The organism is Luteibacter sp. SVR4-7G (assembly GCF_056755555.1).
Map to the genome: position 1 here is coordinate 1 of NZ_JBPGXO010000010.1, position 54,432 is coordinate 54,432.

The following is a 54,432-nucleotide window of genomic DNA, read 5'->3' on the forward strand; positions in this document are numbered from 1 at the left end:
CCGGTGGCTGCCGTTTTTGGAGCGATTCCGCAGGGAGGCGTAGGCCGGACGAGGACTTAGCGAGAAAAACGGCAGCCGCCGGCGACCCGCCGCTACGCCGAAGCAAAACCCGATGGCGACAGCCGAGCCGGCAACCGCTCCATGCGGCGAAGCTGCTCAGAGCATGGGCACGCGCAAGCGGGCCAACCGACGCGAAGACTGTCGCACGCGTGCGAAACCCCCTTCCCCTCCGCACCGGCACGCGCGATGATCGGCCGGGGTTAAAGAGGGGGCGTACCGCATGTCGCACGCGCAGGATCAGCAACTCGAACGGCTGACGTTCTTTTCGGATGCCGTCTTCGCCATCGCCATCACCTTGCTGGTGATCGAAATCCATGTGCCACATCCCGCGGATCGCAGTGACGGCGCCTGGGTACAGGCGCTTGTCGAACTCACTCCGCACTTCGTGGGCTTCATCCTCAGCTTCATCGTCGTGGGCGCGCTATGGGCGGCCCACCACCGCGTATTCGGCATGCTTCGCCATTACGACCCGTCGATCGTGTGGCCAAACCTGTTCCTCCTGATGGCCATCGCATTCATGCCGTTCTCGTCGGCATTGATGAGCGCACATCCCACCGAGCGCGTTCCGGAGTGGTTCTACGCAGGCACCTTGTTGGTGGCGGGACTGCTTCAGTTCCGGCTGATCAAGCGGGTCCTCCGGGTGCCCTTCCTCCGGGAAGACGTCACGGAAGACGTTATCGCCATGTTGCGGCGCCGGGCCCTGGCGCTGCCGTCGATGGCGATCCTTGCAGGCGTCCTGGCCATCTGGTGGCCGGGTCCGAGCAATCTGCCCCTGATGCTCATGCCGCTGGTTGTGCGGGTGTTTGCGGCCATGGCGAAGAAGAGGACTGTCGAGCCCGCGCTTGACACGGAGTGACGCGGCTCAAGCCAGCGTGGTCAGTTCGACCGGCACGATGGCGTCGCCGCTGATGATCTGGGCCTGGCCGTCCTGCACCATGAACTGGATCTGCATCGTGCGCTGCGTGAGCGCGGCAAGCGCATCGACCGTGGCGGGAGCGATATCGATGACGGAGACGTTTTTGGTCCGGGCCACGGCGGCCGAGGTCTTCTTCCACCAGACTTCGGCGCTGCGTCCGCTGTAGCTGTAGACGATCACCCGCCTGGCGCGTCCGGCGGCGCGGCGGATGCGCTGCTCGTCTGGCTGGCCGATTTCGATCCACAGGTCCACGTCGCCGGTCAGCTCCTTGCGCCACAGGTCCGGCTCATCATCCGAACTGAGGCCTTTGCCGAAGACCAGGTCCTCGTCGGCATTCAGCGCGAACGCGAGCACCCGCACCATCATCCGGTCGTCGGTTTCCGACGGGTGCTGGGCGATGGTCAAAGCGTGGGACTGGTAGTAGTGCCGGTCCATGTCGCTGACCTGCAGTTCGGCCTTGAAGACCGTGGATTTAAGTGCCATGAGGTGCCGCTCGCTTTCGATGCCGGACGCAGAGCGTACATGAGGAAACGGCTACTTGTAGGCCGAGTTGGCAAGCGTTCCGCATTTTCGGCCCCGGTTCAAGTTTCGCCGCTGGCGAAGCGTAGTTTCCAGGAAGCCGCAGGGTGCGGCGCGTGGAGGACATCATGAAACGATTATTTGGTTTTTGCGCACTACTACTCTTTGGGGGCCACGCGATGGCTGCGTGCAACACAGCGGCCCTTTCTGGCTCCTTTATAGGCAAGACGTCAGGCAGTATTGGGTTGAACCTTGCGCCCTTCAGTTCGATTGCGAGCGCCCGGATGTTCGGTAATGGGCAGGGAGAAGCGGAAATTTGGGCCAATTTCGCGGGTCTCACTGGCCCAGTAGTACACCTGACTCATCAGCCCATTACCTACACGGTTACGAACGCAGCGGACGGCAGTTCGAACTGTGTGTGGAAGATCATAGTCGTGTACGGCAACTTCCTACAGCTCTCATACATCGGGGTCATGGGACCGGACGCGGACGAGATCTTCGTCTATACCGAAACGCCGGCCACATCCGTCACCGGAATCGTAAAGAAAACGGCTGAACAGCCTTAGCTCGGCGCATGCAGCCGATAAAGCAGTTCAGCCTCGGTAAGCGAGATGCCGCAGGTTTCCGCGATGTTCTGCGGCGACGCGCCCTGTCGTGCAAGGCGTTGGGCGAGGGCCAGCGCACGGTCGCTTGTGGCGCTCGGTTCGCTCGCGACGGTGACGGCCGGTTGGCGGCGTACCTGGTCCTCGATGTCGCCCAGGCGGTGATCGAGGCGGCGGAGCATGTTGGCCAGGGTTTCGGCGGGGATCGCCGGCTCGGCTGGAGCCTGCGCGGGAGCCGCGGCGGCTGGGGCCGCTGGCTCCTTGTGCGTTGACGGCCGAGCCGCGTCGTCCAGCCTGCGGAACAGGAATAGCAGGCCGACGAGGTTGAGGACCGCGAGGGCGATCAGCACGTATCCGATGGCGGCGTTCATGCAGGTGGGACTCCGTTGGGTCGCCGGACACGGTAGCGCAATGTGGCATCGCGAAAAAGCGGTGGATCAGGCGCGGCAGAGCTTCTGGACGTCGACCAAGGCGATGAAGCCGTCGTCGCGGGTGATCACGCCGCTGACCGGGTCGTCGCGGCGCTCGGCGCGGCCCGGGGGTGGCGGGGCCACGTCGTCGGCCTCGAAGGTGAGCATGTCGCCGATCACGTCGATGCGCATGCCGACCACGCTGCCGCCGTCATCGAACACGATGACGCGGCGGGACTCTTCCGTGCCCTCCTCGATACCGCCATCCAGGCCGAAGCGGCGGCGGCCGTCGAGCACCGGCACGATCTGCCCGCGCAGGTTGACGATGCCGAGCACGTCGTCCGGAGCGCCGGGAACCGGCGTGATGTCGCCCGGGCGGATCACTTCGCGCACGCTGGCGAGGGATACCGCGTAGCGCTGCCCTTTCAGGGAGAAACCGAGCCAGGCACCATGCCCGTCGTGTTGGGGTTGGGTCATGGGCCCAGCTCCTTTTCCAGCCATTCGATGAGTGCGGCCACGTCGACCACGCCGCATTTGGGTTCCGGCGACATTCCCGCCAGCCACGGGCGCGTGGCTGCGCCGCGGCGCCACTGGATCGTGTCCGGCGGCAGTTCCACCGGCTCCTCGTCCACCACGCAGGCCAGGGCCCAGGTGCGGTCGCGCAGGATCACCAGCGTCATGACGGGCGCGCCGCGGAGGTCGGGCGAAAGCACGGCCGCGAGGTCGGCCACGCGCGCTTCGCCACTGGGGTGCCGCCAACGGCCGAGGCAGACCGGATTGCTGGAGTTCGGCGGCGTCAGCGGCGGCATCGGTATCACGTGGGTGACATCCGCCATGGGCACGGCCAGCTTCACTCCCGCGGCCACGCACAGCAGGTAGCGGCAGGCCGCATCGCGCGCCGGCGCGGAGATCGGCGTGTTCCGCCAGGGTTCGAACGCCACGACCTTCACCTCGGTCGGGGGCACCGGCAGGCTTGCGGCGACCGGCGTCAGCAGGTCGGCGAGGTAGTCGGCGACGATCTGTTCGGCATCTTGCATGGCGCGCATCACGCGGCGGCGTCCGTCACGGACGGCACGGGCATGGCCAGCAATTCGTCGAGCAGCTGGCGATACGCCAGACCGCCCCGGCGCGCCGCCGGCCACGCGGCCAGGGGCACGCCTGCGGCGCTCGCTTCGCGAATCTGGGTATCGGTGGGAATCACCGACTGGCTCACGTCGTCGCCGTATTGCTCGCGCAATTGCACGAGGCAGGCACGCGAGGCATGCGTGCGCGCGTCGTACAACGTGGGCACGATCGTGCGCGGTATCGGTTTGCCCCGCGAGCGCTCGATCATCGACAGGCTGCGCAGCATCCGCTCGAGGCCGGCCAGGGCCAGCGCTTCCGTCTGCGTCGGCACGAGCAGGCGATCGCTGGCCGCGAGTGCGTTGACCATCAGCACGCCGAGCGTCGGCGGGCAATCGAGCAGCACGTTGTCGAAGTCGGAGGACAGCTCCGCCAGTGCCTGGCTCAGCACGAGCCCCATGCCGGGCCGGGCGCCGAGCTGCCGGTCCAGCGTGATCATGGCGGCGGAGGCCGGCAGCACGCTGAGCCGGTCCCACTGCGTCGCGTGAACCAGGGTGCGTACCGGCAACGGGTTGGCGCCCACGCTGAAGAGGTCGTACACGCTGCCGTGCGCGCCGCCTTCCACGCCGACATAGCCGGACAGCGACGCGTGCGGATCCATGTCGACCAGCAGCGTGCGTTTGCCCGAGTCGGCGAGCAGGCTGCCGAGCGCCACGGTGGTCGTGGTCTTGCCGACGCCGCCCTTCTGGTTCGACACCGCCCAGACGCGCATCACCCGGCCCTCGTCGCGACGTGCGCGACATCGCTGTAGAAACGCGCCGGCGCAGCCTTGTCGCTCATCACCACGATCAGCACGCGGCGATTGCGATTGCGGCCGTCTTCCGTGGCGTTGTCTGCAGTGGGACGGAACTCGCCCCAGCCGACGATGCCGACGCGATGCGGGTCGACGCCGGTAATGGTGAGCAACCGCGCCACGGTCGCCGCACGGGCGGCCGACAATTCCCAGTTCGAGGGAAAGGTGGCCGTCGCGATGGGCGTGTTGTCGGTATAGCCCTCGATGCGCATGGCGTTCGGGAAGGGCGCGAGAATGCCTGCCAGCTTGCGCAGCACGTCCTCCGCCGGTGCCTGCAGCTTCGCCACGCCGACCGGGAACAGGATATCGGTGCGCACTTCGATTTCGAGCCAGTCCGGCGTCTTCCGCACGCTGACCATGCTCTTGTCGATCAGCGGCTTCATCGCCCGCTGCACTTCGTCGGAAATCTGGCTTAGGCTCGCGTCCTCGGTCTTGCCGATCGCCGTGTTGGCCGCGGACGCGGTATTGACGCTGGCCGCTTCCTGGCGTTCGGGTGCCGCGCCTTCGTGGCCCGGCAACGGCAGGTTGCGCGGCGGAATCGGCACGTCGATCTTCGCGATCGGCGCTGCCGAGGGCGCGCGCGACTGGTTCGGCAAGGGCACCTGGGCGGCCGGCGTCGCCTCGCGGATCGGCTCGATGACCTTGCCGGTGCCGTTGAAGGCTTCGTTGATGGACTGCGCCATCACGCGGAACTTCGTTTCGTTCACCGCCGACACGGCGTACATCACCACGAACAAGGCGAGCAGCAGGGTGATCAGGTCCCCATAGGGGATCGCCCAGCGCTCGTGGTTGATGTGTTCCTCGTGGTGGCGGCGCTTCACGACAGGAATCCCTGCAGCTTGCTCTCGATGTGGCGGGGGTTGTCGCCCTGCGCGATGGAAACCAGCCCTTCGACCAGGATCTCGCGCATCTGCGAACGGCGCCGGGCGAGTCCCTTCAGGCGCGAAGCCATCGGCAGCGCCAGGAGGTTGGCGAGACCGATGCCGTAGATGGTGGCGACGAAGGCCGCCGCGATGCCGTGGCCGAGCTTGCTCGGATCGGCGAGGTTCTGCATCACCGACATAAGACCCATGACGGCGCCGATGATGCCCATGGTGGGCGAGTAGGCGCCGGCGTTCTCGAACACCTTGGCGCCCTCGATGTCGGTGTGCTCGCGCGCGAACACCTCCACTTCGAGGACGGAACGCATGGCGTCGGGCTCGGTGCCATCCACCAGCAACTGGAGGCCCTTGCGGATGAAGGGATCGCCTTCGCGCTCGATCGCAGGCTCCAGGCCGAGGAGGCCGGTGCGCCGCGAGATTTCGCTCCACCCGACGATGCGGCTGACCAAGTCTGCGGATTCGATATCGGGCGGGCGGTATACCCAGGGCAGCATGCCCCAGGCGCGCTTGAGTACGGCACCCGGCGTCTGCACGAGCAGGGCCGCGAAGGTGCCGACGAAGACGATGATGAACGCGGCCGGATTCCACAGGGCGTCGAGGCTCGAGCCCTTGAGGATGGTGCCCAGGATGATGACCACGAAGGCCAGGATCGTTCCGACGACGCTCACGATATCCATATCAGACAGCCATCCTCAGGGTAGGCAGGACCTGGCCGCCGTCTTCGGCGAGGCCTGCGAGATCGAGCACGAGCGAAATCCTGCCGTCGCCGGTGATCGTGGCGCCCGCCACGCCGGGCACATCCTTGAGGAACGGCCCCAGCGGCTTGGCCATGACGTCTTCACGTCCAAGCACCTCGTCGACCAGGCAACCGAGGGTCTGGTGGCCGATCTGCACGACCACCACGTGGCCGCCCTTCCCCGCGGCACCGGCCCAGCGGCCGAGATCGGCCAGGGGCAGCGCGCGCTGGCGATGGGACGCGACGATACGGCCGTCGAGTTCCTGGATCTGGCCGGGCACGAGTTCGAACACTTCGGCCACGTTGGACAGCGGCAGCGACAGCAACCGGTTGCCCACGCGCACCATCAGCACGCGCAGGATCGCGAGGGTGAGCGGCACGGAGAGGCGCACCGTGCTGCCGTGCCCGACGCGGGAGTCGATCGACAGCGTGCCGCCGAGTTCCACGATCTTCGTCTTGACCACGTCCATACCGACGCCGCGGCCGGAGATGTCGGAGACCTGGCTGGCCGTGGAGAAACCCGGGCGGAACACGATCTCGTAGCATTCTCGCTCGTCGAGGCGCGCGGCCTGCTCCTCGTCCATCAAGCCCTTTTCGACGGCCTTGCGGCGCAGGACCTCGGGGTCCATGCCCTTGCCGTCGTCGGTGACGGTGATGACGATGCGGTCGCCGAACTGTCCTGCGGCGAGACGGACCGTGCCCGAGCGCGGCTTGCCCTCGCGCTCGCGCACCTCGGGCATCTCGATGCCGTGGTCGACCGAATTGCGCAGCAGGTGAACCAGCGGGTCGGCCAGCGCTTCCACCACGGTGCGGTCGATGTCGGTCTCTTCGCCTTCGGTAACCAGTTCGATCTCCTTGCCCAGCTGGCGGGCGAGATCGCGGACGATGCGCGGGAATCGTGAGAACAGCTTGCCCACCGGCTGCATGCGCATGCGCAGCACGGCGTTCTGCAGGTCTTCGGCCACGCGCTCGAGTTCGCCGATGGCGCGTTCCATCGGGTCGTTGGTGCCGCGCGGCGCGAGGTTGGTGAGGCGGTTGCGAACCAGCACCAGTTCGCCGGCGGCATCCACGAGGCTGTCGAGACGGCTGGTGTCGACGCGGACGGTGGTGTCGGCGGTGGAGGCCGTGCGTTTTTCGGCGGGTTGGGATTTCGGTGAGGCTGTTGCGGGTGCTGCCGCAGGCGTGGGGACCGGGGCGAAAGGCGTCGCGGACAGGTCCGCTCCTACAGGAGCCGTTGCCGGGACGGCGGCGGTGCCGGGGGCGGCGGTGCCGTGGAGGCTGTCGAGCAGGGCTTCGAACTCGTCGTCGCTGATGGTGTTGCCGGCGGGCGGCGCGACGGGAGCGGCAGCCACCGGAGCGGATTCGGGCGCGGAGGCATCCGGTTCGGCGCCGGGCGCGCCGGTGCCATAGAGCGAATCCAGCAGGGCTTCGAACTCGTCATCGGAGATCGTACCGGACGATGCCGGTGCCGGGTCGCGCTCGTTGCGCGCGGCGTCGAGCATCGCCTCGAATTCGTCTTCGATGGGATCGTAGGGGCGCGACGGGACGGCGGCCGCCGCGGGAGCGGCGACCGGTGCGGACAGCGCCACCGGAGGCGCGGAAACGGCGCGGCCCGGGATCAGCAGGCGATCGAGCAGCGAACGCGGGGCGGCGTCGAGCGGCAGGCCGCCATCGGCGGCCCGCATCATGTCGTTGAGGAGGTCGAGCGACTCCAGCAGCGCATCCATGAAGCCTGCGTTGAGCACGACGGCGCCGTTGCGCGCTTCGTTGAGCAGGTCCTCGGCGCGATGGCAGAGCTCCACCATCGGATTCAGGCCGAGGAATCCCGCACCGCCCTTCACGGTGTGGAACGCGCGGAATACCGCGTTAAGCAGGTCGGTGTCGCCCGGCGACGACTCGAGGTCCACGAGCTGTTCGCCCAGGCTCTCGAGCAGTTCGCGTGCCTCGATCAGGAAGACATTGAGCAGCTCGTTGTCCAGCTCCACGCTCATAGGGCGCTCAGAAGCCGAATTCGCTGAGGAGGCGATCCACTTCGTCCTGGCTGACCTTGTCGGCGGGCGGTGCCGCACCGCCCGCGAGGGAGCCGGTCAGGCGCACCAGTTCCACCAGCGAGGACTCGACCTTGGCCATGAAGGCCTCGACCTGGGCCACGCGCTGGCCGGAGAGGTCCTGCCACGACTGTGCTTCCACCATTTCGCCGAAGCCGATATCGCAGCTCTGCGCGAAATCGCCCACGCGCACGGCCAGGGCCGTGGCGTTGGCGCCGAACGCGGGATCGGCGGGATCGAGCACCAGCACTTCGTCGGCCTGGCGCGCCAGCGCCTGGGCCTGCGGGCGCAGCTTCTCGCTGAAATCGAGCGTGCGATGGGCGGCCTGCGAACTCATCTCGAGCACGTCGCGCAGGTGCTTGCGCGCGTCGCCCATGTTGCCCGGCACGCCGTCGTTGGAGATGTCGGCGGCGAGGCGGCGCGCGGACTCGTGCAGGTCGCGCGCGAGGTGGCCCAGGGCCAGGAACAGGTGCTGTTCGCGCGTGCGCAGGAGGCGGTCGAGCGCCTGCTCGAAGGCGGCCGGATCGTCGGCGTCGAGCAGTTCGCGCAGTTCGGGTGCCACGTCATGGCCGGTGGTAAGCATCGTGTTCATCGTCGTTCCTTAGCCTGCGGCCGCAGCGAGACGTTCGAAGATCTTGTCGAGTTTTTCCTTCAGCGTCACCGCGGTGAAGGGCTTGACGACATAGCCGTTCACGCCGCTCTGCGCGGCGGCGATGATCTGGTCGCGGTTGTTCTCCGCGGTGACCATCAGCACCGGCAGCGATTTCAGCTGTGCATCGGCGCGGATCGCCCGCAGCAGGTCGATGCCGGTCATGTTCGGCATGTTCCAGTCGGTGACCACGAGGTCGATCGGCTGCGCGCGCAGCAGCGCCAGCGCCGCGTTACCGTCCTCGGCCTCCTGGATCAGGGTGTTGGTGAACCCCAGCTCCACCAGGAGGTTCCTGACGATACGTCGCATGGTGGAGAAATCGTCCACCACGAGGATCTTCATGTTCTTGTCCAAAACTTCTCTCCGCCTTGCTACCGCGCGTTCGTCAATGCTTGTCTTTCCAACCCGACATGCGTGCACGGAGGCGAATCAGGGCCTGGCCGTGGATCTGGCACACCCGCGATTCGCTCACACCCAGCACCGCACCGATTTCCTTCAGGTTGAGCTCTTCATCGTAGTACAGCGACATGACCAGCTTTTCGCGCTCGGGCAGCCCATCGATGGACTGCGCCAGCGCGTCGCGCAGGCCTTCCTGCTCGAACAATCCGTCCGGACCCGCGGCATCCGGGTCGGCCACGTCGATCGCCGCGCCCTCGTCGCCTTCCGGCGCCGTGAGGCTCAGCAACCGCGCGCTCGCCGCGTCGGCCAGGATCTGGTTGTATTCCATGGCGTCGATGCCCAGCCGCTTCATCACTTCGGCGTCTTCGGCGTCGCCACCCGTCTCGTTTTCGATCTGCCTCGTCACCTCCGCGACCTCGCGCAACTTCCGGTGGACGGAGCGCGGGGTCCAGTCCGTCTTGCGCAGTTCGTCCAGCATGGCGCCACGTATGCGGATGCCCGCATAGGTTTCGAAGCTGGCCGCGCGAGTCGGCGAGTAATTCCTTGCGGCCTCGAGCAATCCGATCATTCCGGCCTGCATGAGGTCGTTCGCATCCACGCTCGGCGGCAGCCTGCCCATCAGGTGATAGGCGATACGGCGCACCAGCGGCGCGTGGGTTTTTACCAGTTGATCCGCCGGGATACGCGTGATCTCGAGATATTCGGTCGCGACGCTCACAGTGGCAGCCCTCCTCCCAAGTGGGACCGCTCGGCGAAAAAGCCGATGCGGCCCTGTGCCCGGGGCTCGGGTTCACCCCATGTATCGACCGACCGGGCCAGATTCTTGAATCCGATCGCGGACCGGCTGCTCGGCCAGGCGTCGACGACGGCCGACTGGCGCCGGATGGCCTGGCGCAGGTATTCGTCGTGCGGGACCATGCCCATGAAATCCAGGGATACGTCGAGGAACCGGTTGGTCACCCGCGACAGCTTCTCGAACAGCTGGCGGCCCTCCTGGGCATGGCGGACCATGTTGGCCACGATGCGGAAGCGGTTGACCGCGAACTCCCGGCTCATCACCTTGATCAGGGCGTAGGCGTCGGTCAGCGAGGCCGGCTCGTCGCAGACCACCACCACCACCTCGTCCGAGGCCGCCGCGAACATGGACACGCTGTCGGAAATGCCGGCGGCGGTGTCGACGATGAGGTATTCGGGCGCCAGCGGGTACTCATCGAAGGCGCGGATGACCGCGGCATGCTCGATGTTCGGCAGCTGGGCCATGCGCCGCGTGCCCGAGGTGGCCGGGATCACCTTCAGGCCGTGCGCGGCTTCGAGGATCAGGTCCTCGATGCGGCACTCCCCTTCCAGCATGTGACCCAGGTGGCGGGTAGGCTGCAGGCCGAGCAGGACGTCGATGTTCGCCATGGCGAGGTCGGCATCGAGCAGGAGGACGTCCCGGCCGCCCATCGCCAGCGCCATGCCGAGGTTGACCGCCACCGTGGTCTTGCCGACGCCGCCCTTGCCGCCCGCGATCGCGATGCTGCGGGTGGGGCGACGGTCGGCGAGCCAGTTCAGTCCGGCGGCCTGGGTGGAATCGGCGTGTGTGCTCATGAAGGAAGTCACTGCCCCTGTCTTTCTGTCTGTGTCCGTGAGGCCGCTCAGGCCAGGGCCGGCGTCGCCGTGCCGAAGCGTTCGGCCAGCAGGGCGTCGTCGGGTTCTTCGTTGCGTTGCTTCAGCCGCTGGGCGGCGAGGCAGACGAGCTTGCGCGCATCGGCCGTGGCGATGTCCTCGGGCACGCGCTGCCCATCCGTCGTGTAGTCCAGCGGAAGATCGTGGCGAATGAGGGCCGAGAGCGCGCCACCGATCAGCGGTGCCTCGTCGAGCTTGGTGAGGATGGCGCTTTGCGGCGCCAGCGGCGCATAAGCGCGGATGGCGCTGTCGATGGCCTGGGCCTGCGCGTTGGCGGCGAGCACGAGGCATACGCGCACGTCCGAAGTTGCGCGCAGCGTGTCGAACTGCTGCTGCAGCTTGGGATCGTTGCCGGCCAGGCCGGCCGTGTCCACGAGGACGGTGTGCTTGCCGCGCAGTTGCAGAAGCACATTGCGCAGGCTGGTGGCGTCGTGTGCATTGAAAACGCGCACGCCGAGCAGGCGGCCATAATGTTCGAGCTGCGCCCCGGCACCGATGCGGTACTGGTCGGCACTGATCAGCGCGACGTTCGACGCGCCATGGCGCAGCACCGCGCGGGCGGCGAGCTTGGCGATCGTCGTGGTCTTGCCCACGCCGGTCGTACCCACCAGTGCCGTGATGCCGCCGCCCACGGTGTCGAAGTTGCGTCCGCTGGCGCGGATGTTGCGCGAGAGGAGGCCCAGCGGCAGGTAGCGGGCCTGGTCCGGGGTCATGCCCGGCGGCAGCTCGGCGCACAGCGCGCGGGCCACGTCGCCGTCGATGCCAAGGCGGGTCATCTCGCGCAGCACGCGGGCACGCAGCGGCTGCTCGCGATCCATCTGGTTCCACGCGAGGGTCGAGAGCTGTACTTCGAGCATCTCGCGCAGGTTGGTGATCTCGGCACGCACGCCGTTCACGGCGGCGTCGTTGTTCGGCGCCACGGTGGCTGCGCGGACCACGTCGGCCACGCTGGCGGCGAGCGCCGCGCTGGACTGGCGCTGCGGCGCGTTGGCGTTGTCCTGCGCGCCGGAGCGCGAGGCACGTTCCACGGCGGCGGCCGTCGCGGCGCGGGCCTGGTCGATCCGCGCGGCGCGATCGGCTTCGTCGCGGATGGCGCGCATCGGCGCTTTCTCTTGCTTCGCCGGCGGCTCCAGGCCGAAGCCGGCTTCGCGCACCAGGGCTTCGTCGTAATCGAGGGCAGCGATGATCTCGATGCCGTCGTCCAGCCGGCGGGTGGACAGGATCACGGCATCCGGGCCCTGTTCGTCCCTGACCTGGCGCATGGCCTGGCGCATGTCGGGAGCAACGAATCGTTTGATTTTCATGCGTGCGATCCTGTCTTCGTCCTATCGTCCGAGGGCCGTCACCAGCTTGACGCGTCGGTTGTCCGGAACCTCGTTGTACGCAAGCACATGCAGGTTTTGGGCCACATGCCGGGTGAAGCGTGAAAGCCACGGACGAAGTGCCGGCGAGACGAGCAGGACCGCCGGTTCGCCGGCCGCTTCCTGGCGCCGCGCCGCGTCGGCAACGCTCTGCTGCAGGCGATCGGCCAGTCCCGGCTCGACGGCCGCGCCGGCGGGACCGCCGCCTTGTAGGGATTGCAGCAGGATCTGCTCCAGCTCCGGCGCCAAAGTAATGACGGGGACTTCCGTACCGAGGCCGGCGATTTCCTGGACGATCTGTCGGCCGAGGGTGACACGCACCGCCGCGGCGAGGACGCCTGGATCCTGGCTCTGCCCCGCGTGCTCGGCCAGCGATTCCACGATGCCGCGGAAGTTGCGGATCGGCACGCGTTCGGCGAGCAGGTTCTGCAGCACCTTGACCACTACGCCGAGCGACAGGCGCTTCGGCACCAGGTCTTCCACCAACTTCGGCGTCTGCTGGGCCAGACGGTCCAGCAACTGCTGCACGTCCTGGTGGCCGATGAGTTCGTGGGCGTGGTTCTGCAGGATGTGCGAGAGGTGCGTGGCGATCACCGTGGCCGGATCGACCACCGTGTAACCGAGCGTCTGCGCGTGCTCGCGCAGGCCCGGCTCGATCCACACGGCGTCCAGGCCGAAGGCCGGGTCGCGCGTGGCGATGCCGTTGATCGTGCCGTGCACGCGGCCCGGATCGATCGCCAGCATGCGCTCGGTATGGATCTCGGCCTCGCCCATCGGCACGCCCATCAGCGAAATGCGGTAGCCGTGCGGTGCGAGGTCGAGGTTGTCGCGGATATGCACCGAGGGCACCAGGAAACCCAGTTCCTGCGACAGCTTGCGGCGCACCGACTTGATCCGTGCCATCAGCTCCCCGCCCTGCGCCTTGTCGACCATCGGGATGAGGCGATAGCCGACTTCCAGGCCGATGGTGTCCACCTGGGCCACGTCTTCCCACGAGAGTTCCAGCCGCTCGGCCGGGGGCACCGACTCCAGCGCCAGTTCCGTGCCCGGTGCGCCCGTACCGGAGGCGACGCCGGCAGCGGCTTCCATCTGGTGCTGGTGCAGTTTCCACGCGCCGAAGCCCGCGATCGCCGCGAGGATCAGGAACGGAAGGTTGGGCATGCCCGGAATGAGGCCCATGATGCCGAGCACGGCGGCGGCGACGGCCAGCGCCTTCGGCTGGCCGAACAGCTGTCCCATGACGTGCTTGCCCATTTCCTGGGACTTCGACACGCGGGTGACGATCACCGCCGTGGCGATGGACAGCATGAGGCCAGGCACCTGGGCGACGAGGCCGTCGCCGATGGTCAGAAGCGTGTACGTGCGTGCGGCTTCCGCGGCCGAGAGCCCGTGCTGCAGCATGCCGATGAAGAAGCCGCCGATGATGTTGATGGCGAGGATCAGCATGCCGGCGGTGGCGTCGCCGCGGACGAACTTGGACGCACCGTCCATCGAGCCGTAGAAGTCCGCTTCCTCGCGCACTTCCTGACGCCGCTCGCGCGCCTGCTCCTGGGTCAGCAGGCCGGCATTGAGATCGGCGTCGATGGCCATCTGCTTGCCAGGCATCGCGTCCAGGGTGAAGCGCGCGGTCACTTCCGACACGCGGGTCGCGCCCTTGGTCACCACCACGAAGTTGATGATGGTGAGGATGGCGAACACCACGAAGCCGACGGCGAAGTTGCCGCCGATGACGAACTCGCCGAAGGCCTCGATCACCTTGCCCGCGGCGCCGGGACCGTTGTGGCCGTGGAGCAGCACCACGCGGGTCGACGCGATGTTCAGCGCCAGGCGCAGCAAGGTGGCGAACAGCACCACCGTGGGAAACGAGGCCAGTTCCAGCGGACGCATCACGTACATCGTGGCCAGCAGGATCACCAGCGACAGCGCGATGTTGAAGGTGAACAGCAGGTCCAGCACGAACGGCGGCAAGGGCAGCATCATCATGCCGAGCATGATCAGCATCGCCAGCGGTGCGGCGATGCCGCGGCGCCCGATCTGGCGGAACGTGCCCATGAAGGTGGTGCTGGCTGCCATCGTCAGTTGTCCATGCGGTAGGGACCCATGAGATCAGGGTCGATGTCCTGCTTCGGGAGGTCGGGCGGGAGATCGCCCATCGCGATCGCCTGCTTCAACCGGAACACGTAGGCCAGGATCTGGGCAACGGCGATGTAGAGCGCCGAGGGGATCTCGCGTCCGATTTCCGTCGTGTGATACAAGGCGCGTGCCAACGGCGGGGCCTCGACCACCGGAACCTTCGCACCGCCCGCCACGTCGCGGATCTGCTGGGCGATCACGTCCACGCCCTTGGCCACCACGCGCGGCGCGCCCATGCGGTCTTCGTCGTACTTGAGCGCCACGGCGAAGTGGGTCGGATTGGTCACGATCACGTCCGCCGTCGGAACGTCTTCCATCATCCGCCGCCGCGCCATCTGGTGTTGCATCTGACGGATTTTCGACTTCAGCTCCGGGCTGCCCTCGTTTTCCTTGTGCTCGTCCTTCACTTCCTGCTTGGTCATCTTCATCTTCTTGGTGAAGCTGAATTTCTGCCATGGCGCATCGACGAGGGCGATGGCACCGAGGGCGCAGGCGAAGACGAGGGAGGCGTGGCCGAGGATGCCGAGAGACAGGGAGATGCCGTTAGCCACGGGTCCGGTGCCGGCGGTGTACATCTCCTGCGTGGAGCGGCGCAGGAACCAGACCAGCGCGCCGCCGATCAGGATCAGCTTGAGCAGCGACTTGCCGAGCTCGACCAGGCCGTTCATCGAGACGAGCCGCGAGAAACCCTTGACCGGATCCAGCCGGTCGAATTTCGGAACGAGCGCCTGGCCGGAGAAATTCAGTCCACCCATCAGGGCGGGCGCCGCGATGGCGGCGACCATGGTCACGGCGAACACCGGGCCAAGCAGGCGCAGGCCTTCGCCCGCGGCCGTCATCAGTGCGTGGCTGAGGCCATTGGCGGCGAACAGGTCGTCCCGCGAGTAGCGCAGTCCCACGTGCATGATGTTGGCGGCGTGCACGGCCATCTGTTCGCGCGAGGCGATGATCGTGGTCACGCCCGAGAGCACCACCACGGCCGTGGAAAGGTCGCGCGAACGCGGAAGATCGCCCTTCTCGCGGGCTTCGCGCAGGCGTTTGTCACTAGGGGTTTCGGTGCGGTCTTCCTTATCGGTCTCGCTCACGCGACTACCTCCCGATAAGCCCGCGCATGGTTTCCCACGCGTCGGTCTGCAAGGAATCGAACGCACCCGGGAGGGCGCGCAGCGCGAGCCATACGGCCAGCAGGCCGAGGCAGATGGTGATGGGGAAACCCACCGCGAAGAGGTTCATCGACGGTGCCGAGCGGCTGATCGCGCCGAAACCGAGATTCACCACCAGCGAGGCGGTGAGCGCCGGCAATGCCACGCGCACCGCGCCGGTGAAGAGGTGGCTGGCGAAACCGAGCACGCCCCACACGCCGTCGGCGCCGACGCCCTGCTGGCCCACCGGCAGCGTGCGGAAGCTGTCGGCAAGCAGCGAGATGAGCTGCAGGTGGCCGTTCATCACCAGGAACAGCAGGGTCACCAGCATCGTGTAGAACTGGCTGAGCACGGGGGTGGTGCCGCCGACGCCCGGATTGACCGTTTCCGCAAAGCCCAGGCTCATCGCCTGGGACACGATCTGCCCGCCGAACGACACGGCTTCGAACACCAGCTTGAGGATGAAGCCGAGCGACGCGCCCACCAGCACCTGCTGGGCCAGCGTCGCGATGCCCTGGGCCGACAGCGGTCGGATGTCCAGCGGCGCCAGCGGGGCGAGCGCCATGGTCAGCAGCAGGGCCAGGCCGATGCGGATGCGCGCCGGGATCATCGTGGCACCCAGCACCGGCGCCACGAGCAGCAGGCCGGAAATGCGCGCCAGCGCCCAGCACGCGCTTCCGACCCAGGCTTCGAGCTGGCCGAGGTCGAACGGCATCAACGCACCGCCTGGGGCAGGTTCTCGATGAGCGTACGGGTGAATTCCACCAGCGTACGCAGCATCCAGGGGCCGGCGATGATCATCACGAGGGCCATGGAGATCAGCTTCGGGATGAAGCTCAGGGTCTGTTCGTTGATCTGCGTGGCCGCCTGCACCATACCGATGATGAGACCCACCGCGAGCGCCGTGAGCAGCAGTGGCGCGCCGATCAGCATCGCGATGTGCAGGGCCTGCTGGCCGAAACCGATGACCGATTCGGGCGTCACTGGAAGAAGCTCCCGGCGAGCGTGCCAAGCAGCAGGGTCCAACCGTCGACCAGCACGAACAGCATGATCTTGAACGGCAGCGAGATGATCATGGGCGAGACCATCATCATGCCCATCGACATCAGCACCGACGCCACGACGAGGTCGATGATGAGGAATGGGATGAACAGCAGAAAGCCCATCTGGAAGGCCGTCTTCAGTTCGCTGGTGACGAAGGCCGGCAGCGCGACGCGATACGGCACGGCGTCCTTGTCGGCGTAAGGCTGCTCACCCGCCAGCTTGGTGAAGAGCTGGAGGTCCGGCTCGCGGGTCTGCTCGAGCATGAAGTGACGGAACGGCGCGGCGGCCAGCGGCAGGGCGTCCTGCACGCTCATCGTGCCGTCCATGTACGGCTTGATGCCCGCGTCGTACGCCTTGTTCAGCACCGGCGTCATCACGAACAGCGTGAGGAACAGCGACAGGCCGAGGATCACCTGGTTCGGCGGCGTGCTGTTCGTGCCCAGCGCCTGGCGCAGGAAGCCCAGCACGATGACGATGCGGGTGAACGAGGTCATCATCAGCAGGATCGCCGGCAGCGCGGTCAGCGCCGTCATCAGCGCCAGCATCTGGATCGACAGCGACCAGGTCTGGCCGCCGTTCGTGCCCGGCTGCACGTTCAGTACCGGGATACCGGGCTGAACCTGATCGGCGGCGAAAACAGCGATGGGAAACAGGAAAAGCACCAACATCACCACCCACCGGTCGCCCCTGCGCAGGCAGGGGCCCAGCGACTTGCGCGCTATGGATGAAGTCACTGGGTTCCCGCCTTCGCGGGAACGACGATGAAAACCGTACTTCATGGACGCTTCCACTGGCTGAGCACGTCGCGGAAGCCGCGTACGGAGGGCGCCTGTGCGCGCGCTGCCGGATCGTCCTGCACCGGCGTTTCCAGGACGTGCAGGGTACGCAGGCCGCCGGTCGGCGAGGCGCCGACCAGGAGCTGGGTGCCACCCACTTCGAGCAGCACGATCTTTTCCTTGATGCCCAGCGGCATCGATTCGATGACGCGGATCTTCCGCCCACCCGGCCGGACATGCGCCTGGGCGCGGCGGCTCAGCCAGCCGACGAAGAAGATGAGCGCCACGACGCCGAGCAGGCTGACCAGGACACGCAGCAGTTCCGCGCCCGAGTCGACTGCCGGCGTCGTGGCCGGCGCCGCCATCAGGGCGCAAGGAAGCAGGCCGCCCGACAGGGCGGCGAGGGTACGGCGCATCGGGATCACCGCAGCTTGCGGACGCGCTCAGCCGGGCTGATCACATCGGTCAGCCGGATACCGAACTTCTCGTTGATGACGACCACTTCGCCGTGGGCGACGAGGGTGCCGTTGACGAACACGTCGAGGGGTTCGCCGGCGGCGCGGTCGAGCTCGACCACCGAGCCCTGGTTGAGCTGGAGCAGGTTGCGGATGCTGATCTTCGTGCGACCGACCTCCATGGCCATGGTGACCGGCACGTCGAGGATGACGTCCAGGTTCACCTCGTTGCCGAGACCGATGGAGGACGCAAAGGCTGCGTCGCTGCCGGCTTCCAGTTCGTCGAGGGTGGTTTCGTTCATGTCGGCTCCGAGAGGCCAGTGCTGGGTGCAAAGCCTTCAAAGCAAGCGGCGTGCCATGGGGGCGGAACAACGTGGCGATGTGATTTTGAAGCCACATCAGCCACTTGCGAGCGGCTCGGCGGGACGTGCAAAAAGGTGACGCGGCACGGCAGACGGAAACCTGACGCTCGACGGCAGTTAGTCACCGCGACGGGTCATTGACGGGACACCCCCAACTCCGCCGTAGGAGCGCGCCTGCGCGCGACATGTTTTGAGGCCGAACCCTGGAGCTGGCGCGCAAGCTTCGGAACTGAGGCGAAAAGATGTCGCGCGCGGTGCGCGCTCCTACAATACCGTTGCCGTCAGGCCGGCTCGGTCATCGGCTGGACGGGCACCGGGGTGGACCGCGGCGCGCTACGGCGCAGCAGGGATTCGAACTGGACGGCCTTGTTGCCATTCGAATTGGCCATGCGGCCGCGGAAGATCGGCACGTCCTCGGCGAAGACAGTTGCCGTTTCCGGCAGGCTGATGGGAATGACATCGCCCTTGCGCAGGTGCAGGAAGTCGCCGATGGTGAGCCTCGCCTCGGCCAGCATCGAGGTGATCTCCACCTCGGCATCGAGGATCTCCTCGTGCAGGTTCTGGATCCAGCGCTCGTCGCGCTCGGCGCGGTCACTCTGCACGCCGGCGTCGAGCAGCTCGCGGATCGGTTCCACCATGGAATACGGCAGCGTCAGGTGCACTTCGCCGCCACCGCCGTCCAGCTCGATGTGGAACCGCGACACGACCACGGTCTCGGTGGGGCTCACGATGTTCGCGAACTGCGGGTTGATCTCCGAGTTGAGGAACTCGAAGTTCATCTTCAGCACGGGCGCCCAGGCTTCCGCCATGGCGCCGAAGGCTTCCTGCAGCACGATCTGGATCACGCGGTTCTCGGTGGGCGTGAAATCGCGACCCTCGATACGCGCGTGGTAGCGGCCGTCGCCGCCGAAGAAGTTGTCGATGACGGTGAAGACCAGGCGCGGCTCGAACACCATCAGCGCGGTGCCGCGCAGCGGCTTGATGCGGATGAGGTTGAGGTTGCTGGGCACGGCCAGCGAGTGCACGTACTCGTTGAACTTGGTCATCTTCACGCCGAGGACCGACACCTCGCACGCCTTGCGCAGCACGTTGAACAGGTTCGCGCGGAAGTAGCGTGCGAAACGGTCGTTGACCATTTCCAGCGTGGGCAGGCGCCCGCGGACGATGCGGTCCTGCTGGGTGAAATCGTAGTCCTGGATGCCGCCGGGCGGCGGAAGTTCGACCTCGGTCTCGACCGCGCCGCCTTCCACGCCGGCCAGCAGGGCATCGATTTCTTCCTGGGTGAGGATGTCGCTCATGGCCGCGCGCCCGTCACTGCATGATGAAGCTGGTGAAATAGACGGCGTCGACGCCCGGGCGGCCGATCTTTTCCTTCAGCACGCGCTGGATCTCGGCCAGGGCGGCCGCTTGCAGCTTCTGCTTGCCCTTCACGTCGGAGAGGGTCTTGACGTCCTGCGCGGAGAACAGCATCAGCAGCGCGTTGCGGATTTCGGGATCGGCTTCCTTCGCCGCGGCGATCGCTTCCGGGTCATAGGACATGACGTTCACGCCGACCTGGAGGAAGCGCAGCGCCGCCGCATCCTGGAAGTTGACGACGAAGGCGGGATCGAGCTGGAGATAGATCGCCGGCTTCGACTTCACCGCCGCGCCTTCCGCCGTGGACTTGCCACCCTTCATCAGCATCCAGCCGCCCAAGCCGCCGGCAACGAGCACGATCAGCGCGCCGATGAGCAGCAGGCTGCCCTTCTTTTTCTTCTTCGGAGTGCCTTCGGTGGCTTCTTTGGGTGCTGCGGCCATGCGGGATAAACCTCTTGCGAATGCGTTGATGCGTGGAGCTTACAGGTGACGTGCAATCGTCGTGCCAGCCCGAAACGTCGAAACTTTGACTGTAGGAGCGCGCCTGCGCGCGACATCTTTTCGCGATATCCCTGGAGCTGGCGCGCAAGATTGGGAAACGGGGCGAAAGATGTCGCGCGCAGGCGCGCTCCTACACTACGCGACCTCGTCGACGAGGCCTCGGGAGACACGCGAGGTGGCGAGGGTTTCGACACCGGTCGAGCCGGCATCGCCGGACTCTCCCGACGCACTGCCGTTGCCACCGTCGGCGCCCTGCCCTGCCTGGCGCTGGCCTACGTCGGTCTGTCCGAGCGAGAGACCATGGTGGGCGAGCATGCTGTCGAGCTGCGAGAGCGTCTGCTGCACGGCGTGCACCGCGGCGGGATGCTGGGCCATGACGGCGACGTTTACCTTGCCGCCGTCGAGGTTGACCCGGACATCCATGCTGCCGAGCTCTTCCGGATGCAGCTTGATCCGCACTTCCTTCACCTGGCCCGAGCCCATCCACGCGATCTGCTCGCCCAGTTCCTGGGCGAACTGCGGGGACGTGGCGGGCTGGGTCGCCTGCAGTTGCAGGACGGAGTTCGCACCCTGCCCGATGCCTTGCGCATGCGCGAACGGCATGGGACTCCCGTTCGCTGCATCGATGGACGAGCTGTCGTCCTTCACCGCTTTCGCCTCGCCCTGGGTCGCCAGCAAGGTGGCGAAGGACGCTGGCGTGCCCGCGGGCCCCGCCACGGCACCCGCGGCCAATGCGCCCAGGGTCAGGCCCGGGGATGCGGCAGCCGCGTCCTTGAGGCCCGCCGCAGCATCGGCATCGATCGCCACGGCACCCGGAAGGATGCCGGCGAGCGACGCCGCTGTACCGGCCGCGGCAGCGGTGCCGACCGCCCCGGTGGCGCCAGCGTCCTTCACGGAGCCCAGTGCCCTGGCGGCCGCGTTCGTCACACCCGGGGGCACCCCGATCAGCGAGAGCATCGTGGTAGCGATCGACGTGCCATCGTTGGACTCGTCGTCCTTCTTCGCCGGCTTGTCGTCCTGTTTGCCGGTCGGCTTGGCCTCCTCGGCCTTTGCCGGCGGCGGCGCGTCCTTGTCCTTCGCGGCGTTTTCGGGCTGGCCGTGCGGCGCCCGCGCATCGGCGTGCGCGGCGTCCAGCGCGGCGTCGAACCGCTTCGAAGGCTGTGCGTCGTCCTGTGCAGGAGCCGGAACCGGCGGTGCGGGCGGACGGACAACATTGAGGGCTATGGTGGCGTTGTTCATGCGATGGTCTCTCCGTCTTCGTTCCGCGGCGAACGGCGATATTGCGAGCGCTCGTCGGCCTGCTCCTGCTCGCGGCGATCCTGCGTCCTGCGTTCCTGCTCCCGGTATTTCGAGGTCACGGTATCCAGCGCCTTCGCGCGGCCGCGCGCGTCCGTCCATTCGCCCCGCGCGCGCTCGAGCGCGCGCTCGCGGCGCTGCACCTCGGTCAGCTGCTGGACGATGGCCAGGTCGATCTTCTGCAGGAACTGCTGACGGTTGAGCAACGCGCTGACACCGATCCCGTCAGGCATCTCTGCATATTCGTTGCGGTAACGGCGCAGTTCGACGAGCTGGCGCTCCGCGTCGGCCAGTGCGCGCTGCTGCGTGGCGAGCGCACGCGTGGCGTCCTCGGCCTTCTCGGCGGCGAGGTCCACGACAGGTTGCAGGCGGTCAGCACGCGAGGGCATCAGGTCACCTGGGTGGCTTCAGCGAGGCCGGCTTCAGCCTCTTCAAGACTCACCGGCACGTCGGTTTCCTGCTGGAGGAAGGCCGACAGCCGCGGATAAAGCGCGATCGCCTCGTCGGTGCGCGGGTCGCTGCCCTTCTGGTAGGCGCCTACGGCGATGAGGTCGCGCTGTTGGCGGTACGCCGAGTAAACCTGGCGGAAGCGCTGCGCCGAACGCATGTGGTCCTTCGACACCACGGCAGGCATGACGCGGCTGATCGAGGCCTCGATATCGATGGCCGGATAATGGCCCGCTTCGGCGAGGTCGCGCGACAGCACGATGTGGCCGTCGAGGATCGCGCGCGCCGAATCGGCAATGGGATCGTGCCGGTAGTCGTCGCCTTCGGTGAGCACGGTATAGAAAGCCGTGATGGACCCGCGCCCTTCGGCGTCGTTGCCGGCGCGCTCGACCAGGGCGGGCAACATCGCGAATACCGACGGCGGGTAACCCTTTGTCGCCGGGGGTTCCCCGATGGCGAGGGCTATCTCGCGCTGCGCCTGCGCATAGCGGGTAAGCGAATCCATCAGCAGCAGCACGCGCTTGCCCTGGTCGCGGAAATGCTCCGCCACGGCGGTGGCGACCTGCGCACCGCGCAGGCGCGACAGGGGCGGCGCGTCGGCCGGGGCGGCAATGACGACGGCGCGGCGGCGGCCTTCCTCGCCCAGCGTGTGGTCGACGAATTCCTTCACTTCGCGGCCGCGCTCGCCGATCAGGCCCACGACGACGACGTCCGCATTGGTGAAGCGGGTCATCATGCCCATGAGCGTGGACTTGCCGACGCCGGAACCTGCGAACAGCCCGATGCGCTGGCCGCGGCCCACGGTGAGAAGCGAATTGATGGCGCGCACGCCGGTGTCGAGCGGCGTGTCGATCGGCTGGCGCAACATGGGATTGATCGGGTCGCGACGCAATGGAGCACGCTCACGCGCCAGCAACGGCCCCTGGCCGTCGAGCGGCACGCCGTCGGAGCCGATCACCCGACCCAGGAGCGAGTCGCCGACCGGGATACCCGAGACCGCGGCTATGGGCGTGACCCTGGCGTTCGGCAGCACGCCGTGCATCTCGCCCGTGGGCATGAGCAGCAGGCGGCCGTCCGAGAAGCCAACCACTTCGGTTTCCAGTTGCTTGCCGTCGGCACCGGCGACCATGCAGCGCGCGCCCACCGGGGCCTCGCAGCCCACGGCTTCCAGGGTCAGTCCGACGACGCGGCGCAGTTTGCCCTCTGCCTGCAGCGGCCTGACGTGTTCGGCGTTCGCGCGCCGCGCGGCCAGCGTTTCGCGCCAGTGCGCGTTGCGCGCGGCCACATGGCTTTCGGCGCTCACGGCGCCTCCGCCTCGCTGACTTCAACGTCGTCGCGACCCTGCAACACGCCGTCGATCACCGCGGCGAGACGCGTGCGCACGCGAGCGTCGAGGCGGGAATGTTCGCTTTCAAGACGCACGTCGCCGCGCTCGAGTGACGGGTCGTCGACCACCGTGCCTTCATGGTCGAGCGAGGACCGGTGCTCGCGCACGATCACGGCGTCCGCGGGATTCAGGTGGATCTTCAGGTGCCGCGTGGCCGCCGGCAGCGCGTCGACCGCCTGGCGCACCACGTCGACGATCTTCTCCGGCCGCGTCGCCAGTTCGTAACCGAGCACGCGCTCGGCGATCGTCGTCGCCAGCAGGGCGAGGTCGCCGGCCACCTCGTCGTCCAGGTCGGCGAACGGCCGCTCCACGGCGGCGAACAAGGCTTCGAGCCGGGCCACCTGGGCGGCCAGCTCGCGCTTCGCCATCGCCCTGCCCTCGCTGAGGCCGGCATTGAAGCCTTCCTCGCGAGCCTGGCGTTCGATCGCCTCGATCTCCGCAACCGTGGGCCGCTGCGGGCCTTCATCCGGTTCTTCGGCGGCGTGCGCTTCCACGGCACCGACGACCGGCAGCTCCCAGCGTTCGAACTGTGCGATGCGCTCACGGGCGAGGATCGAGGTGAGGCTCATCAGACGAATTCTTCCCCGCCGCCGGCGAGATTGATCTGGCCCGCGTCAGCCAGGCGTCGGGCCGTGGCAAGCACTTCCTTCTGTGCCGCATCCACCTCGGAGAGGCGGACCGGTCCCTTGACCTCGAGGTCGTCGCGCAGCATGTCGGCGGCGCGCTTGGACATGTTCGCGAAGATCTTCTCGCGGATGGCACCCTCCGCGCCCTTGAGCGCGGTGATCAGGCGGGCCGACGGCACTTCGCGCAACAGCGTCTGCATGCTGCGGTCGTCGAGGTCGGCGAGGTCGTCGAAGACGAACATCAGCTCCTCGATGCGTTCGCCCAGGCCGGAATCGATGCCGCGGATGGAAGCCATCAGTTCGGCCTCGCGCGCTGTCTCCATCGCGTTGAGGATATCCGCAGCGGCCTTGAGGCCTCCGACCGTGGCCGATTTCAGCTTGGTGGAGTTGCCCGAGAACTGGCGCTCCATGATCTCGTCGAGTTCGTTCAGCGCGTGCGGCTGCACGCCGTCGAGCGTGGCGATGCGCATCACGACGTCGCTGCGCGTGCGCGCCGGCAGGTATCCGATCACTTCGGCCGCCTGGTCCGCCTCGAGATGCGCAAGCACCAGCGCGATGATCTGCGGGTGTTCCTGGCCGATCATCTCCGCGATGGCGCGACTTTCCATCCACTTCAGCGATTCCAGGCCCTTGCTGCTGCGGCCGAGGAGGATGCGGTCGATGAGGCCGCCGGCCTTGTTCTCACCCAGTGCGTTGACCAGGATGCGACGGATGTATTCCTCGGTACCGACGCCGATGGAGGTGTGCTGGCCCACGTCTTCCTGGAGCTTGGTGAGCACCTGGTCGACCTGTTCCTTGCTGACGTTCTTGAGCGCGGCCATCGCCGTGCCGACGGCCTGCACGTCACGTGCGCCGAGGTGTTTCAGTATGGATGCCGCGTCCTCCTCGCCCAGGGTGAGGAGCAGGATCGCCGCTTTCTGTGCGCCCGTGAGGGCTTCTTTCTGCTCAGCCGCCATCTTCGGATACCCAGCTCTTGACGACCTGCGCCACCTGCTTCGGATTTTCGGCGGCCATGCGCTTGGCAAGGCCTACCTTCTGTTCGTAGGCCAGCAGCGCGGGCGAACCGAGCTGGGCCTGCGAAGTGGACACGCGGTCCGGGGTCATGTCGTCGTCGTCCACCATCACCGACACGGTCGGCATGGGGCCGGCGAGCGCCACGTTGTTCATGACCATCGGCGTGGGCTTCAGCAGGCCGGCGAGGATCGGACGCAGCACGAAGAAGCCGACGATCAGTGCGATCATCACGCCGAGGCCCTGCTTGATCAGGTCGAGCATGCCCGGGCGTTCCCAGAACGGCGTGCCCTGCGGCGCGTCCTCGGCGACGTTGCCGCGGAACGGTTCGTTGATGACGCTGACGCTGTCGCCGCGCGCGGCGCTGAAGCCCACGGCGTTCTTGGTGAGCTCGGTGAGGCGCGACAGTTCGTCCGGCGTGAACGGCACGCTCTTGAACTTGCCGTCCTTGTCGGGGACCTGCTTGTTGTCGACCACCACCGCCACCGACAGGCGCGCTACCTTGCCGGCCGGGTCGGTCACGTGGCTTACCGTACGGTCGAGTTCGTAGTTGCGCGTGGCGCTTTCGGTCTTCTGCGTCGGGGTCTGCTGGGCCGTCTGCGTGGACGCCTGTGCGCCGGGCTTGCCGCCCGCGGCGGGATTCGCCGCCGTGGCGTTCGCGCCGGTGTTCGGCGGCTGGTTGCTGAGCGCGCCCGGCACGCCGCCGTTGTTCGCCGGCTCCGTGCGTGTATCGCTGCTGGTCTGCTCGCTGCGCAGGGCCGGGTTGTCGTGGTTGAAGGTTTCGCTGGCCTTCTCGGTCTGCGAGAAATCGAGATCCGCGAAGACCTGCGCGCGGACCTTGCCGGCACCGACGAGCGGCGTGAGCAGGTCTTCCACGCGCTGGGTGTAAGTGGCTTCGATGCGGTTGGACAGGCGCAGGCGGCTGTCGCCGATGGCCTGCGCGCTATCCGGGTCGCTGACGGTGAGCAGGTTGCCGCCCTGGTCGATCACCGATACCTGGCGGGTGTCGAGGCCGGGCACGCTGGCCGCGACGAGATGGACGATGGCGGCGACCTGGCCCTGGTCGAGCTGGCGGCCCGGGTAGAGCGTGACGACCACCGATGCGCTGGCCGGCTTGTTGTCGCGGATGAATGCGGAAGGTTTCGGCAAGGCGAGGTGCACGCGTGCGGCGCGCACCGATTGCAGGCCCGCGATGGTGCTCGAGAGGTCGTTTTCCAGCATCGACTGGTAATGGGTGCGCTCGGCCATGTCGCTCATGCCGAACGGGGAATCCGCCTGGGGCACCGCGCTGGCGGCGCTTCCCTGCGGCAGGCCCTGGCCGGCGAGCTTGAGGCGGATGCCAGCCACGTCGGCGGCCGGAACGAAGATCGAACTGCCGTCGGCGCTCAAGGTGTATTGCGTGTTGCTGGCCTGCAGTGCCTGGGTGACGGCGGCGGCGTCCTTCTGTTCCAGGCCGCCGTAGAGCAGCCCGTAGTTCGGCGTGCGCGACCACATCACCACCGCGATACCGATGGCGACGGCGGCGGCGATACCCGCCAGCATGAAGAGCTGCCTCGCCGCCGGCGTCTGCGCAAGCGATTTCAGCGAGTGCATGCGCGATGCCGCGTTGCTGTCCGTGGTGGCGACGCCGTTATCTGCCATGGTTCGACTCGAATCCTGTCATTGCGCTCATGCCGCTCAGATCGACATGTTCATGATTTCTTTGTAGGCATCGACCATCTTGTTGCGCACTTCGGTCATGGCGCGGAACGAGAGGTCGGCCTTCTGCCCCTGGATCATGACCTGGGCGAGGTCGATGCCCGGATCGCCGCGCTCGAATGCCGCTGCCATCTTCGCCGCCTTGTCCTGGTTCGACGCCACGCCCTCGATCGACTGCTTCAGAAGATCGCCGAACGCGCCCTTTGCCGCCGGTGCCGCTTCGCCGACGCCACGCAGCGCGGGCATCTCGGTCTGCGCGCTGATGCGGCGCATCTGGAGCAGGAGGCTGTTGACGTCGATCGTGGTCATGACGGTTTTCCAACGCGTTATCGGGTTTGCGACACCCCGATGCACGTCCTGTGCCAATCGCCCGCGATCAACCTGCCTGCACGGTCTCGGACAAGCCGTACTTGCGCAGCTTCTCCACCAGCGTGGTGCGCTGGACCCGCAGCAGCTTGGCCGCATGGGCGACGACGCCGTTGGCCGAGTTGAGCGCCTGGCGGATCAGGCCGATTTCGATGCCCGCGAGGTGGTCCTTCAGGTCCAGGCCGCCCTGCGGCAGGATGGAGGGGTCGCCCTCCCCGGCATAGCCGAACGTCTCGGTGACTTCCGGCTCGGCTTCCATCATGGCGATGAGCGCGGCGCCCGACACTTCTTCCACCGGCAGCGCGCCCCGGTACTTCTCGGGCAGGTCGGCGGCGCGGACCTCACCGTGCGGCATGAGGATGGCCATGCGCTCGACCAGGTTCGACAGTTCGCGCACGTTGCCCGGCCAGCCATAGCGGCACAGGGCACCCATGGCGCTGGGCGTGAAGCGCACGGAGGACAGGCCGCGCTGGACGAGACGCTGGTTGAACTCGGCGATCAGCGCCGGCAGGTCTTCCAGGCGCTGGCGCAGGGGCGGCATTTCCAGGGGGAACACGCTGAGGCGGTAGAACAGGTCCTCGCGGAAGCTGCCGCGCTCGATCGCGCCTTCGAGGTCGCGATGGGTGGCGGCGATGATGCGCACGTCGCAGCGTTGCGGCCGGTTGCCGCCGACCCGCTCGAAGACGCGCTCCTGCAGCACGCGGAGCAGCTTCACCTGCATGGGCAGGCTCATGTCGCCGATCTCGTCGAGGAACAAGGTGCCGCCCTCGGCCATCTCGAAACGGCCCTTGCGGGTGCTGATGGCGCCGGTGAAGGCGCCCTTCTCGTGGCCGAACAGCTCGCTCTCGAGCAGCTCGGCGGGAATCGCCCCGCAGTTGATGGCCACGAAGGGCTTGTCGCGGCGGGGGGAGCAATCGTGGATGGTGCGGGCGACCAGTTCCTTGCCGCTGCCGGACTCGCCGAGCACGAGCACGCTGGAATCGAACGGCGCCACCTGGCGGATCAGCGCGTTCACCCGTTGCATCGGACCGGATTGGCCGACGAAGCGGCGGCTGGCATGGATCGGCTCCATGCGCGACTGCAGGGCCCGCAGGGCTTCGGAAAGACGCTCGTAGCGCAGCGGCATGTCGATCAGTTCGACGCTGTTGCTGCGGGTGTCGTCGGCAATCAGGGACGTGGCCAGCGGCGAGTCCGCGGCGACGAGCATCGGCACATTCTTTCCGCCGCGGCCGATGGTGGCGAGGTGGCCTTCCAGTTCGTTCTCGTCCTCCACCGTGCCGACGTACACGCCGCGCCAGCTCTCGGCGATCTCCACCGGCTGCAGGCGGCTGGCGAGTATCGGGCGGTAGCCAAGGAAAGCGAGCGCGGAAACGATGCTTTCGGCACGGGAGGCGTCGGACTCGACAACGAGAAACTGGGAAGACTTCACCGGGAATACCTCGCATGTTGCGTTGGGTCGAAGGCCATGGAAGGGGTCCGCAGCGGAATCCCGTCGGCTTCGTTGCAAGGTATCAATCAAGGAGCGTGCCAACGCCGGAATTCCGACGCGCGCAAGAGGAAATTGACGTGGTGGCGCGGCGTTTTAACGCGTGAGGCGAACCGCTTCGTCGATCGGGCGAGCCCTCGCTGGGCCTCGGGTCCGTCAGGCGTGACGGACGGCGTCACGAATGTGACGCGGGACGCCACGCGACGTTCCTACGTCACGTGACGTAAAAGGTCACATGGATTCGGAACCGCCCTCGGCGGGACGCGCCTGCGCCCTGGCCTCGGCAACCTGGCGCCGGTGCTGGCGGAACACCAGCCGCTCGATGCCATCGCGCACCGCCTCGGAGAGCCCGTCGAAACCGACGAACCCCTTGCCGTCGGTGGGCCCGGCCAGCCGCACGCCCGGAAGTTCCAGCGGCAACGCCCGGCAGGTATCGAAATGGATCTTCAGCATCACGGACTGGCCGACCGTCGGCAGACCGGCCCAGGGCAGCACGGCCCCGGCAGCGTTGAAGCGCAGGGGAAGGCGCGGCGGCAGCCCCGACTGCGGGAGGAGCAGGCGGTTCACGATTTCCATCAGGACGTTGAGCTTCGCGTCCAGCCGGGCGACTTCATGGGAAAGCGGACTGTCGTCTTCCGCGCTGTCGGTGCGGCGCTCCATGAGCGCCGACACGGCGACCAGGACGCTGGCGTTACGGTCGTTTATCAGCGCCAGGCCAGCGGCATCCGGCCGGGGCGCAGCTTCGCAGGTGGCGTGGAACGCCGCGTCCCAGGCGACCCGATCGGAAAATGCCTTCCAGCCTTCGTCGCCCATGCGCCCAGCCCCCGCAGCAGAAGGTTATCGCTCAGAACGAACTATACGCGGCCACGGCGCGGCGCACGCGACGGGATGCGTCCCAGGCCACCGCCGCCTCGTCGCGGGCGACGGAGACGAGGTCCTTGATGAGCCCATCGAGCAGCATGATGGACTTCAGCGATTCCAGCGTTTCCGGCGCCGGCCGCATCGTGCCGCTGCGCAATATCGGGTCGCGCTCGGCCTCCAGCGCCGTGAGGTCGTCCCAGCGACCCTCGATGGCCGCGGCGTGCATCGATTCGGTGAGGTGCAGTACGCGGTCGAGGTCGCACCAGGCCTCGGTCATGCCCCCGCTCCGGCCTGCTGGCGGGCTTCAACCGGAATGGCCACCCAGCTATCGCGGAGCTGGCCCAGCAGGCGGCTCACCTCGTCGATGGCTTCGACGTCGCTGTGCAGGTTGGCATGGAGCAGGCGGCGGGACATGTAGTCGTACAGGCCTTCGAGCTGGCCGACCAGTGGCGTGCGCACCTCGTGATTCAACGAGGACTGCAAACCGCCGACGATCTCGATGGCTTTCGAGATGGCCTCGCCTTTTGCCGCCACGTTGCCCGTCGCGATGCAGGCGCGAGCGAGGCGCATGCGTTCGAGGGCGCCGTCCATGAGCATGGTGATGAGCCCGTGCGGATCGGCCGTCTCGACGCCGCCCTGCGTGCGGACCTGCTGGTAGGCGCCTGCGCCCTGGGAATATCCGAGTGCCATGTCTGTGTCCTGGTCCGCCGCTTACTTGCTGGCCGTCAGCGCGTCGAACTGCTGCTGGAGGTAGCTGCTGGTGCCGGCGAGCTTGGTCATCATCGCGTCGAGCGCCGAGTACTGCTGGGTCAGGCGCGTGGTGTAGTCGTCCATCTGCTTGTCGAGCGCGTCCTGCTGATCCTGCAGATCCTTCGTCTTCGCGTTGAGGTTGTTCTGGCGCTGCGTCAGGATGCCGGAAGAGGAGGTCCAGCTGGTGATCAGCTTGTCGAGCCTCGGGGCGATGCCGTTGTCGCCGCTGACCAGGTTCTGCGTTTCCTTGGGGTTGTCCGCCAGCGCCTTGTTGAGCTTGGTCGTATCGAGCTTCAGCGTGCCATCGACCTGGAACGATATGCCGATGTTGCTCAGCGACGTGGGACCGCTGGTATTGCCCGTGAACTGGGAGCCCAGCAGGCTCGAGATCTGGCTCTTGATGGATGCGACCGTGGCATCGCCGATGAGCGCGCCGACCTGCTGGTTGGTCTGGTCGTACTTGGTCAGCTGCTGGTACGTCGAAATGAACGAGTTGTAGGAGGTCACCAGCGAACTGAGCGCGCTGCTGACGGCGCTGGTGTCGTTCGCGATGGTAACAGTGCTTGATCCGGACTTGGTAAGCGTGAGCGTCACGCCGTCGATGGACTTCGAAGCGACATTCGACTGACTGCTCGCAGGCAGGCCGTCGATGGTGAACTCCGCGTTCTGCGCCGGCGTCGAAGGCGTGCCCGTCGCAGGATCGAAATTCAACTGGGCCAGGTTGCCGTCGCCGCCGCTGGCGACCACCTTGAAGGCATTGTCCGTACCGGTGTTCACCGAGGTAAGGACGAGATGCGCTCCGTCGTTGCCGGTGACGATGCTGGCGGTGACGCCGGGGTTGTCCTTGGCCTTGTTGATGGCGTCGCGGATGTTCTCGAGCGAGTTCGCCCCGGACGCGACGTCCAGACTCATCGCCTTGTCGCCGATGGAAATCGTGAGGTTGCCCGTGCCAAGAGCCGACTTGCTGTCGGTGAACGCACTGGAGGTCGTCTTCTGCGAGGTTGCGAGCTTCGTGACGACGATATTGTAGGAATTCGGCTGAGCGGTGCTGTCGGCCGTCGCCGAAAGGATAGTCGAATCGCCGACCGTGGTCTTCTGCGTGGTGAACGCGCTGCCGTCGGTCAGGGCCTTGATCGCGCTCTGCAGGCTCGTGAGCGACGAGGTGAAATTGCCAATGGCGGAAATCTGGGTGGCATTGGCCTGCTGGTCGGCCGCGATCTTCGCGTCCGGGTCCTTGCGCTTGGCGGCAACGAGACCGGAGACGATCTGATTGACGTTGATGGTACTGGTGCCGATGTTGACTGGACTGGTGGCCATGAAGCTCTCCTTGAAGACGCCTCACTGCCCCGGGCGCCAATTTGTCGACGGCTGGCGCCCTTGCGAACGCCAGCCGTGACAACTAAGCAAGTACCCTGCCAAGACCCGGAAGGCCCGGGTCCGGCGGTCAACTCTCTGTTACTGGAGCAGCTTCTGCACGATCTGCTGGCTCTGGTTCGCCTGGGCGAGGACCGAGACGCCGGCCTGCTGCAGGATCTGGGCCGAGGACATGTTGGCCGTTTCCTGGGCGAAATCCGCATCCGTGATGGCCGAACGCGAGGCCGTCAGGTTCTGCGAGATGTTCTGCAGGTTGGAGATCGTGGACTCGAAGCGGTTCTGCACGGCGCCGAGGTCCGAACGGAGGTCCGAGATCGACTGCAGGGCGGCGTCGACGCGGTTGATCGTCTCGTTGGCGCCGTCGACCGTCTTGATGCTGGAGTCGGCGAGCGTGGCGGTGCTGTCGACTGCCGTGGTGCCGGCCGTGAAGCCCAGCTTGGTGACAGCAGGACTGGTCGTACCGGCCGTGACCGTGATGGCCGAGGTGGACGACATCTTCAGCGAGCCGTCGGAAGCGACGTAGGCGCTGATGCCCTCGCTCGTGTGGGCATTGATGGCGTCGGCAACGTCCTGGGTGCTCTTGAAGCTACCCGTGATGTCGAAGGCCGTGCCGTCGCCCACCTGGATCGACAGGTCGCCGGCAGCCAGGGTCACCGGCTTATAAGCGTCTGCGACGCCCGTCGACTTGACCGCGGCGGCGCCGTCGGTCAGCGTGCCCGGGATACCCAGGGCCGTGGCGTTGCCGGCCGACGTGACCGTGATATCGGCGCCGGAGTTATTGGCCAGGGACAGTTCGCCCGAAGCGCTGTCGACGCTCGCGATGGTGGAGCCCGCCGCCGTATTGATGGCCTTGGCGAGGTCCGCGGCAGAGGCGTAGGTCCCCGCGGCGACGTCAGTGGTACCGATCTTCAGGTCGCCGGCAGCCAGGGTCACGCCACCGAAACCGGTCGGCGTGGCGCTGACGGAGGCCAGCTGGCCCACCTGGTTCGCCTTCACGCCCTTGTCGAGACCGACGGTGATGACTTCACCGACGTTGGCACCGACCTGGAAGCTCAGCTGCTTGGCCGAGCCGTCGAGGACCTTCATGCCGTTGAAGTTGGTCTGCGTGGCGATACGGGTCACTTCCGACAGACGCTGCTGCACTTCGGCGTCGAGGGCGGCGCGGTCGCTGGCGGAGTTCGACGCGTTGGTCGACTGCACGGCCAGTTCGCGGATGCGCTGCAGGTTGTTGGTGACTTCGTCCAGCGCCGACTCGGTGGTCTGCGAGAGCGAGATACCGTCGTTCGCGTTGCGGACAGCCTGGGTCAGGCCGTTGATCTGCGTCGTGAAGCGGGTCGAGATGGCGAGGCCGGCGGCGTCGTCCTTCGCGCTGTTGATGCGGTTGCCCGACGACAGGCGCTCGATCGCCGACGACAGCTTCGTCTGCGAGGTGCTCAGGTTGCGCTGAGCATTCAGCGACATGATGTTGGTGTTGATGGTCAGAGCCATGGGTGTGATCCTTTGTAAGCGGAACCGAATGCCGGAGGTTGTGCGGCGTAGTCCGGCGGGGTTCCGTTAGGGAAGCCTTCCGCCTCAGGGAGGTTTACGGCACGCCGGGGAGAAACTTGAGGACTTTTTCTACCTGTCAACAACTTTCTTGATCAGGGCCGCCGGGATGTGCTGTCCGGAGCTCTGACGGGGAAGTTATCGGCCGCTCCCGCGCGGGGTTTAGTGCCGATTTCGGCGGGGCTGGGGCGGAGGCGTCGGACGGGCGATAACTCGACAAAAAAGGCGGCCTGGGGCCGCCTTCGGGAACGCGCTTTGTTGCGTTCTTATTTGAGGTAATTGAACAGGGTCAGGTTCTGCATCTTCACGTATGCCTGCTGCGCAGCGGTGAGTGCCGTCTGCTGCTGCACGAACTGGCTCGTGGCGCTCGCGTAGTCGAGGTCCTGCAGGTTGGACAGCGTGGTCTTGTACTGCAGTTTCACGTCGTCGCCGATCTGTGACTGCTGGTCGAGCGTGTTCATGCGCGCACCGATCTTCGTGCGCGTGTTGAGCAAGCTGGTCGAGGCCTGGTCCAGGTTCTGCAGCTGTGCGTTGATCTGGTTGTTCATCGGCGCGCCGCCGCCCGGCGCTTCGAACGCGTTGATGATGCCGGCGACCGTGGAGAACACGTCCTGGGACGACGACGGACCGACGGCGAAGGTGTCGCCGGCGGCAGGCGTGCCGGTGATGTTGAGCTGCGCGCCCTTGAAATTGATCGTGCCGGTCTCGCCGGTGTAGGTGCCCGTCGCGAGCGGCGGGTCGGTAGGAAGCGCAGCGTTGTCGCGGATCTCGTAATCCGTGGCCGAGGTGAAGGTGATGGTGTAATTGCCACCGTCCCACGCCGAGGCGTCGGTGACCGAGGTGGCGCCCACCACGGCCGTACCGGTGTTGGCTGCACCCGCGCTGGTGACGAAGGTGCCGTTACCCCCGCGGATGGCCATGAAGACGTCCGATCCGCTGTCGCCGGTGGCAACCTGGAGCCCGGCGGCCGCCGCGACCATGCGCTGGTTCTGGTCGCCGCCGTAGCTCACCGTGAGGCCGTCGATGGTGAACGGCTGGGTGGTCGTGCGGCTGCCGGCGAAGATGTACTCCCCCTGCCCGTCGCGCGTATTTCCCAGGGCCACGAGCTGCTTCAGGGTCTGCCGCAGTTCCGTGGCGATGGACTGGCGCGATTCGTCGGTCTGCGTACCGTTCATGCCCTCCAGCGTGAGCGAGCGGATGCGGTCGAGGATGTCGCCGGCCGAATTGAGGGCCTGTTCCTCTACGGAAAGCCGCGTGGTGGCCGACTGGATGTTGCGCGTGTACTGATCGTTTTGCGCAGCGGCCGAATTGGTATCGACGGCACGGGCCGCCGCCGAAGGGTTGTCGGCCGGGGTCTGGATCGCCTTGCCGTTGCCCAGCGCGAGCTGCGTCTGCGACAGCGAATACTCGCGGTCGAGCATCGTATTGACGGCCTGCTGCTGGCCCCAGGAGGTGGAAATACGCATGATCAGCCCCGCACCGCGCTCAGGAGGGAATCGAAGATGGTGTTCGCCGCATTGATGACCTGCGCCGCCGCTGCGTAAGACTGCTGGAAGCGCAGGAGGTTGGCCGCTTCTTCGTCCATGTTCACTCCGGATAGGCTCTGCTGCGCTGCCGTGGCCTGGTCGAGGATGCTCTGCTGTGCGTCGAGCGCCGTGTTCGCCTGCGCGCCCGCCGTGCCCACCTGGGCGATCAGCTGGCTATAGGACTTGCCCACCGTGGTGACGCCGTTGTCGAGCACGCCCTTGTTGGCGACGTCCGCCAGGGCGAGCGCGTTCCCGTTGTCACCGCTGGCCGATCCGGCCGGCTTCACGCTGAAGGTATCGTTAGCGGCAGGCACGCCGGAAAGCTTGAGCGTCCAGCCGTTGCCCGTGATAGTGTCGCCATCCGCGTAGGTCTGCGGCGGACCGCCGTTGACCTGGTAGGTCGTGGGCGAGGTGAAAACGATGTTGACCGGCGTATTGAAGGCCGGGTCGGCTGGGTCGGTGACGGTCAGGTTGCCGAGGGTGCCCTTGCCGGTGTTCGAAGCGCCCTTGCTGGCCGCCAGCGGGCCGGAGGCCGCGATCTTGTTGGTGTCGCTGATCGCCACGCTGAGGCTCGACGCCGCGTTGCGCGTGGGCTGGATCTGGAAGCTGTCGCCGGCCTGGGGGGTGCCCGAGGGCACCGTGATGGCAAGGCCGTCGATGACGATGGGATCCGCCGCCGTGCCGGTACCGCTCGAGGGAACCACGACACCGCCGGTGGTCGTGACCGACCAGTTCGTGCCGTCGAAACGCATGATGTAGTCGGACGACCCGAGCTTGCCTACGTCGGTGACTTTCGCCACGACCTGCGCATTGCCCTGGTTGGCCGTGTTGTTGAAGACCGCAGGGTCCCCGATGCTGAAGAAGTTGCCGCCCGCATCGCCATTGAGGTCGATGCCCTGCGCGTGCTGCTTGTTGAATGCGTCGGACAGCGCGATGGCGGCACGGCCCAGCTGGTTGCGCGCGGGATCGAGCACGTTGCTGCGGAAGTCGAACGTGGCGCCAAGGGAGCCGGAGCCCAGTTGGTTGCTGATGACCGAACCGGTGGGCCCGACGATCTCGAGGCGGGAACTGTCGTAGGGATTGTTTGCCGTAGCGATCTTGGTGGAATCGGTGCCGTTCACCAACGGCAGACCGTTGCCGACCGATACGGTGACCATGTTGTCGCTGCCCTGCGACACGTTCACGCCCACGATCTGCGACAGCTGCGAGATGGCCTGGTCGCGCGCGTCGAGCAGGTCGTTGGGTGCGGCTCCGCCGATGGATGCCCGTGCGATCTGGCCGTTCAGGTCGGCGATGCTCTTCGCCAGGCTGTTGATGCTGTCGACCGAGTTGCTGATTTCCTGGTTGGTCTGCTGGTCGATCTGCTGGAACTGCGACGACAGCGAGCGGAAGGTGGAGACCAGCGAGTTGGCCTTGCCGAGCAGCGCCTGCCGGCTGGCCGTGTCGACCGGCGCGTTCGCCACGTCGCTCACCGCGCCGAAGAAGCCGTCGAGTGCCGTCTGCAGGTTGGCCGAACCGCTGACCGCGTTGTTCGCCGCGGCAGTGAGGCCTGCGTACTGCAAGGCCCGGCTCTGGCCGGAATTGGCCGACCATACCGATTGCGTGAGGAACTGGCTGTAGGCCCGCTGGACACTGGTCGCATCGGCGCCCTGGCCGACGTAATAGCCGCCGCTGAACTGTGGCGTGCGCGCGTTGAAGTTCGTGATCTGCCGCGTATAGCCCGCGGTGTTAACGTTGCTGATGTTGTGGCCCACGGTCGCCAGGCCTACCTGCGAGGCAAGCAGTCCGGAGATTCCGGTGGAAAGCAGATCGGCCATCGTCGTATTCCCTTCTAATCCCTGGTCGGCTCGCGGGTCACAGTTCCGCGGCGATGTGCTTCAGCGCAGCGAGCGCCTGCTTCATCACCGGGCCGTTGGCGATATCGGTGAGCTTGCGCGCGTAGCCCGGGTCGGTGGCGTAGCCACCCTTGACCAGCTCGTGCGCGAAGCCAGCCACATCGTCGCCGCGGCCCACGGCACCCGCGTAGCGGGGGGCTGCTGGAAACCATGTCGGCATAGTCTTTGAACGAGTCGGACGGCGAGTCATAGGCGCGGAAGCTGTCCTTGCGCCGCACAGCCACGCCGTCTTCGTATTCGATGGTCGGCACGTTGACGCGCTTGCCGTCCCAGCTGCTGCCGGCCTTGATGCCAAACATGTTGAAACTGGTGGTATGGCCCTGCGCAGGCATGTGTTTGCCCCAGCCCGTTTCGAGGGCCGCCTGCGCCAGCAGCGCACGCACGGAAACGCCCAGCTTCTTCGCCGCCTCGATGGCGTGCGGCGCAAGCTTCTGGACGAATTCCTCGGGGCTGGATACCGACAACTTGCCGACCGCACCCGCGACGGCATCCGCGCCCTCGCCCACGGCCCGACCGGCGCTGCCGAGCATGCGCTCAAGGGAATCCATGAGGCCGCTCTGCTGGTCCGACGGCGAGGACACCGCGGCGACGGTACTCGCATCGCCCGTGACGTCGGCGAAAGGGTCGTTCGAGGCCGGGTCCTTTGCCGGACTGCCGCCGAGCTGCCGGATGAGCATGTCGGCGATACCGATGCCCCTGCCCTGCGACAGGGTCAGCGAAAGCTGGTGGTCGAACATGTCGCGATACGCATTGCCCGCCTGCGAACCCATGATGTCGTCGCCCAGCGCCGAACTGGCATCACGCATGGACTTCAGCATCATCTGGGTGAAGATCGATTCGAACTGCGTGGCGACGGTCGGCAGAGCTGCCTTCGAGTCCTTCTGCGCAGCCGCACGCAGGCCGGCGAACGCGGACATGTCCGTGTAGGTGCCGAGCCTCTGGGTGTCGACCGGCGCGGCCATGTCAGATCACCACCAGCTCGGCGTGCAGCGCACCGGATTCTTTCAGCGCCTGCAGGATCGAGATGAGGTCGCTCGGCGAAGCGCCGACCTGGTTCACGGCGCGCACGATGGCGTCCAGGCTGGTGCCCGGGCCGAACTTGAACATGTGGCCGCCTTCCTCGCTCACCGCCACCTGGCTGTTGGGCACGATAGCGGTCTGCCCACGACTGAACGGACCCGGCTGGCTTACCTGGGGCTGCTCGCTGATGGTGACCTGGATGGCGCCGTGCGCCACCGCGGCAGCGCCGACCTTCACGTCGGAACCGATCACCACCGTGCCGGTGCGCGAGTTCACGATGATCCGCGCCGGCGCATCGCCCGGAGTGACTTCAAGCGCCTGGATCGTGGAAAGCCACGACACGCGCTGCGACGGGTCCAGCGGCGCGCGAACGGCCACCGAGGCGGAATCGACCGCATTTGCCGTACCGGCGCCGAATGACTGGTTCACCGCCTGCGCGATGCGTGCGGCGGTGGTGAAGTCGGCCGTGTTGAGGTTGAGCATGATGTCACCGCCCTTGTCGAAGGACGACGCCACGCTGCGCTCGATGCTGGCGCCGCCGGGAATCCGGCCGCTGGCGGAGATGTTCACCTGTACGCTGGAACCGCTCCTACCCTGCGCGCTCACGCCGCCCACGACCACGCTACCCTGCGCGATGGCATAGACCTGGCCGTCGGCGCCCTTCAGCGGCGACATCAGCAGCTCGCCGCCGCGGATGCTCTTGGCGTTGCCGATCGAGGCGACGGTCACGTCGATGCGCTGCCCGGGCTTCGCGAACGGCGGCAATTCGGCCGTGATCGTCACCGCCGCGGCATTCTTCAGCTGCGGACGCACGTTGGGCGGCACGTTCACGCCGAACTGCTGGAGCATGTTCTCCAGGCTCTGCGTGGTGAACGGCGACTGGCTGGTCTGGTCGCCGCTGCCGTCCAGACCGACCACCAGTCCGTAGCCGATCAGCTGGTTGCTGCGCACGCCGCCGACCTGCACGAGGTCGCGGATGCGGTCGGCATGCGCGGGCAGGATGGCGCCGAGCGCCAGCACGGCGACGGAGACCTTCAGGATGCGACGGAGCGAACGGAGGAGGTTCATCAGAACGGCATCCACTTCGAGTCGAAGAAGCGCGACAGCCAGCCACGGGTGTTGGAATCCGCCAGCGTGCCTTTCCCCACGTACTCGATGCGCGCGTCGGCCACACGGCTGGACGGCACGATGTTGTCGTTGCCGATGTCCTGCGGGCGGACGATGCCGGAGATGCGCACCAGTTCCTCGCCCTGGTTGATGGTGAGCCACTTCTCGCCGCGCACCACCAGCGCGCCATTGGACAGGCGCTGTGCCACCGTGACCGTGATCTCGCCGGTGAGCTGGTTACTCTGGCTGGACGAACCGTCGCCGTCGAAGGCGTTGTTGCTGGCCAGCGAGCTGTCGGCCGCCTTGCCGCCGATGCGCAGGCCCTGGCCGAGGAGGGTCGGCGACGAAATCGTGTTGCCGTTCTTCTTGCTGGTGCTCGTCGCCGCCTTCTTGCTGGCTTGCGTGGCCTCGACAAGGGTGATCGTCAGGATGTCGCCGATGCGGTGCGCGCGCGGATCGGCGAACAGTTCCATCGATTGCTGGTCGGCATAGATGGAACCGGTCGCCTGCGGCTGCGCGGGCGGCTCGACCGGCAGCGTGGCCGTATACATCGGTTTCGGTGTGGGCGGCACCATGGCGCAGCCGCCGAGGACGAGGAGCGGCAGCGCGGCGACGATGAGGCGGACAGAGAGACGGTTCATGGGTGCTCTCAGGTCTTGTTGGAGATGAACTGCAGCATCTGGTCGGCTGCCGAGATGGCCTTCGAATTCATTTCGTAGGCGCGCTGCGTCTCGATCATGTTCACCATTTCCTCGACGACGTTGACGTTCGAGGTTTCGAGGGAGTTCTGCTCGACGGTGCCGAGGCCGTTGAGGCCGGCCGTGCCGGTCTGCGGCGCACCGCTGGCGGCCGTCTCCAGGTACATGTTGTCGCCGCGCGGTTCGAGGCCCGCCGGGTTCACGAAGTCGGCGAGCTGGATGGTGCCGATCTGCTGCGAGGCGGGATTGGCCGCCGTGGTGACGCTGACCGTGCCGTCCTTGCCGATCGTGATGGTCTTCGCATTGGCGGGGATGGTGATGGCGGGCTCGATGGGATAGCCGTCGTTGGTGACGATCTGGCCGTCCTGGTCCTGCTTCAACGCGCCGTCGCGCGTGTAGCCCACGGTGCCGTCGGGCATGGTCACCTGGAGGAAGCCGCGGCCTTCGATGCGTACGTCCAGCGGGTTGCCCGTCTGCTGCACGCCGCCGTCGTCGAACATCTTCTGCGTGCCGACCACGCGCACGCCGGTGCCGATCATGAAACCGGTGGGCGACTGGGTCTGCTCCGTCGTCTGTGCGCCGGCCTGGCCACGGTTCTGGTAGGACAGGTCCTCGAACTCGGCGCGCGAACGCTTGAACGCGGTCGTGTTGGTGTTGGCCAGGTTGTTCGACACGACGTCCATGCGCGTCTGCTGCGCATCGAGGCCGGTCTTGGCGATCCAGAGGGACGTGAACATCGTTGACTCCTGCGCGCGGGCGCTTTACATGCCGGCGACGGAATTGCGTCGCACGACGGTGGTTATCCCACCTGTAGCAATTTCGATGCCGACTGGGCGTTTTCGTCGGCCGCCTTGATCGAACGGACCTGCATTTCGAACTCGCGCGAGAGCGAGATCATCTTCACCAGCACGTCCGACGGGTTGACGTTGCTCCCCTCGATCGCGCCGGAAACCAGCTTCACGCCCGCGTCGGCGGGGGCCTGGGTGCCGTCCCGCATGTGCATGAGGCCATCCGGCGCATAGGTGAGCTGGTCGTTGCCCGGGTTCACCAGCTTGATCCGGTCGGTGGTGGCAACGGTGGCCGGGGATTCGCCGAGCGGCACGACCGAGATCGTGCCGTCCGCGCCGATCTTCACGCTGGATGCCTGCGGGATGGTGATGGGACCGCCGCCGCCAAGCACGGCGTTGCCCTTCGCATCCGTCAACAAACCGTCGGCATCGATGCGCAGGTTGCCGGCACGCGTATAGCCTTCCGTGCCGTCCGGGGTCTGCACCGCGATCCAGCCGTCGCCCTGCACCGCCACGTCGAGGTCGTTGCCGGTTTCCATCTGGTTGCCGGCGGTGGTGTCCCAGCCCGTGCCCTGGGCCACGCCGTTGATCCGCGTCTGCAGTCCGTCGCCCTGCACGGGCAGGCTCTGGAACGCCGACAGCTCCGCCTTGAAGCCGGCGGTGTTGGCGTTGGCCAGGTTGTGGGCCACCTCGGCCTGTGCACGCATGATCTGCGTGGCACCGGTCATCGCGACGTATACGGAGCGGTCCATGGCGGGCTCGCTTAGTTGCGGATATTGATGATGGTCTGGGTCAGCTTGTCGTCGGTCGAGATGACCTGGGCGTTCGCCTGGTAGTTGCGCTGCGCCTTGATCATGTTGACCAGCTGGGCGGTCAGGTCGGCCGTGTTCGAGGCCTCGAGCTGGCCTGCCTGCACCGTGCCGACGTCGCCCGAGTTGGCCACGCCGCGGATCGGCTGGCCGGATTCCGACGACGGCACCCAGTTGGTGTCGTTGAGCTGGCGCAGGCCCTGGTTGTTCGCGAAGGTGGCGATCGCAAGCTGGCCGAGCGGCGTGGACACCCCGTTGGAATAGATGGCCGAGACGGTGCCGTCCTTCGCCACGTCGATCTTCGAGAACTTTCCGGCGGCATAGCCGTCGGTCGGGGCCGCCGTGGTGGCGTAGTTGTCACCGAACTGGGTGACCTTGGTGACATCGACCGCGACGTTCATCGGATCGGCGCCCGGATTGGGCGACACCGCGCCGAAGGTGAGCTGGCCGTTGGCCGGCGTGACGATCGCGCCGCCCGAGCTGAACGCGATCGGCTGCGCCGTGCCGACCTGCGTGCCGTCCACGGTCATGTACGCGTTCCACGTGTTCGGATTGGTCGCGTCCTTCACGTAGTAGACGTTGGTGGTATGCGTGGCGCCCAGCGAGTCGTAGGACTGGAAGGTGGACAGGTAGTTGTAGGTCTTGTCGTTGGCCGGATCGAACGCGCCGCCGGTCGGCGCCGTGGCGCTGGCGGAGAGGTTGGCGGTGAGCGAGACCTTGGTGCTGGCCTTCGCCGGGCTGGAGCCGCTGGTGATCTTGAGGTCGGTGAGCGCACTGATGTCGAAGCCGCCCGCCGCCGACGGCGGATAGGCCTGCACGAACTGTCCGGTGGCCGTGACGATGTTGCCTTCGTCGTCCGGATGGAAGTTGCCGGCGCGCGTATACGAATAACCGGCGCCGTCGCGGATGGTGAAGAAGCCCGCGCCGCTGAGGCCGAAGTCGTACGAGTTGCCGGTCTGGGTGAGGTTGCCGTCGCTGAACTGCTGGGCGATGTTGGTCAGGCGCACGCCACTGCCCGCGGCGTTGGCGGAAAGGTTTTCGCCGGCCACCGAATAGACCTGAGAGAACTCGGCGCGCGAGCCCTTGAAGCCTACGGTGTTGACGTTGGCGATGTTGTTCGCGGTGACTTCCAGGTCGGAAGACGCCGCGTTGATGCCGCTGAGGGCGATTTCGAAAGGCATGGTGGGTTTCCTCGCTGGACTTACAGGATTTGCGCGATCTGGCTGAGCAGGGCGCCGCCGTAGCCGGCCACCTGCAGGTATGTACCGTCGGTGCCCGAGGCACCCACGCCTTCCACCTTGCCGCGAACGAAGGTGTCGATCGCGGTTCCGCCGGAAGTAGCGGAGATCTGGTAAACGCCGTCGTTCAACTGCGTGCCGTCGTCGGACTTGCCGTCCCAGGAGAACTTGACGAGGCCGGCGTCGGGCTGGCCGAGAGCGATGGTGCGGACCACGTTGCCGGCCTGGTCCTTGACCTGCACGTTGACGTAGGTGCCCGAACTGCCGACGTTCACGGCGCCGTTGAGCGTACCGTCGGTGAGCTTGCCTGCCGTGGACGGCACCAGCACCTCCTGGCCGACCAGCGATGCGGCGCGCACGAACTGGTCGCCGCTGAGGTTGGTCGCGAGCGAATCGAACGACTGCTGCAGTTCCTGGGTGGCGGCCACCTGCGAGAACTGCGCCATCTGGGCCACCATCTGCGTGGAGTCCATCGGCTTGGTCGGGTCCTGGTTGGTCATTTGCGTGACCATGAGCTTCAGGAAATCGGACTGGCTCAAGGTCTGCTGCTGCAGCTGGCTCGACGAGGATTGCTGTGGCGAGGGGTTGCCGGTTACGGAGTCGACTGCCATGGATGGGGCCCTTACTTGCCGAGGTCCAGCGTCTTCTGCATGAGCGTCTTTGCGCTGTTCATGACTTCGACGTTGTTCTGGTAGGAGCGCGACGCGGAGATCATGTTGACCAGTTCGTCGACCGGATTGACGTTGCTCGAGTACACGTAGCCATTGGCGTCCGCGAGCGGATTGGAAGGCTCGTAGCGCGACTGGATGGGCGCCTGGCTTTCCGTGACGCCCAGCGTGCGCACGCCGGCGTTTTCCATTTCGCCGTTGACCTGCTGCTGCACGGCGGAAAAGAGCGGCTGCTTCGCGTGGTAAGCCGCGGCTTCGCTGCTGGCGAGGCTGTCGGCGTTGGCCATGTTGCTGGCGGTGGTGTTGAGGCGGGCGGACTGCGCGGCCATGCCGGACCCGGCGACGTCGAAAATCCTGAGCAGGCTCATGAGGCGGACCCGGTGATGGCCAGGCGCATGGTGTGGATCTGGCCGTTGATGAAGCCAAGCGAAGCCTGGTAGTGGATGGCGTTCGCGGCGAACTGGGCCTGTTCGACCTGGGTGTCGACCGTGTTGCCGTCCATCGTCGGCTGGGTTTCCGCCCGGTAGGCGAGCTTGCCGGCATCGGCCAAGGCGACCGCGGGGTTGCCACCGATGTGGCCCGGCTCGGTGGCAGTCATCGGCAGCGCGTTGCCTTCCACCGCACCGGTGGCGGCCTGCATGGCCTTGCGGAAATCGAGGTCGCGGGCGAGGAAGCCCGGAGTGTCGGCATTGGCGAGGTTAGAGGAAATTACCTCGGCACGGCGCTGCCACAGGCCGAGGGCCTGCGCATGGACGCCGAACAACGCATCGGGTTTGTCGATCATGGGCGCTGCCCCCTCGTGACTTGGCAAGGGAGCTCGAGCAATTCGCGTGCCATGGCTGCGGCGAGGGCATAAAACGGCGCCGTGGCGCGGTCTCGGACGGTTCGCGGCAGCCAGGCGACGGAAATCCGACGCACTTCCGGGTCACGAAACGACGGAGAACCGCCGTTCGTCACATCCTGTGGGATCTGGCTTTGAACCTTGTGGGAGCCGGGCTATGCCGGCGATCCCGCGGCAGCGGGCAAGCTAGCCGCGAGCACCCATCGCCGATGAATCGGCTCCCATACTGTTCTGCCGCTGGCGGGAGGACCCGGATCAGGCTGGCAGGAGGTCCAGGACGGCGGTCGCCAGCACATCCGGCTGGAACTTCGCGATGAAACGGTCCGCCCCGACGCGGGCTACCATCGCCTCATTGAACACGCCGCTCAGGGAGCTGTGCAGCAGGACCTTGAGATGGCGCAGCTGCGCGTCTTCGCGGATGGCGCGGGTAAGCGCGTAACCGTCCATCAGTGGCATCTCGATGTCGGAAACCACGAGCGCTACCCGGTCTTCGGCAGGCCCCATCGTCAGCGTACGGAGGAGGTCGAGGCCCTCGCTGCCGTCCTTCGCCACGATGCATTCCAGGTCCAGCTTGCGGAACAGGTCGACCAGCTGGGTGCGCGCCACCATGGAGTCATCCACCACCAGCAGCCGCCGGTTGCCGGCCTGCTGCACATGGGCCGCCTGCTGCACGCGGTCGGAAACCTCCACGGCCCGCGGATCGACACTGGCCAGCACCTGCTCCACGTCGACGATTGCGAGCAGTTCGCCGTCGAGCCGCGTCACCGCATTCACCCGCGCTCCATAACCCAGGGCCGAAGGCGGTGCCGCCATCTGCGCGCCGTCCACATGCACGATGCGATCCACATCTGAGACGAGGAACCCCTGCACCGAGCGATTGAACTCGGTGACGATGAGGTGCGCGGTGTCCACGCTCGCCAGCGGCGGGTAGCCCATGGCGGCGGCGAGGTCGATTACCGGAATGGTATTGCCCCGGTAGTCGAAACTGCCCGAGACCAGCGCGTGCATGCTCGGCATCCGCTCCAGCGGCGGCCGGCGCAGCACTTCGCGCACCTTGAACACGTTGATGCCGAAGGCCTGGCGATCGCCCAGGCGGAACAGCAGCATCGCCACCCGGTTGTGGCCGGCCAGGCGGGTGAAGGTATCCACGGTATCGAGGAGCGGTCGGGCCATGGGCTGCGTGCATTTCTGGAAGTGTCGCGACCCGTATCGGCCGCATGCACGGTTTCTGTAGGAGCGCGCCTGCGCGCGACATCATTTGAGGCCGTGAGCCGCAGGCCCTGCTGCTCCTGGCGAAAAGATGTCGCGCGCAAGGCGCGCTCCTACAACGGCTGGCATGTGGATTGCATGACTCAAGAAAAGCTGGCTCCGACCGATCTATCAAGCCGACCATCCGTAGAGCGAAAGCGAAATCATGACCCTCCTCTGGAGCCAGCACGTCCGCCTCCTCGCCCATGCCGCCGCCAGCGGCGACGCGGCGCGTGTCCGCACGTTGGCCGCGCAGTATCCGGCCGCCGCCAGCGCGCTCGGCGCGCTGCTCAAGCCCGCGGAGCCGCGTGCCGTGGCGGCCACGACGATCCAGGCCATCGAGCAGCAGGGCATGGCGCTGGCCACCAGCCAGGCGCTCGGCAGCACCCTCCTCGAACTCGGCACCGCCGTCGAAGGCGCGCGCGATACCGCCGGGCGTTTGACGGAAGCCAGCGCCAGGATTTCGACGGCGCTCGATCAGGCCCACGCCGGGGTCGCCGGCATGGCCGACGCCGGCAACCAGGGCCAGGCAACGACGGCCGAGCTCGACGGCCAGCTGCGCCTCCTGCGCAGCGCCCTCTCTGGCATGAGCCGCAATCACGCCAAGTTCTCCGAATACTTCACGGCCATCCGCAAGCTCACCGCCACCGTGCAGGACATCGCCCACCAGACCAACCTCGTGGCGCTCAACGCCGCGATCGAGGCCGCGCGTGCCGGCGAAGCCGGGCGCGGGTTCGCCGTGGTGGCCGACGAAGTGAAGCAGCTGGCCGAGAAGACCACCCAGGCCACCGCCGAGATCGACGAGGTCACCCAGGCCGTGGGCGAGTTCTCAGGTCACCTCGACGATGCCGTGCAGACCAGCCTCCGCCGCCTGGATCAGTCGCAGTCCGGCATCGCGGGCATGCAGACCTCGCTCGGCCGCGTGGACGACGCCGTGCGTGTCGCGCGCGGCAGCCTCGAGGCGGCACGCGAGGGCGTGGGCGCTTTGCAGGGACGCGTTGCAGCCATCCAGGCCACCCAGGCCACGCTCGGTCGCGTCAGCAACGAGGCGCGCCGCCAGGCCGACGCTTCGGCGCGCGCGGTGGTGCTCGCGCACCGCCTTGGCCTCGCCCGCCTCGAAACCGAGGGCAACCTCGATGCCGCCAGTCTCAGCCAGATGATCCGCGAAGCCAGTCAGGGGCTGCGCTACGCCCTCGAGCTCGCCTCGCGCGATCCCTCCAGCCTCGACCGCCGCTGGCTCGACACCACGCCGATGATGCGTTGCATCGACCAGCTGCGGGCCCTGCGCCCGGACGGCTCTGCCGATGCCGTGCGCGAGGCCGGCGAACGCTTCTCGTCCCTCGCCTCGCAGTACGCCATCACCCTCGGCGAGGGCCGGCACGCGGACGCGAGCCACATGCTCCCGGGCCTCACCCGCGAGCTGGACGCCATCACGCAAGGCCTTTCCGCTTCCCTGTCAGAGCGCGCCGCGTGAATCCGCCGAGTCGCCTGGCGCCGACATGTAGGAGCGCGCCCTGCGCGCGACCGCTTTTCGCCTCTGTCACCGGGCTGGCGCGCCAGCTCCGGCAACCGGCCGCAAAACATGTCGCGCGCAGGGCGCGCTCCTACATAGGCTTTGTGCTGTTCCTCAGCTCCCTTCCCGCAGCGGCCACGCAGTCGCTCGAGGCCGTGCGTGCGACGGCGGTGGACTGGCTCCAGCAACACCGCACCCTCCCGGGTGCGCGCATGACGGCCGAGGCCGCTCCGCTGGACAGCCGCTTGCAACTGGCCGACTGCGCGGCACCCCTGGAAGCCTCGATGCCCGGGAACCGCCGCCTCACCGCGCGGGTCAGCGTCAGCGTCCATTGCCCGGTGAGCGGGGGATGGACAGTGCGCGTGCCGGTCAAGCTGAAAATGTTCACCAACGTACTGGTCACCAGCCGCCCGCTCGCGCGCGGCGACGGCATCGGCGCGGCTGACGTCCACATCGAAGAACGCGACGTCGCCGGCCTCGCCTATGGCTACGTGGCTGCGCTGAACCAGGTGGATGGCCGCTCGCTCGCCCGCCCGCTCAACGCAGGCACCGTGCTCACCCCCGGGATGCTCGCCGGCCGCCAGGCCGTGCGCAACGGCGACGCCGTGAGCATGGAAGCCAGCGTGGAAGGCGTCACCATCCACGCCGACGGCGTAGCCATGGGCGCCGGTGACACCGGCTCGAGGATCAAGGTGCGCAACGCGTCGTCGGGCAAGGTGCTCGACGCCATCGTCAGCGGACCGGGCACGGTCGCCGTGCTGCCATGAACGAAACCCGACTCCTGTCACATTACGCGGCCTAGGGCCGGTTAAAGTTCGCCGGCGGACCGCCGATACAGGGTCTGACGGAACAAAGCTCCGAGGGATATACCCATGACGAACACCATCAAACCCGGTCTCCAGGCGCCGCAGCCCCAGGTCCAGCTGCGCACCCAGAACCCCGCCGCCGGCTCGGCCGGTTCCGCGCAGGGCGCGGGCACGGTGCGTCCCAGCGACGACAGCGTCAAGCTCACCGACTCGGCCAAGGCGCTCGACGCCGCCAGCCGTGGCGAGGGCATCGACACGAAGCGCGTGGAAGAAATCCGTTCCCGCCTCGCCGACGGCACCTACAAGCCCGACGCCCAGGCCATCGCGAGCAAGTTCCTTGCGATGGAAGGCCAGATCGGTGGCGGCAAGGCATGAGCCAGCCGCTCGGCCCGGACTTCGACACGGCCCTCGCGGCCGTCATGGGCGAACTCGCCGTTGAGGCCGACGCCCTGCACGCCAGCCTGGTCGAAGAGCGCATGGCGCTCGACCAGGGCGATGTCGAGGCGTTGGAAGCCGCAGGACGGACCAAGGGCGGCCTGCTCGACCGTATCGAAAAACTCGAGGTCGAGCGCCGGCAGCTCAGCGAAGCCGCCGGCACCGACACCTTCGTCGACCCGCGCTGGGCGTCCACGGTCGACCGCCTGCGCGAGTGCAGGAACCTCAACGAGGTGAACGGCCGCATCATCAGTCAGCGAATGAGCCACGTACGCCAGGCCCTGGCGGTACTTTCCGGGGAAGCTCCAGGGGGCGCTACGTACGGTCCCAAGGGTGTGGCGGAAGTGAAGCTCCGTTCCGCGACGCTTGCACAGGTTTGACCGTCGCGAAACGGCGACACTCACGATTCCATCCAGACGTGCAAGAAGAAGGCAATGGCAGTAACCCAGCTGACCGCGGTGAATGACGACGGCATCCTCCCCATCGTCCGCGTGCCGATCCTGGACAGGAAGCAATCGCTCTTCGCGTACGAACTGCTGTTTCCGCGACCGATCGGCAGCGACATCGACGCCGCCTCGCTTGCGCATACGCAGGCCACGCTGAGCGCCATCGCCGACGGCAGCCTCAAGCGCCTGGTGCGCGACAACCGCGCGTTCCTGCACATGTCGCGCGGCCTGCTCCTGGAGCATGCCGACATCCTGCGTCATAACGCGCGCCTCGGCGCGAGCATCAGCGCCGACGTCGGTACCGACGAGCAGCTGCTCGAGAAGCTGCGCGAGCTGAAAGGCCATGGTTGCCTGTTCATGCTCGAGGATTTCAATCTTCCCGCCGACCCGGAACACCGGGCCGGGGTGGATGCGTTGCTGCGCATCGTGCAGTTCGCCAAGGTAGCCGTGGACCATCGCCACCCGCTCGCGGCGCGCGCGCACATGGACTACGTCCACGCATTCGGGGTCAAGGTCATCGTCACCGGTGTAGACACGCACGAAACCTTCGTGGACTACGCCGAGCAGGAGGTCGACGGCTTCCAGGGCAAGTACCTGCTCCGCCCGGAGCGCGTGGACATGCCGCGCCTCACCCCGAGCAAACTCGGCGTGCTGCGTCTCATGGGCGCACTGCAGGATCCGGAAAACGGCCCTGTCGAACTCGGCAAGATCATCCGCGACGACGCCATCCTCAGCTACAAGCTGCTGGGTTGCGTGAACTCCGCTTACTTCGCCCTGCCCCGCCAGCTGAAATCGGTGGAGCAGGCGGCGGTGTTCTTCGGCGTCAACCGCATGCGCAACTGGATCTTCACCATGGCCGTGTCGGGCATGGACGAGCGTCCGCCGGAGCTTCTGCGCCTTGCGCTCATCCGCGCGCACATGTGCGAGAAGCTCGCCCGTGCGGTGAAGCCCGAGCTGCAGGAAATGGCGTTCACCGCGGGCTTGTTCTCGCTGCTCGACACGCTGATGAACGTATCGATGGCCTATGTGCTGGAGCACCTTCCGCTGGCCATCGAGATCCGCGAAGCGCTGCTCGAGGGTACCGGGCCGTTCGCTCCGATCCTCGACCAGATCCGCCACTGGGAACAGGGCGAACTGGAAAGCGATTCGGCGTTGCGCGAACAGCACGTGGCGGCGATGGCCACGATCTATGTGGAAGCGGCCAACTGGGCCGACCACGTCTACTCCTTCGCCGACGGCACCGCGTCGGCGTAGGAGCGCGCCAGCGCGCGACAGCTTTTCGCGAGACGGCGACAGGGCCTGTTGCTTACGGCCTCAACGACAGGGCCTGTTGCTCACGGCCTCAAAAGATGTCGCGCGCGAGGCGCGCTCCTACATGGTGCTGCGCTGCTGGACGCGCCAGATCGCCAGTCCGGCGCCGAGCACGGCGAAAAGCAGCCACACGCTCGCCGACATCGCATCGCCGGCGAGCCACATCACGCCCGCCACCGCCGGGACCACCACCGCACCGATGCCGATGGCGAAAAGCGGATCGCGCTGCAACCGGCTGGTCATGGCGAGGAACCACGCACCAAGGACGGCGAGCAGGAAGGCCCCTGCGCGCGCGAGCAGCACCGCCTGGGGCGGCTCGGGCAAGGCGGGCAATACGTCGAGCAGCGTGCGCTCGCCGACCTGCACGTCGAAACCGTTGCCGCCGTCGCGTTCGGCCGCCGGCACCAGCGTGTCGCCGTCGATGCGGGCCAGTACCGTCATCGACTGGAGGGGTACCGCTTCCCAGCTGACCCGAAGGTCGCCCAGCCGCGGATTGGCCGGCTTAGCGCTGGTGACCAGGGCATCGCCGTAACGCTGGAACGTGGCGGCGAGGTTCGAGGGCAATGCCTTCTCGTCGGGCGGCACGGTGACGCGCCCCGGAAAGGCACGCAGAATGGGCTCGGACAGCTTGAAGTTGCCCAGCTTCACTTCACCGGCCTCGAACTGCCGTCCCTGGATCGGGAAGGCACCCGGATTCACATGACCGGCGGGCTTGGCGAAGTCCGAGGCGTCCACGGGACGGTCGACCCAGTCGAGCTCGTAATGGGTGACCCCGCCCACGGTGATTTCGCGCCACTGGAACATCTCCACATGGCGGATGAGGACCGGCGCGTTCGCGCGTACGTTGAATTCGGCATCTTTTGGCGCATCGACGATCTTCGGCATGCCGCTGACCCGTGTCAGCGCGCCGTACTGCCCTGCCATGGGACGTCCGGCCGCGCCGAGGTCGAGCACCGGCCGCCCGTGGCGCGCGAGCGCGGCCGTGTAATCCATCACCCGGCGTTCGTTCCAGGCGATCAGACCCAGGCCGGCGAGCAGCAGTGCCGCTCCGGCCAGACGGGCGCTCCAGGCGGCCCCGGCATGTTCCACCTTGTATGTCATGCACTCACCCAGGCATCGACTCCAGCCAGCCGTTCAAGGATATCGGCAGCAACGTAGCGACCTTTACCGTCCCTCTCCACGCTGGCCACGGCGCAGCCATGGTCGTGGGTGAAGAACAGGCGGATGCCCCGGGCCAGCTTGTCGTCCAGGAACACCTTCTTCTCATCGATGACCTTCTCCGGCCAGCGGTCGTACCCCATCGTGACCGGCAGGTGCACCCAGGCGCGGCCCGGAATCAGATCGGCGCAGAAGGCCACGCCGCCCACCTCCGCGAGCATCAGCCCGGGCGTATGGCCTTCGGAGAATTCGAAGCGTACCGCGTCCCCCAGTGACGATGGCCTGCCTTCCTCCACCAGCTCCAGCCGCCCGCTCTCCTCGAGCAGGCGGACGATGTCCGGAATGAACGAGGCGCGGTCGCGCGGGTGCGGATCGCGTGCGCGCTGCCAGTGCGAAGCACCCACGATGTAGCGTGCGTTCGGGAAAAGGAGGCGCGCCGGCTGGCCCTCGGCCCATGGCGCGAGCAGTCCGCCGGCATGGTCGAAATGCAGGTGCGACAGCACCACCGCGTCGATGTTCTCGTGGCCCAGCCCCGCCTCCGCGAGCGAATCGAGCAGCACATGGCGTTCCTCGACCACGCCGAAACGCTCGCGCATGGCCGGGTCGAAGAAGGCACCGATGCCGGTTTCGAACAGCACGTTGCGTCCGTCCAGGCCGGTGACCAGCAGGCAGCGGCAGGCCAGCGGAATGCGGTTCTGCTCGTCCGGTTCGATCCAGCGCGACCACATGGCGCGCGGTGCGTTGCCGAACATGGCGCCGCCGTCGAGCCGCTGCGAGTTGCCGACCAGGGACCAGAGTTTCATGCCGCCAACCTCACTGCACCTTGCCGAGGCCCGACGGACGGCGCGGGTCGCTCGCTGCGTCGAGCTTGTTCGTCCGGTGGTCCCAGGTAACGACGTTCATGAAACCCCACGGCGAACGGTTGCGCAACACGTGGCCCATGTCGGTGAGCGCCTTGCTCGTGGCGTCGTCGAAGACGCCGGCTTCCACGTCCACGCGATCCGGCAGGTACTGGTGGTGGAAACGCTTCTGCGCGGTGATTTCAGACGCGTTCTTGCCGTCGACGAAGGCCAGGATGCCTTCCAGCACCTGGGTGATGATGGTGGAACCGCCCGGCGAGCCGATCACAGCCGTGCGGTCGGCGCCGAAGACGAAGCTCGGTGTCATCGAGGAAAGCATGCGCTTGCCCGGCTCGGGCGCATTGGCGAGCGCGCCGCGCAGGCCGAAGGCGTTCGGCTGGCCGGGCACCAGGGCGAAGTCGTCCATCTCGTCGTTGAGCACCACGCCGGTGTCCTTCGCCACGAAGGCGGAGCCGAATTCGAGGTTCACGGTGAGCGTGGAAGCGACCATGTTGCCGTCGGCGTCGATCACCGAGAAATGCGTGGTATGCATGCCCGGTTCCGCCGCCATCGCGGTCGGCAGCAGATCGGAAGGCGTGGCCTTGTCCGGGGAAATGGTCGCGCGCAGGCCGTCGGCGTAGTACTTCGACAGCAGCATGTCGAGCGGCATCTTCACGAAGTCCGGATCGCCGAGGTACTCGTTGTGGTCGCGGAACGCGCGGCGCATCGATTCGATGGTGAGGTGCGCGGCATGGGCGGCGTCGAGCCTGGTCAGGTCGAAGCCGGAAAGGATGTTGAGGATCTCGGCGATCGCCACGCCACCGGAAGACGGCGGCGGCGCGGTGACGATGCGATAGCCCTTGTAGTCCACGCTGAGCGGCTCGCGCTCCTTCACCTTGTAGGCCTCGAGATCCGCGACCGTCCAGTTGCCGCCCGCGCTACGCGAGGCCGAGACCAGCAGCTTTGCGGTGTCGCCCTTGTAGAAGCCGTCGGCGCCCTGCGCCGCGATGCGTTCGAGTGTCTTCGCCAGGTCCGGCTGGCGCAGTGTCCATCCTTCCGACGGCACCTTGCCGCCGGGCAGGTAGATGGCGGCGGATGCGGGGTAGCGTGAAAGCACGTCCTTGCGGTCTTCGATGGCTTCGAGGAAGCGCTTGTCCGGCTGGTACCCTTCCCTCGCGATGCGGATCGCCGGAGCGAGCGACACGGACAGAGGCAACTTGCCGTAGTGGGCAGCGATCCAGGCCAGTCCTGCCGGCTCGCCGGGAATGCCCGCGGAAAGCGGGCCATTGGTCGATACGTCGCGGTTCGGCTTGCCGTCCGTGCCGACATAGACCTTCATGTCCACTGCCTTCGGCGCCGTCTCGCGCGCGTCGACAAAGACATTCCGCCGATCGGAGGCCCGGTGCAGCAAGGCCATGAAGCCACCGCCGATGCCGGAACTCTGCTGCTCCACCACGGCGAGCGTGGAAGCTACCGCGATGGCGGCGTCGAATGCGTTGCCGCCCTTGCCCAATACCTCGAAACCGGCATTCGTGGCGAGGTAGTTGGCGCTCGCAATGGCCGCGTGACCGGGACCTTTCGAGGCGGCCGGCGCTTCGAGGGCCGCAACCTGGCCCGCGCCGATGACAAGGAAAAAGCTCGCGGCGAGCACGCGCCACGACGGAGCACGAAGCATGGGAATCTCTCCGATGGGGATATCGCTGCCGCTGAGATTAACCCATGACGCTCGTGGAAGCTTGACCGTTACGACGCTTTAGCCATCAGGTGCTCGTACTTGAGCATCAGCTGTTCGCGGGTCTCGACGTGATCCGGGTCGTGCGGGATGCATTCGACCGGACATACCTCGACGCATTGGGGGTTGTCGAAGTGGCCGACGCATTCGGTGCAGAGGTCGGGATCGATCACGTAGTACTGCTCGCCCAGCGAGATGGCCTTGTTCGGGCACACGGGCTCGCAGACGTCGCAATTGACGCAGGTGTCGAGGATCAGCAGGGACATGCGGGCATTTTACACCCTGGTGCGGAAAAAAAAGGGCGCCGTAAACCGGCGCCCCCTTCTCCGTGCTTCCGACTGACTGGAATTACATGGCCACGAAGCGGAAGGTCGCGCCGCTCGGCGCCACGGCGTCGGCCACGCGCTGCTGGTCGGCCTGGTCGCCGATGAACAGCACGATCACGTTCTTGAACGAGCCGGCGTTCGCGCCCTTGAAGGCCTCGACCATGAGGTCGGCGGTCTTGGCCGAATCCGGGCCGCCGAAGACGAGCATGTTGCCCGGGGTGACGCCGCGGGCGACCGTGCCCTGCACGTTCTCGAGCTGGCGGGCGCGGCCGTCCTGACCGGCCTGGTCGTCGCCGGCGGGCACGAAGTACGGGAACGGACGGTCAGCCGTCATGCCCTGCATGTTCTTGCGCACGATCTGGCCGAAGTACTGGCTCCAGGCCTTGGTATCGGACGGGTTGGTCGGCTTGGCGACGGCCGCTTCCTGCTGCGTGGCAGCCTGGTCGGTGTCTTCGGACTTGTTGCAGGCCGAGAGGGCCAGCGTGGCGGTCAGGGCCACGGACGCGGCGAGGATGAGCTTACGCATGATGATCACCTTTGGTTTCAAGAGTTGCGCCAGCGTTGGCGCATGGCCTGCTGCACCGCCGGATGCACGAATCCGGAAATGTCGCCACCAAGGCGACCGATTTCGCGCACGAGCGAGGAAGAGATGAAGCTGTATTGTTCCGCCGGCGTCAGGAACAGCGTCTCGGCCTGGGGAATCAGGTGACGGTTCATGCTGGCGAGCTGGAACTCGTATTCGAAGTCCGACACCGCGCGCAGCCCGCGCAGGATCACTCCCGCGCCGATCTGCGTGACGAAATCGGCAAGCAGGCAGTCGAAGCCGCGGACTTCCACATTGGGCAGGTCGGCGAGCGCCAGCCGCGCCAGCGCGATGCGTTCGCCGAGGCTGAAGCCGGGGCCCTTGCTCCGGCTCTCCGCCACGGCAACCACGATGCGGTCGAACAGCGGCGCAGCGCGGGACACGAGGTCGGCATGGCCGTTCGTGATGGGATCGAACGTGCCGGGATAGACGGCAAGTCGCGGATTGGCCGGCAGAGGGGTCATGTACGGGCGGATCAGGGAAACGCGGGCTAGCTTAACGGATCGGCCGGTGCGCGGCGATAGAGGGCGTAGGCGACCTCTCCGGCCTGCCCCTGACGGTGCGGGAGCCACGTGCCGGGAAGCGCGAAGACGGCACCGCGTGGCGCCTCCACGTAGATCCAGGCGCGCGGGGTCAGCCATCCGCCGTCCTCCAGCGATCGTGCA

General features: G+C 66.9%; 61 protein-coding genes (1 of these 61 only partly in view). 7 read left to right on the forward strand and 54 right to left on the reverse strand.

Annotation, left to right across the window (positions count from 1 at the left end; genetic code table 11):
* The first annotated feature begins 280 nt into the window (after window positions 1–280).
* Window positions 281–916 (forward strand): TMEM175 family protein, encoded by a 636-nt coding sequence (locus ACR9ZH_RS05475; protein WP_481289752.1) that lies wholly within the window; start codon window positions 281–283, stop codon window positions 914–916.
* A gap of 6 nt (window positions 917–922) precedes the next feature.
* Here ACR9ZH_RS05475 and ACR9ZH_RS05480 read toward each other — a convergent pair whose 3' ends face one another.
* Complete coding sequence (locus ACR9ZH_RS05480) at window positions 923–1,459, reverse strand: YaeQ family protein (protein WP_481289753.1); 537 nt, start codon at window positions 1,457–1,459, stop codon at window positions 923–925.
* A gap of 164 nt (window positions 1,460–1,623) precedes the next feature.
* Between ACR9ZH_RS05480 and ACR9ZH_RS05485 the strand changes: the two genes are divergently transcribed.
* Window positions 1,624–2,061, forward strand: coding sequence for a hypothetical protein (locus tag ACR9ZH_RS05485; protein WP_481289754.1), 438 nt, complete (start codon window positions 1,624–1,626; stop codon window positions 2,059–2,061).
* Here the strand turns inward: ACR9ZH_RS05485 and ACR9ZH_RS05490 are convergent.
* From ACR9ZH_RS05490 to ACR9ZH_RS05715, 46 genes are all read right to left on the reverse strand, one after another.
* Complete coding sequence (locus tag ACR9ZH_RS05490; protein WP_481289755.1) at window positions 2,058–2,468, reverse strand: DUF2802 domain-containing protein; 411 nt, start codon at window positions 2,466–2,468, stop codon at window positions 2,058–2,060. The two genes, ACR9ZH_RS05485 and ACR9ZH_RS05490, sit on opposite strands and share 4 nt — an antisense overlap.
* A gap of 66 nt (window positions 2,469–2,534) precedes the next feature.
* Window positions 2,535–2,984 (reverse strand): chemotaxis protein CheW, encoded by a 450-nt coding sequence (locus tag ACR9ZH_RS05495; RefSeq protein ID WP_481289756.1) that lies wholly within the window; start codon window positions 2,982–2,984, stop codon window positions 2,535–2,537.
* A complete protein-coding gene (locus tag ACR9ZH_RS05500) occupies window positions 2,981–3,553 on the reverse strand; it encodes a chemotaxis protein CheW (protein WP_481289757.1) in 573 nt (190 codons plus the stop codon). The genes ACR9ZH_RS05495 and ACR9ZH_RS05500 overlap by 4 nt, the downstream gene beginning before the upstream one ends.
* On the reverse strand, window positions 3,553–4,341 hold the full coding sequence (locus tag ACR9ZH_RS05505; protein ID WP_481289758.1) for a ParA family protein: 789 nt from the start codon (window positions 4,339–4,341) through the stop codon (window positions 3,553–3,555). The genes ACR9ZH_RS05500 and ACR9ZH_RS05505 overlap by 1 nt, the downstream gene beginning before the upstream one ends.
* Entirely contained in the window at window positions 4,341–5,243 is a 903-nt protein-coding gene (gene motD, locus ACR9ZH_RS05510; RefSeq protein ID WP_481289759.1) for a flagellar motor protein MotD, read from the reverse strand. Before motD ends, ACR9ZH_RS05505 begins: the two co-directional genes overlap by 1 nt.
* Window positions 5,240–5,980, reverse strand: a complete 741-nt coding sequence (locus ACR9ZH_RS05515; RefSeq protein WP_481289760.1) for a flagellar motor protein — start codon at window positions 5,978–5,980, stop codon at window positions 5,240–5,242. The genes motD and ACR9ZH_RS05515 overlap by 4 nt, the downstream gene beginning before the upstream one ends.
* 1 nt (window position 5,981) lies before the next feature.
* Entirely contained in the window at window positions 5,982–8,030 is a 2,049-nt protein-coding gene (locus ACR9ZH_RS05520) for a chemotaxis protein CheA (RefSeq protein WP_481289761.1), read from the reverse strand.
* 7 nt (window positions 8,031–8,037) lie between these two features.
* Window positions 8,038–8,679, reverse strand: coding sequence for a protein phosphatase CheZ (locus ACR9ZH_RS05525; RefSeq protein WP_481289762.1), 642 nt, complete (start codon window positions 8,677–8,679; stop codon window positions 8,038–8,040).
* A 9-nt stretch (window positions 8,680–8,688) separates the two neighbouring features.
* Window positions 8,689–9,090: a chemotaxis response regulator CheY gene (gene cheY, locus ACR9ZH_RS05530; protein ID WP_481289763.1), complete on the reverse strand. Its 402-nt coding sequence runs from the start codon at window positions 9,088–9,090 to the stop codon at window positions 8,689–8,691.
* Window positions 9,091–9,121: 31 nt separating this feature from the next.
* Entirely contained in the window at window positions 9,122–9,853 is a 732-nt protein-coding gene (locus ACR9ZH_RS05535) for an RNA polymerase sigma factor FliA (RefSeq protein ID WP_481289764.1), read from the reverse strand.
* Entirely contained in the window at window positions 9,850–10,725 is an 876-nt protein-coding gene (locus ACR9ZH_RS05540) for a MinD/ParA family protein (RefSeq protein WP_481289765.1), read from the reverse strand. The genes ACR9ZH_RS05535 and ACR9ZH_RS05540 overlap by 4 nt, the downstream gene beginning before the upstream one ends.
* A 47-nt stretch (window positions 10,726–10,772) precedes the next feature.
* A complete protein-coding gene (flhF, locus tag ACR9ZH_RS05545; protein WP_481289766.1) occupies window positions 10,773–12,107 on the reverse strand; it encodes a flagellar biosynthesis GTPase FlhF in 1,335 nt (444 codons plus the stop codon).
* A gap of 21 nt (window positions 12,108–12,128) precedes the next feature.
* The gene (flhA, locus tag ACR9ZH_RS05550; RefSeq protein ID WP_481289767.1) at window positions 12,129–14,237 is read right to left on the reverse strand and encodes a flagellar biosynthesis protein FlhA; all 2,109 of its coding nucleotides are present in this window, start codon (window positions 14,235–14,237) and stop codon (window positions 12,129–12,131) included.
* 2 nt (window positions 14,238–14,239) lie between these two features.
* Complete coding sequence (gene flhB, locus ACR9ZH_RS05555; protein ID WP_481289768.1) at window positions 14,240–15,382, reverse strand: flagellar biosynthesis protein FlhB; 1,143 nt, start codon at window positions 15,380–15,382, stop codon at window positions 14,240–14,242.
* A 4-nt stretch (window positions 15,383–15,386) separates the two neighbouring features.
* Entirely contained in the window at window positions 15,387–16,154 is a 768-nt protein-coding gene (gene fliR, locus ACR9ZH_RS05560; RefSeq protein WP_481289769.1) for a flagellar biosynthetic protein FliR, read from the reverse strand.
* On the reverse strand, window positions 16,154–16,423 hold the full coding sequence (fliQ, locus tag ACR9ZH_RS05565; protein ID WP_427459038.1) for a flagellar biosynthesis protein FliQ: 270 nt from the start codon (window positions 16,421–16,423) through the stop codon (window positions 16,154–16,156). Before fliQ ends, fliR begins: the two co-directional genes overlap by 1 nt.
* Entirely contained in the window at window positions 16,420–17,151 is a 732-nt protein-coding gene (gene fliP, locus ACR9ZH_RS05570; protein WP_481289849.1) for a flagellar type III secretion system pore protein FliP, read from the reverse strand. Before fliP ends, fliQ begins: the two co-directional genes overlap by 4 nt.
* 107 nt (window positions 17,152–17,258) lie before the next feature.
* Window positions 17,259–17,675: a flagellar biosynthetic protein FliO gene (gene fliO / locus ACR9ZH_RS05575; RefSeq protein WP_481289770.1), complete on the reverse strand. Its 417-nt coding sequence runs from the start codon at window positions 17,673–17,675 to the stop codon at window positions 17,259–17,261.
* A 5-nt stretch (window positions 17,676–17,680) separates the two neighbouring features.
* The gene (fliN, locus tag ACR9ZH_RS05580) at window positions 17,681–18,016 is read right to left on the reverse strand and encodes a flagellar motor switch protein FliN (RefSeq protein WP_481289771.1); all 336 of its coding nucleotides are present in this window, start codon (window positions 18,014–18,016) and stop codon (window positions 17,681–17,683) included.
* A 341-nt stretch (window positions 18,017–18,357) separates the two neighbouring features.
* Window positions 18,358–19,374 (reverse strand): flagellar motor switch protein FliM, encoded by a 1,017-nt coding sequence (gene fliM, locus ACR9ZH_RS05585; protein WP_481289772.1) that lies wholly within the window; start codon window positions 19,372–19,374, stop codon window positions 18,358–18,360.
* A 13-nt stretch (window positions 19,375–19,387) separates the two neighbouring features.
* Window positions 19,388–19,873: a flagellar basal body-associated FliL family protein gene (locus ACR9ZH_RS05590; protein WP_481289773.1), complete on the reverse strand. Its 486-nt coding sequence runs from the start codon at window positions 19,871–19,873 to the stop codon at window positions 19,388–19,390.
* A 195-nt stretch (window positions 19,874–20,068) separates the two neighbouring features.
* Window positions 20,069–21,172, reverse strand: a complete 1,104-nt coding sequence (locus ACR9ZH_RS05595) for a flagellar hook-length control protein FliK (protein WP_481289774.1) — start codon at window positions 21,170–21,172, stop codon at window positions 20,069–20,071.
* The gene (gene fliJ / locus ACR9ZH_RS05600) at window positions 21,169–21,618 is read right to left on the reverse strand and encodes a flagellar export protein FliJ (protein ID WP_481289775.1); all 450 of its coding nucleotides are present in this window, start codon (window positions 21,616–21,618) and stop codon (window positions 21,169–21,171) included. Before fliJ ends, ACR9ZH_RS05595 begins: the two co-directional genes overlap by 4 nt.
* Window positions 21,618–22,979, reverse strand: a complete 1,362-nt coding sequence (fliI, locus tag ACR9ZH_RS05605) for a flagellar protein export ATPase FliI (protein WP_481289776.1) — start codon at window positions 22,977–22,979, stop codon at window positions 21,618–21,620. The genes fliJ and fliI overlap by 1 nt, the downstream gene beginning before the upstream one ends.
* Window positions 22,976–23,632 carry a flagellar assembly protein FliH gene (locus tag ACR9ZH_RS05610; protein WP_481289777.1) on the reverse strand — a complete coding sequence of 219 codons (657 nt, stop codon included), beginning with the start codon at window positions 23,630–23,632 and terminating at the stop codon, window positions 22,976–22,978. Before ACR9ZH_RS05610 ends, fliI begins: the two co-directional genes overlap by 4 nt.
* Window positions 23,632–24,645, reverse strand: coding sequence for a flagellar motor switch protein FliG (fliG, locus tag ACR9ZH_RS05615; protein ID WP_481289778.1), 1,014 nt, complete (start codon window positions 24,643–24,645; stop codon window positions 23,632–23,634). The genes ACR9ZH_RS05610 and fliG overlap by 1 nt, the downstream gene beginning before the upstream one ends.
* On the reverse strand, window positions 24,635–26,341 hold the full coding sequence (fliF, locus tag ACR9ZH_RS05620; protein ID WP_481289779.1) for a flagellar basal-body MS-ring/collar protein FliF: 1,707 nt from the start codon (window positions 26,339–26,341) through the stop codon (window positions 24,635–24,637). Before fliF ends, fliG begins: the two co-directional genes overlap by 11 nt.
* Window positions 26,342–26,377: 36 nt before the next feature.
* Window positions 26,378–26,707 carry a flagellar hook-basal body complex protein FliE gene (gene fliE, locus ACR9ZH_RS05625; RefSeq protein ID WP_481289780.1) on the reverse strand — a complete coding sequence of 110 codons (330 nt, stop codon included), beginning with the start codon at window positions 26,705–26,707 and terminating at the stop codon, window positions 26,378–26,380.
* A gap of 67 nt (window positions 26,708–26,774) precedes the next feature.
* On the reverse strand, window positions 26,775–28,193 hold the full coding sequence (locus ACR9ZH_RS05630; RefSeq protein ID WP_481289781.1) for a sigma-54 dependent transcriptional regulator: 1,419 nt from the start codon (window positions 28,191–28,193) through the stop codon (window positions 26,775–26,777).
* Between the two features lie 288 nt (window positions 28,194–28,481).
* The gene (locus ACR9ZH_RS05635) at window positions 28,482–29,063 is read right to left on the reverse strand and encodes a PilZ domain-containing protein (protein ID WP_481289782.1); all 582 of its coding nucleotides are present in this window, start codon (window positions 29,061–29,063) and stop codon (window positions 28,482–28,484) included.
* 31 nt (window positions 29,064–29,094) lie between these two features.
* Entirely contained in the window at window positions 29,095–29,388 is a 294-nt protein-coding gene (locus tag ACR9ZH_RS05640) for a flagellar protein FliT (RefSeq protein WP_481289783.1), read from the reverse strand.
* Window positions 29,385–29,801, reverse strand: a complete 417-nt coding sequence (fliS, locus tag ACR9ZH_RS05645) for a flagellar export chaperone FliS (RefSeq protein ID WP_481289784.1) — start codon at window positions 29,799–29,801, stop codon at window positions 29,385–29,387. Before fliS ends, ACR9ZH_RS05640 begins: the two co-directional genes overlap by 4 nt.
* A 21-nt stretch (window positions 29,802–29,822) precedes the next feature.
* Window positions 29,823–31,178, reverse strand: a complete 1,356-nt coding sequence (gene fliD / locus ACR9ZH_RS05650; RefSeq protein WP_481289785.1) for a flagellar filament capping protein FliD — start codon at window positions 31,176–31,178, stop codon at window positions 29,823–29,825.
* Between the two features lie 138 nt (window positions 31,179–31,316).
* Entirely contained in the window at window positions 31,317–32,723 is a 1,407-nt protein-coding gene (locus tag ACR9ZH_RS05655; protein WP_481289786.1) for a flagellin N-terminal helical domain-containing protein, read from the reverse strand.
* 323 nt (window positions 32,724–33,046) lie between these two features.
* Window positions 33,047–34,246 (reverse strand): flagellar hook-associated protein FlgL, encoded by a 1,200-nt coding sequence (flgL, locus tag ACR9ZH_RS05660; protein ID WP_481289787.1) that lies wholly within the window; start codon window positions 34,244–34,246, stop codon window positions 33,047–33,049.
* A gap of 2 nt (window positions 34,247–34,248) precedes the next feature.
* Window positions 34,249–36,123: a flagellar hook-associated protein FlgK gene (gene flgK / locus ACR9ZH_RS05665; protein ID WP_481289788.1), complete on the reverse strand. Its 1,875-nt coding sequence runs from the start codon at window positions 36,121–36,123 to the stop codon at window positions 34,249–34,251.
* A 14-nt stretch (window positions 36,124–36,137) separates the two neighbouring features.
* Entirely contained in the window at window positions 36,138–37,163 is a 1,026-nt protein-coding gene (gene flgJ, locus ACR9ZH_RS05670) for a flagellar assembly peptidoglycan hydrolase FlgJ (RefSeq protein ID WP_481289789.1), read from the reverse strand.
* A gap of 1 nt (window position 37,164) precedes the next feature.
* Window positions 37,165–38,289, reverse strand: coding sequence for a flagellar basal body P-ring protein FlgI (locus ACR9ZH_RS05675; protein ID WP_481289790.1), 1,125 nt, complete (start codon window positions 38,287–38,289; stop codon window positions 37,165–37,167).
* Window positions 38,289–38,969, reverse strand: a complete 681-nt coding sequence (gene flgH, locus ACR9ZH_RS05680) for a flagellar basal body L-ring protein FlgH (protein WP_481289791.1) — start codon at window positions 38,967–38,969, stop codon at window positions 38,289–38,291. The genes ACR9ZH_RS05675 and flgH overlap by 1 nt, the downstream gene beginning before the upstream one ends.
* A gap of 8 nt (window positions 38,970–38,977) precedes the next feature.
* A complete protein-coding gene (gene flgG / locus ACR9ZH_RS05685) occupies window positions 38,978–39,763 on the reverse strand; it encodes a flagellar basal-body rod protein FlgG (protein ID WP_481289792.1) in 786 nt (261 codons plus the stop codon).
* Between the two features lie 62 nt (window positions 39,764–39,825).
* Window positions 39,826–40,566, reverse strand: a complete 741-nt coding sequence (flgF, locus tag ACR9ZH_RS05690; RefSeq protein WP_481289793.1) for a flagellar basal-body rod protein FlgF — start codon at window positions 40,564–40,566, stop codon at window positions 39,826–39,828.
* 11 nt (window positions 40,567–40,577) lie between these two features.
* Complete coding sequence (gene flgE, locus ACR9ZH_RS05695; protein ID WP_481289794.1) at window positions 40,578–41,804, reverse strand: flagellar hook protein FlgE; 1,227 nt, start codon at window positions 41,802–41,804, stop codon at window positions 40,578–40,580.
* A 20-nt stretch (window positions 41,805–41,824) separates the two neighbouring features.
* Window positions 41,825–42,472: a flagellar hook assembly protein FlgD gene (locus tag ACR9ZH_RS05700; protein WP_481289795.1), complete on the reverse strand. Its 648-nt coding sequence runs from the start codon at window positions 42,470–42,472 to the stop codon at window positions 41,825–41,827.
* Window positions 42,473–42,483: 11 nt separating this feature from the next.
* Window positions 42,484–42,897 (reverse strand): flagellar basal body rod protein FlgC, encoded by a 414-nt coding sequence (gene flgC / locus ACR9ZH_RS05705; RefSeq protein ID WP_481289796.1) that lies wholly within the window; start codon window positions 42,895–42,897, stop codon window positions 42,484–42,486.
* Complete coding sequence (gene flgB / locus ACR9ZH_RS05710) at window positions 42,894–43,313, reverse strand: flagellar basal body rod protein FlgB (protein ID WP_481289797.1); 420 nt, start codon at window positions 43,311–43,313, stop codon at window positions 42,894–42,896. Before flgB ends, flgC begins: the two co-directional genes overlap by 4 nt.
* 312 nt (window positions 43,314–43,625) lie before the next feature.
* Window positions 43,626–44,543 (reverse strand): chemotaxis protein, encoded by a 918-nt coding sequence (locus tag ACR9ZH_RS05715; protein ID WP_481289798.1) that lies wholly within the window; start codon window positions 44,541–44,543, stop codon window positions 43,626–43,628.
* A 241-nt stretch (window positions 44,544–44,784) separates the two neighbouring features.
* Here ACR9ZH_RS05715 and ACR9ZH_RS05720 point away from each other — a divergent pair, with 241 nt between their 5' ends.
* From ACR9ZH_RS05720 to ACR9ZH_RS05740, 5 genes are all read left to right on the forward strand, one after another.
* Window positions 44,785–46,092: a methyl-accepting chemotaxis protein gene (locus tag ACR9ZH_RS05720; protein ID WP_481289799.1), complete on the forward strand. Its 1,308-nt coding sequence runs from the start codon at window positions 44,785–44,787 to the stop codon at window positions 46,090–46,092.
* Window positions 46,093–46,235: 143 nt separating this feature from the next.
* Window positions 46,236–46,898 (forward strand): flagellar basal body P-ring formation chaperone FlgA, encoded by a 663-nt coding sequence (flgA, locus tag ACR9ZH_RS05725; RefSeq protein WP_481289800.1) that lies wholly within the window; start codon window positions 46,236–46,238, stop codon window positions 46,896–46,898.
* Between the two features lie 105 nt (window positions 46,899–47,003).
* A complete protein-coding gene (gene flgM, locus ACR9ZH_RS05730) occupies window positions 47,004–47,312 on the forward strand; it encodes a flagellar biosynthesis anti-sigma factor FlgM (protein ID WP_481289801.1) in 309 nt (102 codons plus the stop codon).
* A complete protein-coding gene (locus ACR9ZH_RS05735; protein WP_481289802.1) occupies window positions 47,309–47,752 on the forward strand; it encodes a flagella synthesis protein FlgN in 444 nt (147 codons plus the stop codon). The genes flgM and ACR9ZH_RS05735 overlap by 4 nt, the downstream gene beginning before the upstream one ends.
* 54 nt (window positions 47,753–47,806) lie before the next feature.
* Window positions 47,807–49,072 carry an EAL and HDOD domain-containing protein gene (locus ACR9ZH_RS05740; RefSeq protein ID WP_481289803.1) on the forward strand — a complete coding sequence of 422 codons (1,266 nt, stop codon included), beginning with the start codon at window positions 47,807–47,809 and terminating at the stop codon, window positions 49,070–49,072.
* A gap of 117 nt (window positions 49,073–49,189) precedes the next feature.
* On the opposite strand, the gene ACR9ZH_RS05745 is transcribed toward ACR9ZH_RS05740, so the two are convergent.
* The 7 genes from ACR9ZH_RS05745 to rsmD all read right to left on the reverse strand — a co-directional run.
* Window positions 49,190–50,230 carry a TMEM43 family protein gene (locus ACR9ZH_RS05745; protein WP_481289804.1) on the reverse strand — a complete coding sequence of 347 codons (1,041 nt, stop codon included), beginning with the start codon at window positions 50,228–50,230 and terminating at the stop codon, window positions 49,190–49,192.
* Window positions 50,227–51,090 (reverse strand): MBL fold metallo-hydrolase, encoded by an 864-nt coding sequence (locus tag ACR9ZH_RS05750; protein ID WP_481289805.1) that lies wholly within the window; start codon window positions 51,088–51,090, stop codon window positions 50,227–50,229. Before ACR9ZH_RS05750 ends, ACR9ZH_RS05745 begins: the two co-directional genes overlap by 4 nt.
* A gap of 10 nt (window positions 51,091–51,100) precedes the next feature.
* A complete protein-coding gene (gene ggt, locus ACR9ZH_RS05755; protein ID WP_481289806.1) occupies window positions 51,101–52,801 on the reverse strand; it encodes a gamma-glutamyltransferase in 1,701 nt (566 codons plus the stop codon).
* Window positions 52,802–52,869: 68 nt separating this feature from the next.
* Window positions 52,870–53,124 carry a YfhL family 4Fe-4S dicluster ferredoxin gene (locus ACR9ZH_RS05760; protein WP_481289807.1) on the reverse strand — a complete coding sequence of 85 codons (255 nt, stop codon included), beginning with the start codon at window positions 53,122–53,124 and terminating at the stop codon, window positions 52,870–52,872.
* A gap of 82 nt (window positions 53,125–53,206) precedes the next feature.
* Window positions 53,207–53,710, reverse strand: coding sequence for a hypothetical protein (locus ACR9ZH_RS05765; RefSeq protein ID WP_481289808.1), 504 nt, complete (start codon window positions 53,708–53,710; stop codon window positions 53,207–53,209).
* A gap of 17 nt (window positions 53,711–53,727) precedes the next feature.
* Window positions 53,728–54,231, reverse strand: a complete 504-nt coding sequence (gene coaD / locus ACR9ZH_RS05770) for a pantetheine-phosphate adenylyltransferase (RefSeq protein WP_481289809.1) — start codon at window positions 54,229–54,231, stop codon at window positions 53,728–53,730.
* Between the two features lie 26 nt (window positions 54,232–54,257).
* Window positions 54,258–54,432, reverse strand: partial view of a 16S rRNA (guanine(966)-N(2))-methyltransferase RsmD gene (rsmD, locus tag ACR9ZH_RS05775; RefSeq protein WP_481289810.1) — the 3' portion only. It continues 395 nt past the right edge of the window; 175 of the gene's 570 nt are visible here — the last part of the coding sequence; the start codon falls outside the window, past its right edge — the gene reads right to left on this strand; the stop codon is at window positions 54,258–54,260.

Bases quoted from the DNA above. Each gene is read 5' to 3' on its own strand.
- fliE (WP_481289780.1), bottom strand. From the start codon at position 26,707: ATGACCACGATCGACGTCAACAGCCTCCTGCTCCAGATGCGCCGCATC.
- ACR9ZH_RS05720 (WP_481289799.1), top strand. From the start codon at position 44,785: ATGACCCTCCTCTGGAGCCAGCACGTCCGCCTCCTCGCCCATGCCGCC.
- flgJ (WP_481289789.1), bottom strand. From the start codon at position 37,163: ATGGCCGCGCCGGTCGACACCCAGAGGCTCGGCACCTACACGGACATG.
- ACR9ZH_RS05610 (WP_481289777.1), bottom strand. From the start codon at position 23,632: ATGAGCCTCACCTCGATCCTCGCCCGTGAGCGCATCGCACAGTTCGAA.
- flhF (WP_481289766.1), bottom strand. From the start codon at position 12,107: ATGAAAATCAAACGATTCGTTGCTCCCGACATGCGCCAGGCCATGCGC.
- flgM (WP_481289801.1), top strand. From the start codon at position 47,004: ATGACGAACACCATCAAACCCGGTCTCCAGGCGCCGCAGCCCCAGGTC.
- ACR9ZH_RS05735 (WP_481289802.1), top strand. From the start codon at position 47,309: ATGAGCCAGCCGCTCGGCCCGGACTTCGACACGGCCCTCGCGGCCGTC.
- flgC (WP_481289796.1), bottom strand. From the start codon at position 42,897: ATGAGCCTGCTCAGGATTTTCGACGTCGCCGGGTCCGGCATGGCCGCG.
- ACR9ZH_RS05490 (WP_481289755.1), bottom strand. From the start codon at position 2,468: ATGAACGCCGCCATCGGATACGTGCTGATCGCCCTCGCGGTCCTCAAC.
- ACR9ZH_RS05745 (WP_481289804.1), bottom strand. From the start codon at position 50,230: ATGACATACAAGGTGGAACATGCCGGGGCCGCCTGGAGCGCCCGTCTG.
- fliS (WP_481289784.1), bottom strand. From the start codon at position 29,801: ATGGCACTCGGATATTCCCAGGGCGCAGGCGCCTACCAGCAGGTCCGC.
- flgB (WP_481289797.1), bottom strand. From the start codon at position 43,313: ATGATCGACAAACCCGATGCGTTGTTCGGCGTCCATGCGCAGGCCCTC.
- flgH (WP_481289791.1), bottom strand. From the start codon at position 38,969: ATGAACCGTCTCTCTGTCCGCCTCATCGTCGCCGCGCTGCCGCTCCTC.
- ACR9ZH_RS05595 (WP_481289774.1), bottom strand. From the start codon at position 21,172: ATGAACAACGCCACCATAGCCCTCAATGTTGTCCGTCCGCCCGCACCG.
- ACR9ZH_RS05740 (WP_481289803.1), top strand. From the start codon at position 47,807: ATGGCAGTAACCCAGCTGACCGCGGTGAATGACGACGGCATCCTCCCC.
- coaD (WP_481289809.1), bottom strand. From the start codon at position 54,231: ATGACCCCTCTGCCGGCCAATCCGCGACTTGCCGTCTATCCCGGCACG.
- ACR9ZH_RS05505 (WP_481289758.1), bottom strand. From the start codon at position 4,341: ATGCGCGTCTGGGCGGTGTCGAACCAGAAGGGCGGCGTCGGCAAGACC.
- ACR9ZH_RS05495 (WP_481289756.1), bottom strand. From the start codon at position 2,984: ATGACCCAACCCCAACACGACGGGCATGGTGCCTGGCTCGGTTTCTCC.
- ACR9ZH_RS05640 (WP_481289783.1), bottom strand. From the start codon at position 29,388: ATGACCGAGGCCTGGTGCGACCTCGACCGCGTACTGCACCTCACCGAA.
- fliN (WP_481289771.1), bottom strand. From the start codon at position 18,016: ATGAACGAAACCACCCTCGACGAACTGGAAGCCGGCAGCGACGCAGCC.
- ACR9ZH_RS05485 (WP_481289754.1), top strand. From the start codon at position 1,624: ATGAAACGATTATTTGGTTTTTGCGCACTACTACTCTTTGGGGGCCAC.
- ACR9ZH_RS05655 (WP_481289786.1), bottom strand. From the start codon at position 32,723: ATGGCTCTGACCATCAACACCAACATCATGTCGCTGAATGCTCAGCGC.
- ggt (WP_481289806.1), bottom strand. From the start codon at position 52,801: ATGCTTCGTGCTCCGTCGTGGCGCGTGCTCGCCGCGAGCTTTTTCCTT.
- ACR9ZH_RS05700 (WP_481289795.1), bottom strand. From the start codon at position 42,472: ATGGCAGTCGACTCCGTAACCGGCAACCCCTCGCCACAGCAATCCTCG.
- flhA (WP_481289767.1), bottom strand. From the start codon at position 14,237: ATGGCAGCCAGCACCACCTTCATGGGCACGTTCCGCCAGATCGGGCGC.
- ACR9ZH_RS05500 (WP_481289757.1), bottom strand. From the start codon at position 3,553: ATGCGCGCCATGCAAGATGCCGAACAGATCGTCGCCGACTACCTCGCC.
- ACR9ZH_RS05765 (WP_481289808.1), bottom strand. From the start codon at position 53,710: ATGCGTAAGCTCATCCTCGCCGCGTCCGTGGCCCTGACCGCCACGCTG.
- ACR9ZH_RS05750 (WP_481289805.1), bottom strand. From the start codon at position 51,090: ATGAAACTCTGGTCCCTGGTCGGCAACTCGCAGCGGCTCGACGGCGGC.
- flgG (WP_481289792.1), bottom strand. From the start codon at position 39,763: ATGTTCACGTCCCTCTGGATCGCCAAGACCGGCCTCGATGCGCAGCAG.
- ACR9ZH_RS05520 (WP_481289761.1), bottom strand. From the start codon at position 8,030: ATGAGCGTGGAGCTGGACAACGAGCTGCTCAATGTCTTCCTGATCGAG.
- ACR9ZH_RS05475 (WP_481289752.1), top strand. From the start codon at position 281: ATGTCGCACGCGCAGGATCAGCAACTCGAACGGCTGACGTTCTTTTCG.
- ACR9ZH_RS05760 (WP_481289807.1), bottom strand. From the start codon at position 53,124: ATGTCCCTGCTGATCCTCGACACCTGCGTCAATTGCGACGTCTGCGAG.
- fliM (WP_481289772.1), bottom strand. From the start codon at position 19,374: ATGAGCGACATCCTCACCCAGGAAGAAATCGATGCCCTGCTGGCCGGC.
- ACR9ZH_RS05675 (WP_481289790.1), bottom strand. From the start codon at position 38,289: ATGAACCTCCTCCGTTCGCTCCGTCGCATCCTGAAGGTCTCCGTCGCC.
- fliJ (WP_481289775.1), bottom strand. From the start codon at position 21,618: ATGCCCTCGCGTGCTGACCGCCTGCAACCTGTCGTGGACCTCGCCGCC.
- ACR9ZH_RS05635 (WP_481289782.1), bottom strand. From the start codon at position 29,063: ATGGGCGACGAAGGCTGGAAGGCATTTTCCGATCGGGTCGCCTGGGAC.
- fliO (WP_481289770.1), bottom strand. From the start codon at position 17,675: ATGCGCCGTACCCTCGCCGCCCTGTCGGGCGGCCTGCTTCCTTGCGCC.
- fliG (WP_481289778.1), bottom strand. From the start codon at position 24,645: ATGGCGGCTGAGCAGAAAGAAGCCCTCACGGGCGCACAGAAAGCGGCG.
- flgE (WP_481289794.1), bottom strand. From the start codon at position 41,804: ATGCCTTTCGAAATCGCCCTCAGCGGCATCAACGCGGCGTCTTCCGAC.
- fliP (WP_481289849.1), bottom strand. From the start codon at position 17,151: ATGTTGGTGCTTTTCCTGTTTCCCATCGCTGTTTTCGCCGCCGATCAG.
- flgK (WP_481289788.1), bottom strand. From the start codon at position 36,123: ATGGCCGATCTGCTTTCCACCGGAATCTCCGGACTGCTTGCCTCGCAG.
- ACR9ZH_RS05525 (WP_481289762.1), bottom strand. From the start codon at position 8,679: ATGAACACGATGCTTACCACCGGCCATGACGTGGCACCCGAACTGCGC.
- ACR9ZH_RS05590 (WP_481289773.1), bottom strand. From the start codon at position 19,873: ATGGCCGCAGCACCCAAAGAAGCCACCGAAGGCACTCCGAAGAAGAAA.
- fliF (WP_481289779.1), bottom strand. From the start codon at position 26,341: ATGGCAGATAACGGCGTCGCCACCACGGACAGCAACGCGGCATCGCGC.
- flgF (WP_481289793.1), bottom strand. From the start codon at position 40,566: ATGGACCGCTCCGTATACGTCGCGATGACCGGTGCCACGCAGATCATG.
- ACR9ZH_RS05515 (WP_481289760.1), bottom strand. From the start codon at position 5,980: ATGGATATCGTGAGCGTCGTCGGAACGATCCTGGCCTTCGTGGTCATC.
- ACR9ZH_RS05480 (WP_481289753.1), bottom strand. From the start codon at position 1,459: ATGGCACTTAAATCCACGGTCTTCAAGGCCGAACTGCAGGTCAGCGAC.
- ACR9ZH_RS05715 (WP_481289798.1), bottom strand. From the start codon at position 44,543: ATGGCCCGACCGCTCCTCGATACCGTGGATACCTTCACCCGCCTGGCC.
- ACR9ZH_RS05540 (WP_481289765.1), bottom strand. From the start codon at position 10,725: ATGAGCACACACGCCGATTCCACCCAGGCCGCCGGACTGAACTGGCTC.
- fliD (WP_481289785.1), bottom strand. From the start codon at position 31,178: ATGGCCACCAGTCCAGTCAACATCGGCACCAGTACCATCAACGTCAAT.
- fliR (WP_481289769.1), bottom strand. From the start codon at position 16,154: ATGCCGTTCGACCTCGGCCAGCTCGAAGCCTGGGTCGGAAGCGCGTGC.
- flgL (WP_481289787.1), bottom strand. From the start codon at position 34,246: ATGCGTATTTCCACCTCCTGGGGCCAGCAGCAGGCCGTCAATACGATG.